Genomic DNA, 57,671 nt, shown 5'->3' with positions numbered 1-57,671 from the left:
ATCCGGTCGGCCCGGTCGCGATGCGTCGCCGCGTAGCGCACGATCTCGTCGTAGGGGGCCTTGTCCACGATCCACGTGGCCCGGGGGAAGTCGCACAGGAACGGCACGTCCGGCAGCGCCGCGACGACGTCGCCGGCCAGTGCGGCGGCGGCGATGGTCAGGCCGCCGCCCTGGCTGGCCCCTGCGACGGCGATCCTGGCCGGGTCGACCAGGGGATGGGCGCGGGCGGCGTCGACGGCCCGGACGGCGTCGGTGATCAGCCGCCGGTAGTAGTAGGTGCTCGGATCGGCGATGCCACGGGTCATGACGCCGGCGTAGGCGGGGCCCGAGCCTTCGGGGTCGGGGGTGACTCCGACGCTGATGTGCGAGCCCTGGCCGCGGGTGTCCATCACCAGCGTCGCGAAGCCGGCCGCGGCCCACAGGGTGTTCTCGTGCGGAAGGCCCCGGCCGCCGCCGTAGCCGATGTACTGCACGATGCACGGCAGGGGTTCGGTGGTGCCGGCCGGCAGGTGGAGCCAGCCGGCGATCGGCTGTCCGCGGAAGCCCGGGAAGCGCACGTCGTAGGTGTCGATCAGGGTCAGGCCGGTGCCGACCTTCGTGAAGGCCGGCCGCTCCTCGTGCGCCCGGGCCTCGGCCAGCGTCGCGGCCCAGAAGTCGTCGAAGTCGGCGGGCTCGGTGGAGGCGGAGAGATGGCCGCGCAACTGGTCCAGCGGCAGGTCGGCGTAGGGCATCGGTTCAGCCTTTCAGCCCGGTCTGCGCGAGACCTTCGACGAAGTGCCGCTGGGCGGCGATGAAGACGAGCAGGACGGGGACGACGGTGGTCACGGAGGCGGCGAGCTGGATGTTCCACAGGTGGGAGCCGTACGCGTCGGTGTACTGGGTGAGGGCGACCGGGAGCGTGTAGTGGGTCTTGTCCGTCTCGTAGACGAGGGGTTCGAGGTACATGTTCCAGCTGTTGAGGAAGGTGAAGATCGCGACCGACGCGAGCGCCGGCCGGGCCAGCGGCAGGGCCACCCGGACGTACAGGCCGAACCGGCCCAGCCCGTCGATGCGGCCGGCGTCCTCGAGTTCGTCGGGGATGGCCAGGAAGAACTGCCGCATCACGAACGTGCCGAGCACGCTCGGCGCTCCCAGGATCGGGATCACGATCAGCGGCCAGTGCGTGTTGGTGAGCCCCAGGCGGTCGACCATCTTGAACAGCGGGATGATGGTGACCTCGGTGGGGATCAGCAGCCCGCTGAGGATCATCGGGAACAGGACCTTGTTGCCGGGGAAGGGGATGCGCGCGAACGCGTAGCCCGACAAGGACGCGACGAGCATCGTCCCGGCGGTCACCAGCAGCGCGATGTAGAGGCTGTTGAGGTACTGGTGGCCCAGCGGGTAGTCCGCGAAGGCGGTTCTGTAGTTCGACCACCGCGGGTGCAGCGGCAGCAGCTTCGGCGGGTAGCTGAGCACCTCGTTCTCGGGCAGCAGGGACGAGGTGATCATCCACCAGGTCGGGAACACGAACGGGATCGCGAGCACGACCATGGCCACGTACAGCAGCGGCTTCTTCCACCGGCCGGGGCGCCGCTCCGGAGTCCTCGGCGCGGCGGCGCTGCGATGCCGGAGCGGCAGGGCGTGCGGGGTGGCTGTCTCAGGACTCATAGAAGACCCACTTCTTGCGCAGGCGCCACTGGACCAGGGTGAGCACCAGGATGATGGCGAACAGCACGACCGCGACGGCGCTGCCGTAGCCGAAGTCGTGGTTGTCGAAGGCCTGCTGGTAGAAGAAGTACACGAGGACGTTCGTCCTGTTGCTCGGGCCGCCCTCGGTCAGGATCTGGATCTGGGCGAACACCTGCAGGGAGCCACTGATCGTCACGATCGTGGTGAGCAGCGTGGTGGGGCTGATCATCGGCAGCACGACCGAGCGGAACCTGCGCCACGGCCCGGCACCGTCGATGGCGGCTGCTTCCAGCAGCGACCGCGGAACGCCTTGGAGCGCCGCGAGGAACAGCACCATGTTGAGGCCGACGTTCTTGAACACCTGGACGATCACCACCGACACCAGCGCCGAGTTGTCGCCGCGCAGCCAGTTGGGCCCGTCGACGCCCACCGCGTGCAGCATCGAGTTGATGCCGCCGTTGTTCTGCAGCAGGAAGTTCCAGGTGATCGTCCAGGCCACCAGCGACACGACGACCGGCGAGAAGAACAGCGTCCGGAACACCGTGGTGCCGCGCAACCGCTGGTTCAGCAGCACCGCCAGCAGCAGGGCCAGGCCGATGTTGATCACCACGAGCGCGATGCAGAACAGCACCGTGGCGCGGGCCACCGACGGTGTGGCCGGGTCGTGCACCAGTTGCGAGTAGTTCTTCGTCCCCGCGTACTTCGTCACGCCGGAGAGCACGTTGGAGGTGTGGAAGCTGGAGTAGACGACCGCGATCAGGGGGTAGAGGACGAACGCGAGGAAACCCAGGGTCTGCGGCAGGACGAACAGCCAGCCGCTGAAGGTGTCCCGCCGCCGCAGGGTCCAGAACCGCCGCGACCCGCTCGGTCGGTGAGGCGTGCTCGCCCGCTCCCTTGCCGGCCGGATCTTCTCCATGGTCGTCACTGGGACAGGGCCGGTGCGATCGCCTTGCACACGCCCGCCAGTACGGAACCGACGTTCGCGCCGGATTTCCACATCGGGTCGAGCGCGTTCTGGACGAGGTTGGCGATCTTGGCGCTGTTCTGGTGGGAGGGCAGCACCGAGCCGGTCTTGATGCCGTCGATCACCACGTTCTGCAGTTGCTGCGGAGTGAACATGGGGTTGGCCTTGGCGAGCGTTGCCGTGGTGAGCTGACTGTCGCGGGCGGGCGGGAAGTAGCGGGCCAGCTTCGCGGAGTTGGCCGCGTCGGTGAAGTAGGCGACGAAGTCCGCGGCCTGCTGCTTGTGCGACCCCTTCGTCATGACCCCGATGCCGGCCTGCCCGATGACCTGCGACGCCCCGGCCGGTCCGGCCGGGAGCGGGACGATACCCCAGGTGAAGGGATGGTCGGCCAGCAGCGTGGCACGGCTGATCTGGGTGATGGTCAGGGCGGACTCGCCCGCGAAGAAGTCGGCGGTCTCACCGGGGCCGGGCAGCGCCTTGTCCTTGAAGATCGCGTCGTGCAGGAACGTCATCGCCTGCTGCATCTTCGGGGAGTCGAACTCGCACGTCTTGCCGTCGGCGGACCACGCATCGGCACCCCAGCCGCGCCACAGGGCGGCGAGCTCGATCCAGGTCTTGTAGTCCCAGTCGCGGATCACCAGGCCCTGCTTGTCGGTGTGGGCGGCGACCTGGGCGGCCATCTTCTCCGCGTTCTGCCAGGTCCACTGGTGGTCGGCGACCAGCTGGTCCGGGGTCCTGGTGACGCCGGCCTTCGCGAGCAGGTCCTTGTTGTAGAACATCCCGAACGGCGAGGTGGAGAACGGGTACGCGTACAGGTCCCCGCCCTGCGTCCACAGCTTGGTGGCCGCGGGGGCCAGGTCGTCGTACTGGTAGCCGGCCGTCTTCTTCAGCGTCGGGCCGAGGTCGGTGAGGGCTCCGGAGGAGACGAAGTCGGGTGCGTCCCGTTCCAGGACCCACGCCATGTCCGGCGGGTTGCTGCCGGCTATCTGCGTGGTCAGAGCGGTGGTGTAGTTGTCGATCGGGAGGTAGTCGAAGCTGATCGACGCGATGTCCGGATGGGTCTTCCGGTAGTCCGCCGCGATGCTGTTGAACAGTGCCGTCTGCGACGTGTCGTTGCTCCACACGGTCATCCGCAGCGACACGTTCGAGTCGCCCGATCCGGAACCGTTCGAGCATCCCGCCAGCGGGACGACCAGCAGGGAGACGGCGGACAGCGCGAGGGAGGCGAGCCGGAGGCGTCTGGTTCTCATCGTTGCTCCAGAGGATTCGGTTCTAGTAGCCGCGGATCTCGGGCCAGGCCAGCGGAACACCGCGCCCGGACAGCAGGGACTGGTAGTCGTGGAGGTGTGCGTCCGTGGCGTGCACGCCGTGCGGCGTGCGGCCGGTGGCGACGCAGTGCGCGGCGAGGGTGCCGGCGGCCTCGCCGATGTTCCACTCGACGGGATGGAGCCGGTAGGCGCCGTTGGTGATGTGCGTGGTGCCGATGTTCTTGGCGGCCGGCAGGAGGTTGGTCAGCCGCTGGGGGAGCAGCGCGCCGAGCGGGATCTGGAACGGGGCCGAGGCCACGTCGAGATAGGTGTCGCCGCCGGTCGACGGGTGCAGGTCGATGCGGTACATCCCGATGCCGACCGAGTCCCGGTAGCGCGTCGCACCGTGGTCGCCGCGGATCGCCAGCGAGACGTCGTCCTCCTTGACCGTGGTGACGGCGCGGATGCGGCGGGACTCGCGCACGTAGACGTCCTGGGCCAGGCCGTCGTCGGAGCCGAGCAGGTCGCCGCGCAGCCTCAGCGACGGGAAGCCGGTGCCGCCGTCGGGCCGCGGCGCCTCGGTCTGCATCCAGTACAGGGCCGACAGTGCCAACTCCCGTGCGCCGTTGCGGTGCTTGGCCGCCTCGTCGGCCGAGACCTCGAACAGGGGGCCGTCCATGTAGTCGATCATCGGCCAGTTCACCAGGGTGATGTCGCTGGCGTAGGCGCCCGGCCCGAACAGGCGCCGCGCCGCGATGCGCCGGAACCGCCACAAGTCGTCGGTCCCCGCGTCCTTGCTCTGGTCCGCCTCGACGGCCAGCGGGTCGTCGTCCGGGTTGGGGTCGAGCCAGCCGTTCGACGGTTCGAGGGTCCGCGGGTTGGGCCAGGAGAACGCCAGCAGCGGTCCGGGCCAGACGGCCGGCCGCACCGAATGCCAGTGGTCGTAGGTCGCGGGGCGGTCGATGGTGTGGTCCCCGTCGACGTGGTCGACCGCGAAGCACCAGGACACGGCCTGCATGGTCAGCGGTTCGGCGTGCTCCTTCGCGCTGGGCTCGCCGGTCTCGTCCCGGGACTCCGCTCCGGTGACGTACTCGGCACCGGCCAGCGGCAGCAGGTCGCCGGTCTCCGTCGCGTCGATCACGTACCGGGCGTGCACCGTGACCGGGCCGTCCGCCGTGTCGCCGTCCGGTACCAGGGTCACCGCGGTCACCGCGTCGCCGTCGACCGCCGCCGCCTCCGCGCGGTAGGGGCGCAGCACCGTCAACCGGCCGGAGCTGCGGGCCGGGGCGAGCATCGCCTCGAGGACCGACACGGCGACCCGCGGTTCGTGGCAGAGCCGGCTGACCAGGCCGGCGCCCGGGTTCAGTTGGCGGGCGCGCAGCGCCTGGGCGGTCAGCGGGTAGTGGCGCCGGTAGTACGCGCGAATGCCGTCCCGCATCGACCGGTACGACGCCGTGACACCGAGCATCTCGACCCACGGGTGCTCGTCCGGAGGGGTGGCCTGGGCGGTGAGTTGCCCACCGAGCCACCGGGGGCCCTCCGTGAGCACCACCTGTGCGCCGTGCTCGGTCGCGGCCAGGGCGGCGGCGATGCCACCGAGCCCTCCTCCGACGACCAGCACGTCCGTGGATAGTTCCTTCACCCGCGCGCCCTCCCTTGGTAATTCGTATTAGCGCACGCTAGGGAAGGATTCCGGAGAAGTCAACGGCAAGTTTCGGGGAAGGTTCGGGGCGGCCGCCCGGCGCAGGGCGCGGTGGACCCGCCGCCGGGCGAGGGAAGCGCGCGGCTCGGCGCCGTGCGTGACGACGGCTCAGCGGGCAGTGGTGCGGGGCGCCTCGGCGACGGTGCTGCCGTCGACCAGTTCGCATGGGAGGAGGACCTGCGACCTGCGGCCGGGTTCGATGTCGCCGCGCAGCATTCCGACGAGGATGCGCACCGCTCGGGAGCCCATCTCGCGGCGCGGGATCCGGAACGTGGTCCAGTCGATCTCGGGCGTCGCCCGGAGTGGCCACGACGAGGTCTGCGTGGGATCGGTGTCACCGAGCACGCCGATCGACAGGTCCTCGGGCACGCGCAGCCCGGAGTTCATGGCCAGCGCGTGCAGCGCGACGGCCATCTCGGTCGTCTCCACCAGGGCAGCGGTGACCCGGTCGGCACGCAGCCGCTCGAAGACGGCCGACGGATCGACGTCGGTGAGAGCCAGCGGCGTCTTCCGGTGCCGCCGGCAGGCACGCAGGTAACCGTCCCGCCGGTCCGCCGTCGACTCGCTCTCCTCGCGGTACCCGACGAGCGCCACCCTGCGGTGGCCGAGCGACCACAGGCGTTCGTGCAGGGCGGCGGTGGCCGCGGCATAGTCGCCGCCGACGTAGCTCACCGGTCCGGCGGACGACTCGCGCCGGCCGATGAACACGAACGGGAACCGCTCGTCGACCAGGCGGTCCAGCTCGTCGCGATCGGTGTGCCGCCCGAGCAGGATGCAGCCGTCCGCGATGCCGAGCCGGTTCGATCCCTTCTCGTAGACCTTGCGCCGGCCCTGCCGGCGGCCCGGGCTGGTGAAGAGCAGCAGGTCGAACCCCTGCGCCTCCGACTCCTCCTCGATACCGCCGAGGAACGGGCCGTAGAAGTCCGCCGTGCCGGAGGGGAAGACCGCCTCGTAGGTGAAGACGCCGAGGATCCGGTTCGACTTGCCGCGCAGGCGCCGCCCCATGATGTCCACGGTGTAACCGGTCTGCCGCAGCGCCTCCTCGACACGCTTGCGGGTCTCCGGCGCGACGCGCACCCCGTCGGAGTCGTTGAGCACCAGCGAGACCATCGCCTGAGAGACGCCCGCGAGGCGGGCCACCTCGGCCTGGGTAACCCGTTTACGGCGCTGCGTCACGTGCTGCATCGTAACGCCGGCCTCCTCTCCGGACGATCGACTCCCGGCCGGCACGGCCGTGCCGGTTCTCTGCCGCACCCATGATAATACGTATTAGCCCTTGACTTCCAGAGCGTCATGGAGCCACGATCCCTCACGCCGCCCCGGGCGCCACCCGGTCCGGCCCGCTCCCGGCTGCCATCCTCCACCCCTACCGTGAGGGTCCTTCTCATGTCCGCTGAGCACACACCCCGCGGCATCACCCGCCGCTCGACCCTGCTGGCCGGCGCCGCACTGGCCCCCGCCTGGTTCCTCGGCTCGGCCCTCGGTGTCCCGGGCCGGCCCGAGGCGGCGACGGCCGCGGACTTCGCGAAGGTCCGCACCCAGTGGCACGACACCCTGATCGGCGGCTACAGCACCTCCGACCCCGTGCTCACCCGCTACGCCGAGGCGATGGCCGAGGTGGCGAACGGCCTGTGGTCGACACTGAACACCACGGCGTCGCGCACCAACCTGTGGGCGGACCTGGACAGCAGCACCGTCTCGGCCGTCCAGCGGGACGTGGCCGGGCGGTTGCGCCAGCTCGCCCTCGCCTACGCCTCGCCCGGCTCCTCCCTGTCCGGCAACACGGCGCTGCTGGGCGACGTCACGTCCGCCCTCGACTGGTTCCTCTCCCACAAGTACGGGGTCACCGCGCAGTACGACAACTGGTGGGACTTCCAGATCGGCATACCGCTCGCGCTCAACGACATCTGCGTCGCGCTGTACGACCAGCTCTCGCCCGCCCAGCTCGCGACCGCCACGGCCGCGATCGCCCGGTACCTGCCCGATCCGAGTCGGGTGGGCGGAGCGACCGCCACCGGCGCCAACCTCAACTGGACCTGCGCCATCACCACCGTGCGCGGCGCGCTCAGCCAGGACGGCGCCGTGATCGACGACGCGATGACGGCGATCGCGAACCTCTTCCCGTACAGCACCAGCGGGGACGGCTTCTACCCTGACGGCGGTTTCCTCCAGCACGTCTACTTCGCCTACAACGGTTCCTACGGGGTCTCCCTGCTGCAGTACCTGACCTATCTGCTGGTCGCCGTCCAGGACACCCCATGGGCGGCCACCGCGGATCAGGTGCAGCGCGTCCACATCTGGACACAGGCCAACTTCCGGCCCTGGATCTACCGTGGCGCCTTCATGGACATGGTGCGCGGTCGCGCCCTGTCCCGGTTCTACGAGACCGACCACCGCATCGGGCGCCTGACCGGCGCCACGCTGCTGCAGCTCGCCGGGATCTTCCCGCCCGGCCTCGCGCGCGAAGTGCGCTCGCAGGTCAAGGGTTGGATCGGCGCGGACACCTACCAGGACTTCTTCACCTACGACCCCGTGCCGCTGGAACAGGTGCGGATCTCGTCGATCGCGCTGGGCCGGTCGGTCGTCGCCGACGACTCGATCCCGGCCGGAACCGAGTCCACCGCCTCCGTCGTGGCCACGTCGATGGCACGGGTCGTGCACCGGCGGCCGTCCTTCGCCTTCGCCATCGCCATGGACACCCCGCGCATCAAGCCGTACGAGAGCGCCAACAGCGAGAATCTCCAGGGCTGGTACACCGGCGAGGGCGCCGCCTACCTCTACCTGGCCACCCAGCCGGGGCACTGGACCAACGCCTACTGGCCGACGGCGAACAAGTACCGGATACCCGGCGTCACCCTCGACACCAAGACCCTCGCGCTGGGCACCAACCGCGGCTCGACCAACACCTGGGCCGGCGGTGCCCTGCTCGACGGCAACGTCGCCGCCGGCATGGGACTGTCGTTCGCCAAGCAGACACTCACCGGCCGCAAGTCCTGGTTCTGCATCCAGGACGCCGTGATCTGCCTGGGCGCCGGCATCACCAGCACCGACGGCCACACGATCGAGACGATCATCGAGAACCGCAACATCGGCCCCGACGGCCGGTCGAACATCCATGTCGACGGCACCGTGGTGGCCTCGACCCCGAGCAGCACACCGACCGTGGTCGAACCGCATTGGATCTACGTCGACAACCTCGGCGGTTACGTCTTCTCAGGCGGCCACGTCACGCTCGTGCGTGAGGACCGCACCGGCAAGTGGACCGACATGGACCACCGCAACGTGAACGTGGACGCCACCGCCTACACCCGCCGGTTCGTCACCATGTGGGTCGACCACGGCGTCAACCCCACCGGCGGCGGTTACCACTTCATCCAGTTGCCCGCCGCGACCTCGGCCCAGACCGCGGCGTTCGCCGCCTCCAACGACGTCACCGTGGCCGCGAACACCCCGCAGGTCCAGGCCGTCGCCCGATCGGGGTCCGGGGTCGCCATGGCCAACGTCTGGCAGGCAGGCGCGCCCAGGGCCGCCGGCATCCAGGTCGACGGGACCGCCTCGGTCGTCACCCAGCGGAAGGACGGGACGCTGAGCGTGGCCGTCTGCGATCCGACCCAGGAACTCACCGGACCGGTGACGGTCACCGTCGACGGAGCCGTTTCCGGGGTGACCTCCGTCGACCCCGGGATCACCGTCCTCGCCACGACACCGAATGTCCGCCTGTCGGTGGCCGTGGCCGGAGCGGCGGGGAGGACCTTCGTCGCTCGCTTCACCACCGCATAGGACACCGCCCGGTCCTCCGGCAACGAAGTGCCGGTCGGTCGCCGAAGAATCGGTCGCCGAAAAGTCGGTTGCCGACGAAGAAGAGGAGGCTCCATGCGCGCAAAGGCAGCGGTCTTAGCCCTCGGGATGCTGGCCGCGAGTTACGCGGTGACGTCCGGCTCGGCACAGGCGGCGGCGCCGCCGATGTCCTCCGTGTACGAGGCGGAGGACGCGACCGTCTTCCACGGCACGGTGGACTCCGACCATCTCGGGTACACCGGAACAGGCTTCGTCAACAGCACCAACGAGGTCGGCGCGTACGTCGAGTTCACGGTCAGGATGCCGGCCGCGGGCGCCGCGACGCTGGCTCTGCGCTACGCCAACGGGACGACGGCGGGGCGCGCGGCCGACGTAGGCGTCAACGGCGCGGTGGTGTCCACGCCGGGCTTCGCCCCGACCGCGGACTGGAACACCTGGGCGGTCACCAGGATCCCGGTGACCCTGCGGGCGGGGACCAATCTGATCCGGCTGACCGGCACGACGACGGGCGGTCTGCCCGACCTCGACTCGCTCACCGTGGCCGACCAGCAGAGCACGGACTGGTCGGACGCGGTGGTCGACTCCACGATGCAGCGGTACACCCCGTCGAGCGTCGGCGGCTGGAGCTACCCGGTTGCCCTGTACATGATGGGCCAGTACCAGCTCGCCCAGCACACCGCCGATCCCGCCCGCCGGGCCGCCCTGATCGCGTACGTCAAGGCGTGGGCCGACCGCTTCGTCGACGCCGACGGGCACATCAACAACAGCTTCGACAGCCTGGACAGCATGATGCCCGGCCAGGTGATGATCGCGCTGTACCGGGAGACCGGCCAGACCAAGTACGGCCTGGCCGCCAAGCAGATCCACGACCGCCTCCTGCCCGGCGCCGGGTACCCGACCACGAGCGACGGCGGGTTCTGGCACGCCGACACCGCGGACCGGGCGAACCAGTTGTGGTCGGACGGCACGTTCATGGCCGACCCCTTCATGGCGCAGTACGGCAAGTACGTCGGGGACAGCACCCGGTCGTTCGACATCGCGACCCAGCAACTGGTGGTCTACGCGAGCCATCTGCAGCAGGCGAACGGCCTGATGAAGCACGCCTACGACGCGTCCGCGTCGGCATCGTGGGCGGACCCCGGGACCGGCCTCGCACCGGAGTACTGGTGCCGCGCCGTCGGGTGGTACGGCATCGCCGCCACGGAGATCCTCGACCTGATTCCGCCCGACCAGCCGCGCCGGGCGCAGCTGATCGCGATCGTCCGCAACCTGGTCCGCGGCATGGTCGCCTACCAGGACCCGGCCAGCGGGAGGTGGTTCCAGGTCGTGGACAAGGGCGGCAGCGCCGGCAACTGGACGGAGACGTCCTGCTCGGCGATGTTCACGCAGACCATCGACACGGCGCTCAAACGGGGATACGTCTCCGGCGACGCCTACCAGGCCGCGGTGACGGCGGGACACCGCGGCGAACTGGACCGGATCTCCCTGCACGACGACGGTCTCACCTACCTGACGAACATCTCCGTCGGGACCGATGTCGGCGACTACGCGTACTACGTCGACCGGACCCAGGCCACGAACGACATGCACGGGCTGGGCGCGTTCCTCTACTTCTCCGAGGAGGCCGGCCACTGACACGGCCCTCCTTCCCGGGTGGTGCACCGGGCAGGCCCGCGCCTCCGTTCGCAAGCCGGCGACGATCAGGGAGATTCGTTGGCCCGGGCACGGGGACGGATGGCGCGGCCGCCGTGTGCGGTGGCGGTGCGTTCGGAGCGGCCCTCCACGGTGAAACTGACGACGGTCAGGGCGCAGCCGACCACGCCCAGCAGGGCGCCGAGCCAACTCGGTGCGAGGTAGCCGTGTCCCTGGGCGATGACCACGGAGCCCAGGGCCGCGCCGAGGCTGTTGGCGATGTTCATGGCCGACTGGTTGATGGCCGCGCCCATGAGTTGGGCGCCCGGGGCGACCGCGATGAGCCGCGCCTGCAGGGCGGGGCCGAGGAACATACTGGTCGCTCCGAGGAGGAAGGCGCCGACGAACAGCCCGCCGTGCGCATGCGCGACCAGGGCGAAGACCACGAGGGCGGCGACGATGCAGGGGAAGCCGAGCAGCAGGCTGAACCGCAGGTTCCGGTCGGCGGACCAGCCGCCGACCGCGTTGCCCACGGTCATACCGAGGCCGACGGCGACCAGGGCCCAGGGCACGGCTGTCGAGGGCAGCCCTGCGACGTGCGTCGTGATCGGTGCGAGGTAACTGTCGACGGCGAAGAAACCGGCGAAGCCGATGGAGGCGACGGCGGCAGCCATCCACACCTGGGGGGCACGCAGCGCGCCGAGCTCGGCACGTGGCGACCCACCTGTGTAGGCGGAGTCCTCGGGAACGACGACCCACACCGCCAGCAGCGTCAGGAAGAACACCGCGGCGATGGCCAGATAGGCGATCCGCCAACCCGCGTCCTGGCCGAGGCTGGTGATCAGCGGCACTCCGATGACGTTCGACGTCGTCAGGCCCGCCAGGACCAGGGCGAATCCCCTGGCCTGGTTCCCGGGTCCCATCAGGCGGGCCGCGAGTATGCCCGCCGCACCGAAGTACGCGCCATGCGGCAGCCCTGCGATGAAGCGTGCCGCCAGCAGCATCCAGAACGTCGGCGCGAGGGCCGAGGCCACGGTGCCGGCGACGAACAGCACGAGGAGGCCCAGGACCAGCCGCTTCCGGGACACCCGGGCGGCCAGCACGGCGATCGTGGGGGCACCGACGACGACCCCCAGCGCGTAGGTGCTGACCGACCAACCCGCTCGGCTGATGGCGTCCGACGAGGAACGCGCGTACGGACCCGGAAGAAGGCCGTGCGCAATCTCCGGGAGCAGGCCCATCGCGACGAACTCGGTGAGCCCCACGGCGAAGCCGCCCAGGGCCAGAGCCAGCAGCGCGGCCCGGCGGCGCGACGTCGTCAGGTCGTTCATGGACGGAGAATACAGCAACGCTGTTGCGTAATAGAGTGGGCGGATGCGCAACCCAGCCGCCGGCCTCGGTTTCCTCCGCGACTACAACGAGGGCCTCGTCGTCGCGATCGCCCGCGACAGCGTCCCGTTCGATCGCGCGTCGGTGGCCGCCGCGACCGGCCTGACCCCCCAGGCCGTCTCCAAGGTCCTGGCCCGGCTGATCAAGCAGGGACTGATCGCTCCGAGCGGCCTCAGGCGCCAGGGTGCCGGGAAGCCCACCACGCTCTACGAACTCGTCCCCACCAGCCGGTTCGCGGTGGGAGTACACGTGGCTCGCCGGACCCTGCGGACCGTCCTCACCGACCTGCGCGGCGACGTCGTCACGTCAGCGGTGACCCCGCTGCCGCCCGACTTCACACCGCAGGACCTGCTTCGGGCGATGGCCGACGGCGTGGTGCATCTCACCCGTGACCGCCCGGACACCTCCGGCCGGATCACCGGTGTCGGCATCGGCATGGTCGGGCCCCTGGACCACGCGCTCGGCATCGTCCGCGATGCGCACCGCCTGCGGCACTGGCACGACGTCCCTTTGCGTGAACGCGCCGAGGAGGTCCTCGGCCTGCCCGTCCACCTCGACAAGGACGTGACCGCCGGCGTCACGGCCGAAGCCTGGCGGCGCGGCCCTGCTTTTGACGACGCGGCTCTGATCATGGTGGAGTCGGGCGTCGGTGCGGGACTCTGGCTGGACGGCCGAGCCCACCGCGGCGCCCATACCAACGCGGGGGAGTTCGGCCACACCGTCCTCCAACTCGACGGCCCCCGCTGCGCCTGCGGACGCCACGGATGCCTGGAGGTCCTGCACGACCGCGCGGTCGCCGACGGCGACATTCCCCGCGCCGCTCGCATCCTTGCCGCAGGCGTGGTCAACCTCATCCAGACCATCGACATCGGCCACGTCGTCCTCGCCGGCGCCGATCTTCTCCGGCATCACCGGAGCTACCGTGCCGCCGTCGCCGACGCGATCGAGGCCGAAGTCCCCCGTGCCGACTGGCTCACGGTCGAGGTGACCCTGTCCAGCCTGGGTGCCGACATCATCGCCGCCGGCGCAGCGATGCAGATCCTCGATGCCTCCTACGGCGTCCCGAGCCCCGCGTCGGTCGGGCCGGCCATCCCGATGCAGATCGAGCAGCAGGCGCGTTAGCGCCCGGGGCTTTTCGGTGAGGCCATCGGGCGCCGGCGCAACGAATACCGGTGCACGATGCTCCTGGCGCCGGTCGGGTCCTTGGGCCTGGCCGGCGCCAGGGCGGACATCGCATGGTGGCCCCAGGTTGCGGACCCGTGTGGGGCGAAACAGGTCGAGGGCGCCGCATCCGGGTGGTCCCTGGGACCTGACGGCGGGCGAACCGGCGTTCAGGCACGACTCAGGAGCGCGATCGCCCAGGGCCGCAATTGCTCGTCGGCCTCGAGTACGCCGCCCTCGGAGACGGTCAGGGGGGTCACGGATCCTCGCTCGGCGCTCGCGCGGATCGCGGCGACGTCGGCCAGGGACGGATTGGGGTCGCGGCCACGCCGGGTCCACTCCGCCATGGCCCAGCCGTTCTCGGCATCCACTACTTCGAGTGTGTAACGCTCGCCGGGCGCCAGCCCGGCGATGCGCAGCCGCAAGGTCTGCGGCAGCCCGGTCGCCAGGGTGCGGTCGGCGATGGCTCGCGTGTCGAACGACGCGGGCGCGCTCAGCGTGACCTCGTCCGGATAGTGAACGGCCAGAGCCGCCACGCCGGTGCCGCGACGAGTGACGACGAGACCCGCTTCACGGTGGACCATCCGGTCACCCAGCGCGTTCAGCATGCGGTAGGCGTGCATCGTCGGCTTGGGTATGCCGTTCTGGTTGAGCATGCCGAATCCGCCGTGGAACGGATCGCGGCCGGCGCCCTCCTCTTCGAAGACATCGGTGAAGGTCCAGTAGGCGAGACTGTCGACCAAGCCGATCGACCCGAGCACGGAGCGGACCACGAATGCGGCGGCCTGTGGGTAGTCGTGGGTGAAGTCGCGGGAACTGGAACTCGAACTCCACTCGGTGAGGTGGATCTCGGCCTCGGGATACGGGCCGGCGTCGACGATCTCACGCACCCGGCGCAGATCGGTCGGCGTGGCATCGACGCCGCGGGTGAGCTTGCGACCGTTGCCGTGCCCGTCCAGCGCCCAGTCGGTGGGATAGGGGTGGCACGAGACGAAGTCGACCGGGACCCGGTTGTCGGCGCAGAACCGCAGGAACTCCTCCAGCCACACCGGCCGCCAGTCGAGGGAGTCGAGGTCGTGAGCGGTGAGCACCGTCTCATGGTGTGTGGTGTCCTCGACCTCGCCGTCGAAGCGGGCGTCCGGTACGAAGTTGCTCGTCGCCGGCCCCCCGACCCGTAGTTCGGAGTCGACCGACTTCACCGCCTCGGCCGACACCCGGTACAGCTCGAAGTACTCGCTGCGGGTGCCGCGGAAGAACGGGCCGAGGTTCGGCTCGTTCCACACCTCGAAATACCAGGCGCGCACCTCGTCGATCCCGTAGCGCCCGACCCAGTGCTCGACGGTGGTGCGCACGAGCGCAGCCCACTTCACGTAGTCGGTCGGTGGAGACCCGTTGGCCCCCCACCAGAACACGGTCGCGGTCTCGCGTGCCAACTCCGGCGGGGAGAAGCCGAACTCGACGAACGGCCGCATCCCGGCGGCGAGGATCGCGTCGAACAGCAGGTCGACGTAGTGGAAAGAGGGCGCGACCTCGCCGTCTGTCTCGCGGTAGATGAACATGTCGCCGTGAAACAGGCCGTGGAAGCGGACGTAGCCGAAGCCGCCGAGCCGGCGCACGTGTGCCAGTTGGCTCTGCCAGTCGGCGCGCAGGCCCTCGTTCGCCCGTCCGGCGCCGACGACACGGCTCCAGAAGTGGTCCAGCGGCACGTGCGGTGCGCTGGCGAGATCAAGGTCCAGTTCCATGATCAGCTCCGGGTTCGCAATGAGGTGGGTTGGTTCATGCCGCAGTCGATCAGGCGGGAATGAGGCCGAGCGCGACGAGCGCGTCCCACAGGCCGTCCAGCGGACGCGAGTCCTGGGCCATGTGCGCGGTGGTGACGACCTGCTCGGCGCTGTCGGCACCGACGACGACCGACGCCACCAGCGGGTCGCGCGCCGCGTAGGCGAGGGCCGCCCGGGGGAGCGTGGTGCCGGCTGTCGCGGCGTGATCGGCCAGTTGCCTTGCCCGGGCGAGCAACTGCGGGGGAGCCATGGCGTATTCGTACCGCGCATCGGGGCCGGGATGGTCCTGCGCGAGCATGCCGCTGTTGAACACGCCCGCGTTGAGTACGGAGATGCCCGCCGCACGTGCGGCCGGGATCACCTCCGTGAGCGCGGGCTGCTCCAGGAGGGTGTACCGCCCGGCGATCATGATCGCGTCCAGCTCGTCGCGGGTCGCGAACGCGGTGAGTGCCGCCATGTCGCCCGTGCCGACGCCGATCGCGTCGACCACGCCCTCGTCCCGCAGCCGTACGAGCGCTGGAAGGCCGTCGTCGAGGGCATCCGTGAGTCTTTCCTGAGGGTCGTGCAGAAGTGCGATGTCCAGCCGGTCCAGCCCCATGCGCTCCAGTGACTCCTCGATGCTGCGACGGATGCCTGCCTCGGTGAAGTCCCAGCGCCGGGTCGGTTCGCCATCGCTGCCGGGCCTGATCAGGCGGCCGACTTTGGAGCTGAGCACGTAGTGTTCCCGCGGCCGCGAGTGCAGCGCGAGGCCGAGCCGCTTCTCGGCGAGGCCGAGCCCGTAGTGCGGCGCGGTGTCGAAGTAGCGGATTCCGGCATCCCAGGCGGCGTCCACGATTGCCGTCGCACGGTCCTGGGTCACCGTCTCGTAGAGATCACCGAGCTGGGCTGTTCCCAGGCCCAGTGCCGTCACCCGAACTCCGGAGGTGCCGAGGTCGCCGGCCCTCATACCGCCAGGCCGTAACTGTCGATGGCCGTTCCTGCCAGGACCTGTTCGCGCTCGCTGTCCGAGAGCGGATCGAGGAGCGCTGTCAGGGCGCCGAGCTCGTCGTGGAGCGGGACGCGCAGGCTGGACACCGGCCAGTCGGAACCGATCATGAGCCGGCCGGGTCCCAGCGCGTCAAGAGCGACGTCCAGGGCGGCCGGCCGGACTGCGTCTCCGGAGAGCTTCATGCGCACGTTCGCATGAGGGGCGAGCGCGCGCACCCGGGCCTGCCATGGCGCGTCGGCTCCGCCCGGGTCGCCGAGATGATCGATGACGATCACCATCGACGGGTGGTCGGCGGCGCAGGCGAGCGCGTCGCCGAGATCGCGACGGCTGACCAGCAGTTCGAGCACGAGGCCTGCACGGGCGTAGCGCGCGATGCCCGCGCGCACGCGCGGCCGCCGCAGCCAGCCGGGTTCCTCGGACATCACGGAGTGGCGAATGCCGACGAGCCCGGAGAGGTCCGCGGCGTCGATGTCTCCGGCGAGATCGGCCCATCCGACCACGCCGCGCACCAGGGCTTCCTGTGAGCATGCCGTGACCAGCCGAGCGGTCTCGGCGCCCGACTGCTCCGCCGTCACGACGACGGCGCCGTCGACGCCGCAGTTGCCGGCCGCGGCGGCGTACTCGTCGAGCGCGACCGGACGCCGGATCGAGGCGGTGCGATCGCCGGCCAGCCAGGGCGCCGCCGCGACCTCGGCGCCCCACAGATGCATGTGGCTGTCGATCACCGCGCGGGCAGCTTTGCCTGGTTGTCGCGCCACTGTTCGTACTCGGCGCGGCTGTTCGGGCTGAGCGGGTAGTAGTCGGAGAGCCGCGCGCCCTGCTCGAGCCGCATGCGGCTGAAGGACTCCCAGTCCTCGTGGTCCTCCGCGTCCTGGATGAGCTCCTGCGCCTTGCCGGCGGGCACGATCACGGCCCCGTCGTCGTCGGCGACGACCACGTCGCCCGGCAGGCAGAGCACGCCGCCTGCTGCGACCGGGACGTCGTAGGCCCAGGGGAAGAGGTCGGTCTGGGACGCGTAGTGGGGAGTGGTGCCCGTGCACCAGATGGGAACGCCGAGCTCGCGGACCCGGGCGGCGTCGCGAATCCGGCCGTCCACGACGATGCCCGCGCCGCCGCGTCGCTTGAAGTACCGCACGAGCATGTCGCCGAAGCAGCCGGTGAAGTTGCTGCCCCACGCCTGCACCACAAGCACGTCGCCGGGCTGAACCGTTTCGAGCACGGCCCAGAGCGCCGTGTCGCGTTCGACGTACTCCTGGCCCAGGCCGCTTGCCACGTCCTCGCGCTGCGGCATGAACTGCAGCGTGAGGGCGGACCCCACGACGCGGCTGCCGGTCTCCAGCGCCGTCGGTCCCTGGACGGCGGTCCGGGTGACGCCCATGCTGTGCAGTTTCGCGCAGGCTGTCGCGGCGCCGATCGCCTCCATACGGCGAATGCTGTCGGCATCGGCACGTTGGAACGGCTCGCCCCGGACAGGCAGCGGCCACACCCTTGACATGGGGTTCTCGGTATCCATCACGTGTCTTTCTGGGTTGCGGTGTGGGCGAAACCGGTGTGAGCCGGCCGCTGAGCGCGCCGGGTGATCTTGAGCCGCATGGAGATGCGGTGCAGCGGGGGAAGGGAGACCACGAGCCGGGGCGACCCGATCGAGGTGGTCACCGGCCGCACTTCCGGGTCGGGGATGAGGTAGTCGTGGGAGTCGGCGGGGTATCCGTCGCCCGCCTGGTCGAACGTCACCTGGTCGATGCGGTCCTCTGCGAACGCGCCGGCCTGGACCACCACTTCCCGTGCGGAGAGGGCGTCGAGGTTGACCAGGTCGAGGCAGACGCCGTCGGCATCGGCCTCGCGCACGAGCGCGGCCACGCCGTCCGGCAGGCCGGGACGGCCGCGCAGCGCGTCACCGAACGTCACCCGGGCCAGCGCGAGTCCTCCGTTGTAGAGCGCCGGCGGCGCGCCGGTGACCAGCTGGGTGAGGACCTCGGTGACGACCGGATTGAGCCGCTGCCACCAGTGGATGTCGTCGTCCGGCGGCCCGTACGGCGTCGCCCGCATCAGAGCGAGGCGCTTGGCCACTTGGCCCAGGGCGAGTGCGAGGGCGTCCTCGGGATAACCGGGGTTCCGGCCGAGGAGGAACGACACCCACGGCGCCTCGTGCCCCTGCTCTTCCTTGTCCTGGAACCATTTCGTCTCGCGCCAGTCGAAGCCGGCGTCCTTCTCGAGTGATTCCAGTCGCCCCAGATCGCCGGCCGACGACGTCAGCCACCACAGCCAGACCGGGTAGATGAGCGGGACCGGGTGCAGGTCGAACCAGCCGTTCGCCCCGTGACGGTAGGGCACGAGCTGGACGGGCACGCCGGGAGCGACGCTCATCTTCTGTGCCCAGCCCCAGCCCATGCTTCCGGTAGTGGCCGCGTCGGTGCGCACGACGCTCTGCGCCACGACGGTGTCCAGTGGCACTCGCGCGAGATCCAGCCCGGCTGTGTCGCCCGTCACGAGGGTTTCGTTGACGGCGGCGATCATGGCGGCCGCCTCGACCGAGTGGAGCCCGTGCGGCCAGGCCCAGCCGTAGTGGCCGCCGTACCAGTGCCCCTCGTGAAGTTCGCCGACGATCCCCGAGGGGCCGATGTTGTCCGGGATCAGGCCACCATTCGCGGCCGCGCGCTCACGCCACGCGCTGACGTAGTCGACGACCCAGTTCCCGAACTCCGGGGCGTGGTCGTAGAGCCACGCGTTCGTCACCAGGGAGGTGGCGGCGAGATTGATCGCGGTGTCGCCTCGGCCCAGACGCTCCTGCATGGCGTCGCCCATGCGCCGGGCGTTCTCTTCGGAGAACAGGTCCTCCCAGTCGGCGATGCCGGGAAGGTCGTCGAGGGGCAGCCCGTAGGCCTTCATTCCGGTCTGACGAGCGCTGTACTCGATCCACTCGGTTCCGAGGCCGGGACGCGGGCCGCCCGATCCGGTGTGCGGGGCGACGATGATCCGCGCCGCGGGATCGTAGTTGCCCTGGGCCGGGTCCGAGTAGAGGCGCGCGAACCGCAGCGCCCGCTCGCGGAAGGCGGCGTCGTCCGGATCGGCCGCGCAGATGGCGTAGAAGAAGTTCAGCGACTCGCCCTGGTGGAACCAGTCGTAGCCGACTTCGTATTCGTCGCGGACGAAGCCGAACTCCGTCATCTGCGCGGTGACCCCGGCCCAGTGTTTCTTGGCCGACGGGAGGAGGTCGTCGGCACCGCCGAGCCGGTAGAGAACCGGCCAGTTGAAGAAGGGCTCGTAGAAGTCGTCCACACCGTCGCGGTGGTGCATGCGTCCGCCGTACGTCAGGCGTCCGTCGGGACCGCAGTACGTCGCTTCGAACTCGCGCCAGGCCTGGTCGAGAACGGTGAACAGGCGCCGCTCCAACACTGCCCACAGTGGGGTCTCACGAACCGGGACCGTCGCCTTGACGTGCGGCAGCCCATCGGGTGAATCGTTCATCGCGCTCATCCCTTGATCGCTCCCGCGGTCAGGCCGCCGATGATGCGCCGCTGCATGAACACGTAGAACACGATCACGGGCGCGGTGGCGAGCAGGATGTTGGGGTACACGACCGTGTAGTTCGTCGAGAGGCGGCTGATGGCGGCGTACACGCCGGTCGTGACGGTGTAGACCCCGGACTGGGGGCCGAGGATGAACTGCGGGTTGACGAAGTCCGTCCACACACCGGCCGAGTTCAGAACCATTGCGGTCGCAGCGACGGGACGCATGAGCGGGAAGATCACCCGCCAAAAGGTGCCGTAGCGACTCGCACCGTCGATCCGCGCGGCTTCGTCGAGCTCGCGGGGGACCGTCTGCACGAACGCGACGAACAGGAACACGGTGGTGGGAACGGTCAGAGTCGTCTCGAACAGCAGGAAGCCCGGAATCGTGCCGATCAGTCCCAGCGCCTTGAGTACGTAGATCACCGGAATGACCAGGGTCTGGCCCGGAATGAACAGGCCGGCCAGCAGCACGAGCATGACGGCCCGGTGATACCGCCGGGTCCCCCGCGCGATGGCGTAGGACGCTGGTCCCACGATCAGCAGATTCAGCACGTTGACCGCGACGACGAACAGCACCGTCACGCCGTAGGCCCGCACGACGTTGAAATCCGGCGAGGTCAGAGCGGCGTGCAGGTACTTCAGCGAGAACCCGCTCGTGGGCCAGCCGAAGGGCTCCGTGAGGATGTCGTGCTGCGACTTGAACGCGTTGGTCACCATCAGGTACAGGGGGCCGACCATGATGAGGACGAGGACGAGAACGGCCAGGAGGCGGCCAGCCCGGCGCCCGGTCATGCGGCCACCGCCTGCTCGCTGCGCCGACGGGCCGCAGTGATGACGATGGTCACCACGACGATGAAGACCATCAGCACCACGGACTGCGCGGCGCCGTAGCCGAGCTGGGTGTTGTCGAAGGACGACGTCAGGATGTTGTACACGAAACTCTGCGTCTCTCCTGCGGGCCCTCCGGCGGTCAGCGCGAGGATCAACTCGTAGACCCGCAGGAGGCCGATGACGACGAGGACCACGTTCACCGTCACGGTCGGCGCGAGCATGGGGAGCTTGACACGCCAGAAGGTCTGCCACGGGGACGCACCGTCGATCTTCGCGGCCTCAAGGACGTTGTCCGGCACCGTCTGCAGGCCGGCCAGATACAGCACCACGTTCACCCCGAAGCTGGACCACACGATCACGCAGACCACCGTCGCGATCGCCCACTTCGGGTCCGAGAGGAAGGGCAGGGAGTGGTGGGCGCCGAGCGCTGCGTCGACCGCGCCGTTGGTGCCCAGAATGGACGACCAGAGGAAGCCCAGGATCACTGCGCCCACGACGTAGGGGTAGAAGACCAGCACGCGCAGGATCGCGTTGATCCGGGTGTTGCGGTTGAGCAGCAGCGCGACCCCCAGCCCCAGCACGTTGCACGCGATCGTGCCGATGGCGGTGATCAGGAGCGTGAGGAACGCCGCGTGCTTGACCGCGGGGTCGTGGATGAGGCGGGTGTAGTTGCGGAACCCGATCGTGTGCGGCGGGGAGGTGAAGCCGTTCCAGTCGGTGAAGCTGAGGTACACCGCGATCCCGATCGGCACGATGATCAGGCCGGCGACCAGGATCAGCGGAGGCGCCATCATCGCGATGTCGGCCGCGGTCTCTCTGCGGCGCGCGCGGGTGCGTCCGAGCGGCGGCCGGGGGCCAACCGTCCTCGGAGCGGTCGGCACGGCTGTGGCCGTACTACTGGCCGGCATTGGCGTTCCACCAGGAGTCGAGCTTCGCGGCCGCCTTGTCAGCGGACTGGCCCGTGTAGAGCGACTGCACCACCGTGTTCAGCTCGTTGCCGAATCCGGCGTTCACTCCGGGCCCGGCGGTACCGGTGACCGTTCCGGGCGCGGTGTCGACGATCTTGCCGACGGCCGCGTCGAGGTCGCTTCCCGAGTAGCTGTACCCCGCCCGGAAGTTGCCCTCCGACTTGAGCGACGTCGTGACCGCGGCCTTGTCGGTCACCAGGTACTTGACCAGGGCGAGGTCGAGGGCCTGGTGCTTGGAGGACTTGAGGATCGAGTAGGGCTGGGCCTGGCCGCTCATCTGCTTGGGCGCGGATCCGTCAGCTGTCGGCGTGGCGAACACACCCACCTTGAACGGCAGGTTCTTGGCAGAGTCGACGCTCGCGTCCAGCCAGTTGCCCATGATGTACATCCCCGACCTGCCGGCGAGGAAGTTGTCGATCGAGTCCTGGTACTTCTCGCCCAGCGAGTTCTTGGGGATCGCGCCGCTGGCGACCCACCCCGCGTAAGCCTTCAGATAGGTGGCGTAAGGGCTGTGCGCGAAGGTGACCTTCTTGTCGTTGCGCTCGGCGTACCAGGTGGGGTCGCCGCCGAGCAGGCCAGGGTTGGCCATCATCGAGAACTGCGCGCCCGTGACCCACTCGCCCGCCGTCTGCAGTGCGACGTATCCGGCCGCCTTCAGTTTGCCGAGGTCGGCCGTGAACTCGTCCAGTGACGTCGGCGGAGCGGTGATGCCGGCCTTCTGGAACGCGGTCTCGTTGTAGTACACGAGCGACTGGTTCTGCAGCCCGGTGGCGACCTGCCAGATCCTGCCATCCACCTTGTTGGAGTCCGAGAGGGGCGTCGAGGTCACCCATGAGGCGTTCGGGAAGTCCGTCATCTGCGGAGCGACCACAGGGTCGAGGGTGCTCGCGACGATGTCCGGCGCCGCTCCCGAGACGAGTTCCTGCTGAAGCGTTGACTGGACGTTCGTGCCGGAGGGCGATTCTATGGTGACCGTGACGCCCGGGTGGCTCTTGACGAACGGAGCGACCAGCCCCTTGTAGTAGGTCTTGGTCAGTACCGGGGTGATGTTGGCCAGGATGCGGATGTTGCCTGTCATGGCGCCACTGCCTGAAGCCGAGGAGGACGAGCACCCGGCCAGGGCGACCAGGGATACGGCGAGCCCCGCCGCGACGGAGACCTTCGCTGTGCGGGTGCGGTGAAGCACACCTCCCTGGCGGGCGGAGGGTGCCCCCACGGTGGTGCTGGTGGATCCGGTGCGTCTCACGGTGACCTCAACTCGATTCTCGGCTATCGATAGAACATATGATGATGCCCGTAACCTGGATGTCAAGAGCCCCGTCACTAGATCGGGGCGAGTATCGATAAGATGCCAGGTGGTCTCAACCAAGGAGGGTTCATGCCAGACGCCATCGGACAGCCACTGACCAAGGTCCTGCTGTCCGACCAGGTGTACGCGCGGGTGCGACGCCTGATCATCGAGGGTGTACTCGAGCCCGGCGCCCGGCTGGTCGAGTCGGAGATCGCCCGCCAGTTCGAAGTCAGCCAGGCGCCGGTGCGTGAGGCAGTACGACGCCTGGTGCACGAGGGCCTGGCGGACCACATCCCGCGCCGGGGCAGCTTCGTGGCGGTGGTGTCGCAGGAAGACGCCCACCACGCCCGCGCCGTGCGAGTGGCGATCGAGGAACTGGCCGCCCGCACGGTGGCCGCGCAGCCCTCGGGTACGGCCTTCGAGGCGCTGAGTGTCCAGGTGGAGGCCATGCGCAAGGCGGCGGTCCAGGGGGACGTCGGAGGCTTCCGGGACGCCGACATCACCTTCCATCGCACCGTCTGCGAAGTCAGCGGGAACCCCTTTCTTCCCAAGCTGTGGGCCGTGATGGAGCCGAGCCTGCGCGCCTTGCGGGTCGTCTCCGATCCGCTGTTCACCGGCGACTGGGCCGCCATGGCAGAGGGCCACGCCCGCCTGCTGTCCGCTCTGCAGTCCGCGGATCCCGACCTGGCGGCGACCAAGTTCGCCGCCCATGCGCGCGGAGATGACGGGATCCTCTCGGATCTCTGACCGTATCGAAGCACGTCAGCGCCCCGCCGGCGGTAGCCGGCGGGGCGCTGACATGTCCGGGGGAGGGGACTGCCCGGGCCTGTCCGGCCCTGCGCTCGGGCGGCGGCAGCGCAGCTCGCAGCGGGGCGGGTGCCTTGCTTCCAACGATTGACGAGAATCGATGGGGAGACTAGCTTCGCGACAATCGATAACCGATTGGAGCGCAATGTCGAATCGATCAAGACCCCGCAGCGCCGTCCTCGCGGCCGCGGCGGTCTTCCTTTCCCTCGGCTTCAGCGCCCTCGCCACCAGCGCGCAGGCGTCAGCGGGCCCGCGTACCTTCTACGTCGCTCCCAGTGGTTCGGACGTGCATGCGGGCACTGTGCACTCGCCCTTCAAAACGATCCACCAGTGCTCGTCCGTGATGTCCGCGGGCGATCGCTGCCTGATCGAATCCGGCACCTATCACGAGACGGTCGCGCCCGCCCGGAGCGGGACCGCCGCCGCGCCGATCACCTACGCGGCCGCCCCCGGCGCGCAGGTGGTCGTCGACGGTGCCGACCCGGTGAACGGATGGAAGGCCGTGACCAGCCGGGATCTGACCTCCCTCGAAGGTGGTGATCCCTTCCTGGGCGGCTCCGATTTCGCGACCGCGGTCGGAACCGGCCAGGTCTACCAGGCGCACGTCACGATCAACCCCGGCCTGTCCGGCAACCAGGTGTTCTTGGACGGTGCGCAGCAGACCGAAGCCCAGTGGCCCTACCCCGGGGGTGACGTCAGCGTGCCCAAGCTGGCCTCCGCCCAGTCCGGTACCACCGACAGCCTCTCCGATACCGCCCTCACGCAGCCCGCCGGCTTCTGGACCGGTGCGCAGCTCACCGCGCACAACTGGTTCGTGAGTGAAACGGGCACCGTCAGCGACTCACAGGTCGGGAGCATCACCGCGGCCGGCCTGCCCACCTGCGTCGGGCTGAGCCCGAACCAGAGCACCGACTACTCCCTGAAGGGCAAGATCGAACTCCTCGGGCGGCCCGGCGAGTGGTTCTACCAGACGTCGAGCCACACGCTGTACCTGTACTCGCCCGACGGTTCGAAGCCCTCCGCCGGTTCCGTGGAGGCGAAGCAGCGTGCCGTCGCCATCGACCTCACCGGCCGCTCGCACATCTCCGTCCTCGGCCTGGGCATCCGCGGCGCGACCGCCCGGACCTCCTCGACTTCGACAGGCGACGTCCTCGACGGGCTCGTCGCACATGACATATCCGCCGACGCGCAGCTGGACCCCGACCCGAACATGGTGACCGCGCCCGATGGTTGCGCTGTCCTGACCGCCGGTGAGACCACGTCGGGCATCCTGCTCAAGGGGCACGGGAACGTGATCCGCAACAGCCTGATCGACGGCAGCACCGGCAACGGCGTGGCCATGTTCGACTCCGGCAACACCGTGACGAACACGACGATCCTGCATGTGGACACTTTGGGCAGTTACGCGGCGGGCATCAACGTCCTGGGCGCGGACCAGAGCATCACTCACAACACGATCGAGGGTTCCGGTCGCAGCGACATCAACATCGACAACAAGGTGGCCGGAGCCAGCGCGCCGGGCCACACCATCGCCTACAACGACCTGTCCGACTACGACAATCTGGTCGTCGACGGTGGCGCCGTCTACGTCTGCTGCTCGGTGAACATGGCGACCACGGTCATTCACCACAACCAGTTCCACGACCCGTCCCCGTTCGCCCACACCGCGCCGGCGCCCGGCGTCTATCTCGACAACAGCACCTACAACGCGACCGTGTACGACAACGTCGCCTGGAACCGCACCACCTACGGCGCCGTCCTGATCAACCCCAATGGACAGAGCACCTCGGGCAACCGGATCTACAACAACACCTCCGGCACCGACACCAACGTCGCCAGTACCTTCGGCGGCACGTACTCCGACACCGACATCGTCAACAACATCGGTGTCACGGGCACCGATCCGGGGATCACGAACTCGAACAACTTCACTCCCGTCAGTGCCGCCCACTTCACGAACCCGGCCGCGGACGACTTCACGCTCACGGCGGACTCACCGGCCCGCAACGCGGGAGTGGTCTGGTCACCGGCGACGGACGGCTCCACCGACCCGCAGCCGAGCCTCGGCGCCTACCAGTACGGAGCCCCCAAGTGGGTCGCAGGCGCCGGCCGGGTCGGCCAGAAGGTGGAAGCCGAGTCGTACACCTCCGGCAGCGGCGTCAGCACGCACGCCGCGGGCACGGGCACCGTCGTCGGCAGCTTCGACGGCGGAGACTGGATCGGGTACGACAACGTCGACTTCGGCACCCGCGCGAACCTGTTCACCGCGTTCGCCGGCGTGGACGACTCCTACGCCGATGAAGGCATCGAGATCCATCTCGACTCCGTCACCGGACCGCTGATCGGTGTGCTCTCCGTCGCGGGCACCGGCGGCTTCGACACCCTCTCCGTCCAGTCCACATCGATCACGCCCACCAGTGGACACCACAGCGTCTTCCTCGTCGCCCCCGGTGGACAGCCCGGATTCGGCAACATCGACTACTTCTCGTTCAGCCACGCGGGTCAAAAGCCCCAGTAGTTTCGCATGTCAGCCGTCGTGCCGCCCGGGTCCGACCCGGGCGGCACGACGGCTACCCGAACACGTGCGGAAAATGCGGGATCGCCACCGTGCGTGGCCGGGCCACCGTCGCCGAAATGGCCATAAAATGGGCTTCGAGGGATCTTTTCCTTTCGGAGGACCGTCCCCTAGCGGCGAAGCGAGGCGCAATGGGCTCGTTGTACGGCGGACCCGACCAGGCACCGGACGGTGCCGTGGCGGCCGTCGTGGACAGTGACGGGACCTTCACGGCGTGGAGCGGTGAGGCCGAACTCCTGCTGGGCAGACCCGCCGGCGAGGTCGTGGGCAGCCGGGTGGGCGCGCTGCTCGCCCACGCCGGTGATTGGCAGGTCCTGCTGGCGGACGGCGGTGGGAAGGTCCGGCTGCTCGACGGCTCCGGCAGGCCGGTCGAGGCGTATCTGGGCATCACCGACCTCGGGTCCCCGCTCGCCGAGGGCGGGCGGTGGCTGGTCCTGATCCATCGGGCCGCAGCGGTGGAGAACCTGCGCGTCGACGAAGCACTGGTCCGCGCGCTGCTGAAGGAGAGCAGGCCGGGGCTCATCGTCTACGACATGGAGTTGACGATCCGCCGGGCAGCCGCCTCGTTGGGGGATGTCACGGGCCGCAGGCTGCCGGACATCTACGACCCGCGTGATGCCGCGGCACTGGAGGAGCGCCTGCGGGAGGTCGCCCGGACGGGCACCGCGATGATCGGCTGGGAGCATTCCATGCGGCGTAGTGGTGCGCCGGGCGGTCGTACGGCGCTCTCCTTCTCCGCGTTCCGGATGACCGCCAAGGACGGGCGGCCCATCGGTGTGGCCAGCGTCTGCCGCGACGTCACGGAGTTGCACCGATCGAGGCTGGGCATGGACCTGCTGCACCGGGCCGTCACGGCGGCTGCGGCGCCGCTGGACGCGACACGTACCGCGGAAGCGTTGGTGGATGTCCTGGTGCCGGACTTCGCCTCGTGGGCGGCGGTCGATCTCGTGGAGGAGGTCTTCGAGGGGGCCGAGATGCCCGGTCCGGACGAGCCGTGGCCGACGCGGCAGCGTCAGGCGGCGGGAGCGCAGGCGCCCGGCAGGGCAGGGGTGGACCCCGGGCGCCGTGGCCGGGCCATCGGCCGCGCGCCCGACACCCCGCGAATGCGGCGTCTGCGGGGCGGAGAGGCGTTTCTCCTGAACGACCTGCCGCTGCCGGACCACGACGTCGGGGTGCGGGCACGGCACCTCCGGGCGGTCTTCCCGCCGGACGCGCGGTCCGCGATCGTCGCCCCGCTGGCCGGCGGCGAGGGCCTGCTGGGGGTACTGAGCCTGTCCCGGGCGGAGTCGGAGGCGCCGTTCGACGAGGAGGATCTGGCGCTGATCACCGAGTTGACACCCAGCGCGGCCCTGAACATCAGCAACGGCTGGCAGTTCGCCCGGGAGCACCGGGCGGTGCTGACATTGCAGCGCAGCCTCCTGCCACCGTCCCGGGATCGCACGGCAGCGGCGGAGGTCGCTGGGACATACGTGTCGGCGGCGGCGGAGACCGGCGTGGGTGGGGACTGGTACGACACCGTGCCCCTGTCGTCGTTCCGTTCGGCGTTCGTCGTCGGAGACGTGGTGGGGCGCGGCCTGCGGGCCGCGGCGACGATGGGCCGGCTGCGAACGGCGGTCCAGAGCTTCGCCGACCTCGACCTGGACCCGGGGGAGCTCCTGGCGCGGCTCGACGACCTGGTCTCGCGGCAGTCCGCGGAGCGCGAGGCGACGACCGGCGGCGGTCCGGAGGACACCGCGGGTGCCACCTGCCTGTACGCCGTGTACGACCCGGTGAGCCGTCTGTGCAACCTCGCCAGCGCCGGGCATCCGCCGCCCGCCCTGGTCCGGCCCGACGGATCGGTGAGCTTCGTGGACCTGGACCCCGGTCCGCCGCTGGGGGTGGGCGGCATGCCGTTCGAGACGGCGGAGTTCACCGTGGAGCCGGGCAGTGTCCTTGCCTTCTACACCGACGGGCTGGTGACGCAGGGGGGCCGCGACATCGAGGACGGCATGCGGGCTCTGTTGCGGCGGCTGGGCGAGGCCCAGCGGCCGGATGTCCCGCTGCGGGAACTGGGCCGAGACGTCGCTGCGCTGCTGCCGGCCCGTCCGACGGACGACGCGGCACTGCTGCTCGCCCGGACCCGCGAGGTAACGCCCGTGGACACGACCTTCTGGGAACTCCCGGCGGACGACCGGGCACCCGCCGAGGCGCGGCGGCTGGCGGCCGGTCAGCTCTCCGCCTGGGGCGCCGACGATCTGGCCTTCTACGTGGAGATCGTCATCAGCGAGCTCGTCACCAACGCGGTCCGCTACGGGGGCGGCCCGATCGGCCTGCGGCTCATCCGTGGTGATGTTCTCGTCTGCGAGGTCACCGACACGAGCAACACCCAGCCGCGCATGCGCCGTGCGCAGTCCACGGACGAGGGCGGGCGCGGACTGTTCATCGTCGCCCAGTTGGTGCGCCGCTGGGGCAGCCGCTACGGGCGTTCGGGGAAAACGATCTGGGCGGAGCTGCTTCTGCCGCCGGCCGGAGCCGCGACCTGAGGCGCCGATCCACCGGGCCGCATCGTGGACCGCGCCCCGTGCGGATGCAGTCGCGGCGGTTGCCACCGGGCGCGGATCGCCGGATTCCCGTGGCGTCGGTGGTCCTGCTGACGCAGCCTGCAGTCCGCATGGTGGTGCCCATGCGCACTACAGGCTGCAGCCGGGATCAGTGAGTGGCTGGGGTCAGCCCTCGACCGGGATCAGCCGCTGATGCTGATGTCGTCGAGGTAGCCGCGGTAGCTGCCGTCGCCGCCGGGCTGGTCGTAGCCGAGGTCGATACGTTCCGGAGTCTCGCCCGCGGCCACCGCGCCGATCTTTGCCGTGACCAGGTTCCACTGATTCAGCACGAGATGGCCGCATTGACCGGCCGGGTTCAGTTTGTTGCCGTTCTGGTCGACGGCGCCGAGATCTCGCAGCGCCTTACCGTGGCGGAAGACCATGTCCAGCGCCATGCACGTGCTGTTGTCCGTGTATTGCGGATAGATCCAGTACGACAGCGTGGTGTTGGCGTCGATCTTCGGTGGATGGGCCGACGTGTCGAAGATCTCGGTGTAGGCGTAGTCGGTGGGTGCGCCGGTCGCCGCACCGGAGTACAGCAGGGCGTTGGTCCCGGTGTGCGTGGTCTCCTGTCTCAAGCCGGTTTCCGGACCGGTCAGGCCGAATCCTGGATAGGGAACGACATTGCTGATCCCGCCGCTCTGACCGCCGTTGTCGTCGATCTTGTCGACCCAGTCCGGTAGCCGCTGGCCGGTCTCGAAACCGGTGGAACCGAACGGCGCCTGCTTGCTGGTCCGCAGCGGTGAGGTGGCCAGGGCGATCACGTTGTCGGAAGCGCCGTAGTACATGTACCACTGGCCGTTGTGGAACAGGATCGAGTTCATGAACTCGGTGTTCGGGGTACCCCCGCTGATCTCGTAAGGTGTGGCCGGGCTCAGGGCCGTGTCGGTCAGTTGGCCGATCTGCTGGGTGGGGTTCTTCCCGGAGAACTCGACCTCGCTGATGGCGTAGTACCAGCGGCCGTTCGACATCAGCCCGCCGGCCACGAACATGTTGATGTTGTGGTTGACCGGGCCGTCCTTGACCGTCTTGTAGTCCGTGACCGTTACGCAGATCTCCCACGGGTTGTAGTTCTCAGGGAAGTTCATGTTGATCGGGGTCCTGTGGGTCCAGGTCTTCATGTCGGTCGAGTAGGCGATGAAGCGCCCCTTGGCCGGATCGCCGTCGCCGTAGTACATGACGTACCTGGGACCGTACGGGGTGGGCATCAGCACGGGGGTGTCATTGCTGTCGGTGACGACCGCCGGGTCGTAGTTCGTCTGCACGATGGGCACGGCTTTGGTCCAGTGCACCAGATCGGTGGAGGTGGTCTCCATGATGGTCTGCGGGGGACTGTTGGACCAGTCGTAGGCGGCCTCGAAGCTGTAGTAGGTACCGTGGAGTTCGTACAGCCGCGGGTCGGTGACGCCGCCACTCTCGTAGGGCAGCACATTGTCGGTGATCACCGGGTTGTTGGCGTTCCGGGTGAAGTTCAGCCCGTCCTTGCTGGTGGCGAGGCCGATCTGGTCCGGTCCGCCGCCGTTGCCGCGGTAGAGCATCTGGAACCGGCCCTTGCGGTAGACCACTCCAGGATTGAAGACGTGCGCCGACTCCCAGCCGGTGCCGGTCGGGCTCAGCACCGGTGCCGGGTCGGGCTGGGGCTGCCGGGTGAACGGGCCGATCGCCCAGTCCGGAAGGTTGGAGGCGGTGTAGTCGGCGTGCGCGGCGCCACCGCCGGCGAGCAGGGAGGCCGCCAGCAGGCCGACCACGGTCAGCGCCCGGACCAGCAGCTTGAGGACGGTCCGGCGTGGGGCGTCGATTCTTCGTTGCCTGGGGATCTTCGCGCTCGGGTCTTCGGGTGTTCGGCGCATTCAACGCTCCTTTTGAGTGGGGGATCGGAGTCGTTCTGACATCGTTGTCAGGGCATGCTGGAGCGTTCCACCATGATCAATGCCCGTCAGGGTGAAAGAACGGATCTGTGGGGGAGGTCATCCTGCTGATGACTCTCGTTCTTAGATCCGAAGGCGGCTCGAAGTCGGACCAATATCGCTGTCAGAACGCCATTGACCACAGAAGGTTCCACCGCGGTCGGCCTCTGTCAAGATAATGGAACAGATCTATCGTGGCGGATCTTGAAGACTTCAGATGCTAATGACTCTGATCTGCTGGATCGATGATCTGGGTGCGATGTCCAGCGAGGAGCCGGTGCCACTCACGCCGCACGCCGCTGCGGCCGGTGGTTGCCCGGTACGGGGGCGCATCACCGCGCCGCCTCCTCGCGATGCGTCTCCCGCGTGGCTCTGCTCGGTTGACCCGAACCACCACATGTATCCCGCACAACGAGCCCTGCAGATGTGGATATCTGTACCGTTTTGCCTCGCCTATTGCTCGCACCATCACGGGAGTTCGGCACGAGTCTTCCCCTGCGGATCGGCTGCTGCCATAGTGGCGTCCCGAATAGATCTGGTTCATCCGATCGCAAGGGGATGCCGTGACTGCAAGCGCAGGCAGGGGAGAGGCGGACGACGCGGCGGAGCGTTACCGTCCGGGCTACGAGCTGGTCGCGGAGCAGCTGCTGGGCTACATCGTCGAGCAGAACCTGATGCCGGGCGACCGCTTGCCGACCGAACAGGGCCTGGCCGAGATCCTCGGTGCGACGCGCAACGTCACCCGGGAGGCGGTCAAGGTCCTGGCAGCGATGGGCAGGCTCAGCGTCCGTAAGGGGGCCGGCATCTTTGTCGCCGCCTCGCCGGGGGAGTTGGCCAATGATCAGTTGGCGCACTTCCAGCCCACCAGCATGGAGCATGTGCTGATGCTGCTGGACTACCGGCGGCTGATCGAGTCGGAGACGGCGCGGCGTGCCGCGACCCTCGCCACCCCCATCGAGGTGCGGGCGATCAGGGAGAACGCCGAACTGACGCTGGCTGCCGGAAAGACGGTCGACGCCCAGGAGTTCGCCCGGGTCGACGCCCTGTTCCACGAGTGCGTCGGCAACGCCGCCCACAACCTCTTTCTGCGGTCGAGCGTGGCCAACATCCGTCGGCTGTTGTCGCAGTCGGACGTCCTGCTGTTCCACGGGGACCTGCCCGGCTCGCTCGAAGTCGCGGCGGACCAGCACATCGCCATCACCCAGGCCATCGCAATGGGCGACGACGAGTCCGCGGCGGAGCTGATGACCGCCCATATCGACACCACGCAGCATCAGTTCGAGCGCAGGATCCGTGACCGCGTGTTCAACGTCAGCACCAAACCGGCACCTGCCGGTCCGCAACCGTCGGAACAGCAGGCGTCGTCCGCCTCGTAGCGCGGACCTCGCAGGCACTCCGGAGACGCGTGGCTGGCGAACCCGGCCAACGAGGCGTACTTCGCCGCCGATGTCAGCAGTGCCTTCAGGACCGCCGCCGACGAGGTGTCGACCGGCTGGTCGAACACCAAGTTCAGCGACGCCACCGCCTGGTCCAGTGTGGTGCTGCCCGCGCTGACCGCCGGCACGTCGCTGACCTCCACCCTGCCCGCCTGGCAGACGGCCATCGCCAACGAGGCGAAAGGGGTCGGATGCGCGGTGACCACGCGAGGACGCTGCTGGAAGCCCGGCACGTCACCGCTCCTGCTCACCGCGACGATCATCCACCGCGGCGCGGCGGCGGCTTCGCGGACGTAGCGAAGGTATGAGGCGGGGCGCAACGAAAGAGTGAGAACGCCTGCCGCGCGTTCTCCGCCCGTGGCTCAGCAGTCAGTCCCCTGTACGGCACCACGTCACCGTGCTCCGCCCATCGACCGCGCGCGGAACGGAAGCGATCCGAGGGCTGCCTCGCGACGGCTCGCCTCCGACGTTCTCACCGCTCGCCGTGTTGCTTCCTTCCCACCCTAGGAGAGTTCAGTGTTCCCAAGGACCACGCTGCAGCGTGCGGTCGCCGCGACGGTCACCGCAGGACTGGCCGCAGCCCTGACGCTCGCGGTCGGCCCCACGACGACCGCGCACGCGGCCTCGCTCAGCACCGCCTGGCGGAACGGGGCGTTCTCAGAGAACGTCGCCGGCATCGTCGGCCGTTCCGACGTGGTGATCGGCCGCGCCAACACCGCCGACACCCAGTACCTGCCGCTCGGCAACGGTACCCTCGGCGTCGCCGCATGGTCGGCCGGCGGATTCACCGCCCAGCTCAACCGCAGCGACACCATGCCCGACCGCAAGTCACCCGGCCAGGTCCAGATCCCCGGGCTGGCCGCGATGACCTCGGCACCGGACTTCACAGCGACTCTGGACATCTACGACGGGGTGCTCCGGGAGTCCGGCGGCGGTATGACCGCGAAGGTCTGGGTGGCCTCGAACAAGGACGAGTTGGTCGTCGACGTGACCGGCGCCGACCCGGCCGCGGCGCAGACCGCGACGGTCCATCTGTGGTCAGGACGCACGCCTACTGCGGCGGCGTCCGGCGGGACCGGCACGCTCGCGGAGACCTGGGTCGACAACACCGCCCTGGGCAGTTCCGGCAGGACCTTCGGCTCGCTCGCCGCGATCACCGCCGGCGGCAAGGACGTGGCCGCCTCGGTGGTCGACCCCACCTCGGTACAGGTGCGTTTCAAGCCCCACCCGGACGGTTCGTTCCGGGTCGTGGTCGGCGCGCCCCACTGGACCGGCGGTGACGCCGCGACCACCGCGTCACATCTGCTCCGCTCCGACGCCACCACCCCCAAGGCATCGCTGCTCAGGGCCCAGACCGGGCACTGGAACTCCTTCTGGAACAGCACCGGCCTGATGGAGATCTCCTCCGCCGACGGCTCCGGCGCGTACATGGAGAACCTCCGGACGCTCTACCTCTACAGCGAGGCCGCCTCCATGGGCGGCGAGTACGGAGGCAGCCAGGCGGGTGTGGCCGACATGTTCAACTTCGACCAGGACCACCAGGACTGGTACCCGGCGGGCTTCTGGCTGTGGAACCTGCGCGCCGAGATCGCGACGAACATGAGCTCCGGGAACTTCGCGGAGAACATCCCGACCTTCGACATGTACCTCAAGGACCTGCCCGCCATTGAGTCCTGGACCAGCGCCCAGATGGGCGGCAAGCCCGGCGCGTGCGTCCCGGAGACGATGCGCTTCAACGGTAACGGCTGGTACTCGGGCGGCACGGGCAACGCCTCCTGCAGCCTGGCCGCGTCCCCCGACTACAACGCCGAGACGATCACGTCGGGCGCCGAGATCGCGCTGTGGACATGGCAGCAGTACCTGGACACCAAGAGCCTGCCCTTCCTGCAGAGGTACTACCCGCTGATGAAGCAGTCCGCCACCTTCCTGCTGGCCTACCAGAGCGTGGGATCGGACGGCTTCCTGCACGCCACCGCCAACGCCCACGAGACCCAGTGGAACGTCTCGGACCCGACCACCGACCTGGCCGCCGACGCCGCGCTGTTCCCGGCCACCGTCGCCGCAGCCGAGCTGCTGCACAAGGACGCCGGCCTGGTCACGGAGCTCAAGAAGGCACAGGCCGAGATCGAGCCCTACGCCCGTACCGACGCGGCAACGCACACCCAGCTGCTGACCCCTGCGGACGACGCCGCCGGAACCGATGTCATCTCCGACTCCTACCAGCCCGCAGCCGCCCTGAACAACGGCGAGAACATCGGCCTGGAGCCGGTCTGGCCCTACGGCCTGATCGGTGACGACTCCTCACTGACCGCGCTGGCCACCCGCACTTACACCAGCCGTCCCAACAACGGCGGCGACTGGAGCATGGACGCCGTCGACGCGGCCCGCCTCGGTCTGGCCGACCAGGTCCGGACGGACCTGGTCAGCATCACCGAGCGGTACCAGGCCTACATGGCCGGGACGTCGAGCGCGTTCGGTGGCGCCCCGGGTGACGAGCCCTACCTGGAGCAGTCGGCAACGGTCGGCACCGCCCTGAACGAGGCGCTGGCCACCGACTACGACGGCACCCTGCGATTCGCGCCGGCCTGGCCGTCGGACTGGAACGTCTCCGGCACGGTGTACGTGCAGAACGGCTCCAAGGTCGACGTGCAGGTGCAGAACGGCACGCTCACCACCGCGGCACTGGTCGCCGGCAAGACAGGCCCCATGACCGTCCGCAACCCGTGGGCCGGGAAGTCCGGCCACGCCGTCAAGGTCGTCAACGGCTCCAACGGGGCCCTCGTGACGGGGCCCACCACGGCGACCACCTTCACCCTGCCGGTCAGGGCCGGCACGTCCTACCTGATCGAGGACACCGCCGCACCCACCACCGGCTATCCGTTCGCCCGAGTCACCGGTACCGCCGCGACCACCGCCAAACACCTGGGGCCGGTCCAGATCGGAATCGACCCGCCGGTCCGCGCGGCCTCCCTGGCCGCCAGCTTCGACAACGTCGGGATCACCGCCGACGACAACACCGACGTGGGCAACTACGACGGCAGCCAGGCCAGTTACTCGCAGACCGCCCTGGACGACGCCGGAGCGGCGCCGGGCGCAAAGGTATCCTCCTCGGGCGTCGACTTCACGATGCCCGAGGTGGCGGCCGGCAGCCCTGACAACACGGTCGCCAACGGCCAGATCATCACCTTCAGCGGTTCCGGGTCCACGCTCGGTTTCCTCATCTCGGGCGACTACGGCTCGGCCACCGGAACCGGCACCCTCGCCTACACCGACGGCACCACCCAGAGCTACACCCTCACCGCACCCGACTGGTTCTCCACCGATCCACCGGCCGGTGGCGCGGTGGCAGTCAACTCGGCCTACCAGAACCGGCCGGGCAACACCAGCTACCAGCACTCCGCCGACATCTTCTCCGCGACCGTCCCCGTCGACCCCGGCAAAACCCTCGCCTCTGTCACCCTCCCCGCCGTCGGCGCCCTCGCCGCAGGCAACCCGGCCCTTCACGTCTGGGCCCTCTCCCTGGGCTGATCCTCACCCCGCCGCACGACCGGACAGGAACTCCCGTCCGGTCGTGCGGCTACCCACCTGTGCACGGCAGCCGCTGTCCGCGCTGAACATTCGGGTGGATTTCATCGGCAGGGGCGCGGCGACGAGTGCGGGGACACGGGGCGGGGCGCCGTGGACCCGGGTGCGCGGAGGCCGGCGACGACGACGCCGAGCATGCGGCCCGCGGCCGTGCGGTCCGGGCCGGCGGCGCCGGCCACGGCGGTGACCAGGGCCAGGACCTCGGCCCATTGCAGGGACGGGCGGATCCGGCCACGGTCGAGCGCCCGGGTGAACAGCGGCGCGGCGGTGACGCGGATGCGTTCGTGCCACTCGTCCACCTCGGCCTTTGGTTCCTCCGGCACGAGTGCGTAGGCGGCGACGAGGGTGTCGCGCAGGCCGCGGCTGGCCTGCATGTGCTCCACGACGATGCCGAACCAGTCGAACAGGGCGTCGTCGTGGTCACCGTCCTCGACGCGCGTCCGGGCTTCGGCGCACAGTGCGTCGATGGTCTGCGCGTAAACCGCGCTGAGCAGCGAGCGGCGGGTCGGGAAGTGCCGGTACAGCGTGGCGTTCGAGACCCCGGCCCGTACGGCGATCACGTCGAGGGGAGCATCGGCGCCGGCGTCGTGGAAGACCTGCGTCGCCGTCTCGAGCAACAGCGCCCGGTTGCGTCGTGCGTCCTTGCGGGCGGGCTGGTCGGCCACGTCACTCTCCTTGCCAATCCGGGGAAGCTCCCCGTATCGTGCCACGAACAGCGATCCGGGGAGACTCCCCGCTTTCAGAGAGTCGAGAATCACCCATGACGTCTTCCAGCCCGGCTGAGGTGGTCCGCGCGATCAACACCCTGCGGGCCGCCGGCGACTTCGACGCGGCATTGCGGCACATCGCCCCGCGCTCGCTCGACCAGGGTGTCGAGTCCGACCGGGCGCAGTGGCGCCACAAGTGGGAGGGGATCCTCGCCGGGGTTCCCGACTTCGCGGTCACCGCGCTGCAATGCATCGAGAACGGTGAGTGGGTGGCCAACCGCTACCGGATCACCGGCACCCACACCGGAGACTTCTTCGGCCGGCCCCCGACCGGACAGCGGTTCGAGATCGCCGGCATGGACATGGTCCGCGTCGTCGACGGCCGCCTGGTCGAGCACTGGATCGTCGCCGAGCCCTTCTGACCGCCCGTCCGTTGCGACGGCCGTTGGAAGACCCGTCACCGGCGTCCCCCCGGGGTTCGAAGTCGCCCCCGCCAACGGCGATCAGGCCGAGACGATGGCCTCTTGGCTGACCTCGGGCGCGAGGTCGCGGCGATGACGCGGTCTGTTCGAAAGGTTGTCGCTGTGCAACGATGGTTGGACGGAGAGATTGGCCGGTGTCCTGCCGCGTGGTGCGGGAGGGCTGGTTACGGGTCCCGGGCATAGCCCCCACCACGGGCATTCGGTCCCGCCATCGCTGCCGGGTCGCTGTTGACGGCGCCCCAGTGACCTTGGGCTCATGACCCCCAAGGGGGCGCCCACTGTGCTCATCACCACGTCGAAGGACGGCGTCGCAGCCGTCATAAGCCCGAGCGGCGAGATCGACTTCGACACCCTGCCCGGCCTCCTCGCCGCCGAGCAGGAGCTTCCGCAGTCCGTCAGGCAGGTGACCTGGGACCTGCGGGACGCTGTGTTCATGGACGTTGCGGGTCTTCACCTGCTCTTTCAGCAACGGCTCGTCTGCTGGGACAGACATCGGACGTTGATCGTCACCGGCCTGCAGAAGCAGCCGATACAACTGCTCCAACTGGCCGAGGAACTGTTCCCGGCCGGCCACTGGAGCGACTTCCTTCCTGCGAGCAGACCAGCATCTGCCGCTTGAGGTACGGAGGTTTTCCAGCGCATCCCGCTGGGCACCGCAGCTCTCAGCGGGGTTCTGCCCTTGCGGCGGGAGCGGAGCTGACGTGCCGTGTCCACGACCACGTGCACATGGACGCCTGCCCTCGGACCGACCGGACTCTTGGGCGGCCGGTGGGGCGAGGTGCTTCGCTGCGCGGTGGCTGCGGGTCGACGACGGTGATTCGGTCGGGCGGGGAAGCGGAGGGTTTTCGTGGTTCTTCCCTGGTCCGGTGAAGTGGTCCACCAGGCGCCGGGCCCGGCGTCACTGCTGCGCGATTTGGACGCGGAGCTCCGGCTCCATCAGTTCGACGCCGACTCGACCGCACGGTTCATGGGTGCCGCGGACGACACGGATCTGCTGAGCAACTCCGCGATGTACGCCCTGGCGGCCCGCGATCGGACGGGAGAATTCACCGACACCGGGGCAGGGGCCCTCGCCGAGCTGTTCCTCAGGAACGGTGAGGTCTCCTTGGGCATCTACGAGCGTCGGCTGACGTACACAATACGTTCCCTGCTGCAGACCCTCGACCTCGTGTACGAAGTCGGCGGGAGTGTGCGGGCTCGGGCTTCCATCTCGCCGCTGGGTACTTCCTATTACCTGTCCGACCGGATCTTCGCGTGCCTGCCCGAGTCCGACGGATACCCGGTCGTCGTGTCCAGGGGTGCCGAAGGGGACTTCGGGCCCGTGATGCCTCCGCATGCGAGCACTCTGTGCCTCCTTGAGCACACGACCGCTCGCGGCGGAAGGCTGCTCGACGTCGGAACAGGTTGCGGGGTGCTCGCACTTGCCCGTGCTCGTGGATACCGGAGCGTGCGCGGCATCGACATCGATCCGCGCGCCGTCGCCTACGCGAAGGCCAATGCGCTGCTTGCGGGGTGCGAGGCGGCTTTCGACGTGAGCGACTTCCGCGCCTGCCGGCAGGACTTCGGCCCGGCCGACCATCTGCTCTTCAACGCCCCGTCCCGGAACGACGATTCCGCGGTGTCGCAGGGGGTGTCCCGGCTGCACACCGCAGGCCTGATCGAGGAGCTGATCGAACACCTTCCCCGGGCTCTTGCGGCGCCAGGCGGTCTGGCCGAGGTGCTGGTCATCATCCCCGTCCCCGAGCGTGCGGAAGGTGCCCGCGACGTGGTGGGCCAATGGACCGGCGGGCACGCGCCCGTGGTCGTCGACGTGCGCGAGGTGGAGGACCCCGCACTGACGATCACCGCCGAGGCTATCGAACGGCTCCGCATTCGCCCGGGGTGCGCACTGGCGGACAGCCGGGAGGAACGGGCCGCGCTGGCGCGGGCGCTGAAGTCCTCGCGCACCCGCCGGGTCGCCCCTGCGGTCCTTTCGATCCGCGCCCGACCGGCCGCCTGACTCGCTGAGACGGTCGCACCAACGGGGACATCGCCGAACTCCGTGACCGGTGGCCCACCGGCCGCCAGGCGGACCGGGGAGGAGTGACGCGTCGGAACGTGTCGTCACAGCGCCCCGTGCAAGCCGCCCGCGTCCACGGTCAGGGCCGTTCCGTTGACGTAGGAGGACCGTTCCGACAGCAGGAAGGCCACAGCCTCCGCAACCTGTGCGGGGCTGCCGACGGATGCGCCCGGGTTCTTTCGGCGTAGGTCCACGAGAAGGCGGTCGCGCAGGCCGCCCAGCATCCGGGTATCGATGACACCTGGGCAGACGGCATTGACCCGGACGCCGTCACGTGCGTACTCAGCCGCCAGTGCCCTGGTCATCCCGATCACCGCGTGCTTGCTCGCCGTGTAGGACACCGACAGGCTGTCAGCGGCACGCAGCCCGGCCACCGACGCGCAGTTGACGATGCTTCCGCCCCTCGCGGCGGACATCAGCCGCAGCTCGTGCCGCAGGCAGCGCCACATACCCTTGACGTTGACAGCGAAGACCTGGTCGAAGTGACCCTCTTCCGAGTCGTGGAAGCGGGTGCCGCGCAGGATCGTGTCGGTCCCGATCACCCCAGCGGAGTTGAACGCGCCGTCGAAGTGAGGAAGCAGGCCGGGCAGCGCGTCGAACAGGGCGTCGACGCTCTCATCCACGGTGATGTCGACCGGGACGAAGTGCGTGTTGCCGGCGGACAGTTCGTTGCTGAGCCGGGTGCCCGCGTCCTTGTCCCGCCCGCAGAAGACCACCGTGTGGGTGATCTCCTGGGCGAGCAGACGGACTGTCGCCTCCCCGATGCCGTGGGTACCGCCCACTACGAGATAACCGCGGCTGGTCGCATACGGGTCAGCCATCGTGGTTCCTGTCTGTCGGCGGGGCGATGCCGGCGGCGGCCGCGGCCGCGCGCAGCCGGCGGGCGAGGGCCGGAAAGCCATCCGGGTCGTGGGCAGCGGTGACGGCGGTGCGCAGCGCGCCGATCCCCGTGCCCCATGTGCCGCTGAGTGGCACCGTAAGGAGGCCGGCGTCCAGGGCCGCCGAGAACCACCGGTCGGCCGCGTCGTCACCGCCGGCCCCGAGGGGCACGATCGCCGCGGCCGACGCCCCCGTCCCGAACCCTTCGGCGTGCAGGGCCTCCCGCCAGCGGTCGCCGTTGCGACGGAGCCGGCCGACGAGCCCGGCGCCGTCCCGGAGGAGCGTTGCCGCGGCCTCCGCAGCGACGAACGCGCCGATGGGGGAGATCGGGGTCGAGAACACCGCGCCACGGTCGCCGCGCAGCCGTTCGGCCAGGCGCCCACCGCACGTGACGAACCCGCCGCTTGACGCCAGAGCCTTCCCCAGCGATCCGACCCGTACGTCAATGCACCCGGTCATGCCGAAATGCTCCTCGATCCCCCGTCCCGTCGGCCCGATCTGGCCGAGGGAGGACGCCTCGTCGACGTACAGGGTGCAGCCGAAGTCCCGTGCGCAGGACGCCAGCCCGGGCAGGTCGGCGATGCCACCCGTGCTGCCGGACAGTGCCTCGGCGGTGATGACGCTGCCAGGGCCTGGGGCGTGGGCCTTCAGCTGGGCGGCGAGGTCCTCGACATCCTGGTGCCGATAGACGTGCAGCACGGCGCCGCTGAGCACGCATCCGTCGAGCACGGAGCGGTGCGAGCGCTCGTCCACGAAAACGGTTCCGCCGGGTCCTGCGACCAGGGGGATGGCGGAGGCATTCGCCAGGTAGCCGGAGCTGAACAGCGTGACCGCCTCGGCGCGGAAGATCCGGCGTAGCAGTGTCGCGAGCCGTTCGTGCTCCTGGGAGTGCCCGTTGATCGCGCTCGAACCGTGCGGTGCCAGGGAGGTCGCGCTGTTCACGAACGCGGCGACACGGCGGCGGATGCCCGCGTCACCGCCCAACCCCAGGTAGCTGTTGGAGCAGAGGTGCTCCAGGTGACGTCCGTCCACTTCGACGGTGGTCTCGGTGACCTTCGACGCGGTACGGACGCGCTGCGGTCCGCTCCGGCCCCCAGGCGTCTTTGCGTACGGTGCGACGGACACCTCCGCGGGTGGCGCAATCAACGACTGCTCGGGAGGTCTCGCCGGTGCGTACGTTGAGGGGAAGGCGGCCGCAGCGACGACGGATCCGGACCCTGACAGGGGAGCGTCCTCGTCCGGCTCCATGGACGTCGCCGCGATCAGCTCGGCCGCGGTCATGGTGTGCGTGAGGCGACTTCCGTACCGGGTGCGCCAACCGCTGCCGAGCCGGCTGACAAGCGAGACGAACCGCAGTGAGTCGACACCGAGGGCCGTCAGCGGTACGTCCATGGGGAACCGGTCGAGGCCGGTGTGGCGACGAACGAACTCGCCCAGCAGGATCTCGGCGTGGCGTTCCGGCCCGGGCGTGGATGGCGGCTCGTCACCCCCCGTGTCGCCGCCTCTCCCCTCGCCGCCCGGAGCGTGGGCCAGTGCCACGAGCTGGGCCTGGTCGAGTTTGCCGTTGGCCGTCAGCGGCAGGGTCGGGACGGTCCGCACCTGGTGCGGAAGCAGGTGGGTCGGACGGGTCGCGCCGAGCGCTGCACGGAAGCGCTCCGGTTCGAAGCGGATCGTGTCATCGATCGGGACCAGGAAGGAGACGATCGTGGGGTGCCCGTCCACGTCGACCACCACGCAGGCGGCATCGTGGACGAGAGGGTGGCGCCGGCACGCCTCGCTTATCTCGGTCAGCTCGACCCGATGACCGTTGATCTTGATCTGGGCATCCTCCCGGCCGGCGAACACCACGCCGTGCCGTGGGGAGATGTATCCGATGTCACCGGTCAGGTACAACGGGACACCGGCTTCGCCCGCTGGTACGTCGCGTCGGAACCTCGCCTCTGTCAGCGCGGGATCACCTGCGTACCCGAGGCCCACGTAGGGGCTGCGCACGGCGATCTGGCCGCGCTGCAGAGGCAGGCAGCGCCGACCACCCGGTGTGAGGACGAGGAGTTCGGCGTCCTTCATGCCGGTGCCGACCGGCACCACCGCCGGCAGGAGGTCCAGCCGGTCGGCGGCCGGCAGCCGGAAGAAGCCAACCGCGCGCTGGGTCTCGGTGGACCCGTAGAGGTTCACCAGCTCGGCCCCGGGCGCCGCGAGCATCAGGCCACGGGCCTGCTCCCGGGTCAGCGCGGAGCCCACGAAGAACACCCGTCGCAGCCCGGTGAGCGTGCCTGGCCCGCCACCGGTGAGAAGTGCCGTGGCCGCGGGGTTCACACAGATCACCGCGACACCGGCAGCGGCCAGCCACCGCGGCAGCGCCACCGGGTCGGTGAGGTCGCGCTCCTTCGGCACGCAGATGGTGCCGCCCAGATACAGCGGTGTCATGATGTCCCGCTGCAGCGGGTCATGACCGATGCTGGAGCACATGCCGAATCGGGCGCCCGCGAGCGGCCCGAGCACGCGGTCCATCCAGTCGAAGAAGTACGTGAGCGAGCCGTAGCGGCCGAGCACGGCTTTGGGCGACCCGGTGGTTCCGGAGGTGAACGTCAGCACGGCGGGGTCGTCCGGGCCGAGGCGATCGTCGTGGAATCGGGCTGCCGGCGTCCCCTGTGTCGTCAGCGTGGTCACCGCTCCCCTGACACCCGTGCCGGCCAGGTCCAGGACGAGGTCGGCGCCGGCGAGGCCGACGCAGTGTTCGAGGTGGTCAAGCGGCAACGCCGGGTTGAGCACCGACACGGTCGCGCCCACCTTGTATGCGGCCACCACCGCCACCACGAGGACCCGATCACGGTTGGGTACCAACACGATGCGGCTGCCGGCGCCCAGTCCGCGTTCCTCGAACTGCGCGGCGACGAGATCCGCCATCCGTTCGAGTTCCCGGTACGTGGTGACGCCGTCGGCCTCCGACACGGCCACCCGGCCGGGGTGTTCCGCGCAGACCGCCGAGAAGCGGGCGATGAAGAGAGGCGGTTCGTCGGGTGCGATCGGTATCGGGCGGGTGGCGCAGGGGGCCAGCAGGTCCTGGAGCGGCAGTTCCTCTCCGGCGCTGTCCGCCGTGACGAGCGCCCAGGCGCGTTCCACCAGCGCGGGCAGGCCCTGAGTGTCCTCTCCCGCAGCGACGGACAAGGTCACCCGCGCTCCCGCCTCGTCGATGTGGAGGGCGGTGGCGGGACGCAGCCTTGCCATCAGATCGTTGTGGTCCCGTTCGGCCAGCGTAGACACGAGATGCGACGGTTCCGGTCCCGCTCCTGGTGCCAGGGCCGGTGGCGAGCCGGACAGCAGGGCGGCCAGATCGGCGAGGGTGGCCGTTTCGGGGTCGAGCCGGGTGAGATCGATGCGGGTGAGCTCAACCCCGGTCGGATCGATCGCGGTCGGGCCGGTCCGGGTGGTACCGCGCGGTGCGGGGGCGGGTCCCGTCCGGCCCGTCGGGTTGGGGACGTCCCCGCCGGCCGGAGCGGCGACAGCCACCTGTCCGTCGCGGCACACCGCGTCGAACACCGTGTGGAGCGCCACCGCGTACGCCGTCGCGCGGTGGCCGCCGACCCTCGCGGCGGTGAAGCCGGTGGAGGTGTAACTGTCCGGCCATGACCGGGTGGAGCTCGTCATCGCCGGCGTTGCCTTTCCGAGGGGAGGGGACGCGTGCCAAGGTGCGTCACCGGCGCCGTACCAGGGGCGGACGGCGCCGTCTGCCGATGCGGTCGGAGACGATCAGGGCCAGATGGGCCATCGTGTCCGCGCCCAGCAGGTCGGCGGCGGACAGGTCGGTGCCGAACCGCTGGTTCAGCCGGTTGACCACCTGCATCGCGGCCAGCGAACCGCCACCCAGGCCGACGAACGTCCGCTCCGCGGTGGGTGGTTCGCTGAGGCCCAGCACCTCCGACCAGATCTCGCTCAGCGCGGTCAGCACCTCGTGACCGGCGGGTGCGGGTGCGGGTGCCGCGGCCGGCCGAGCCTGCGCCGCCCGCGTTTCCAGCTCGCGCCGCGCGATCTTGCGGTTGCCGGTGACCGGCAGCTCCGGCAGGACCTCGATCCGAGCCGGGACCATGCTCGACGGGAGCCGCTGGGCGAGGTACGCCCGCGCGGACCGGGCCACCTCCCCGTCGTCAGCGACCCCCGGCGCGCACACGACGTAGGCCGCGAGGGCCTGGACGCGGCCGGCCTCGTCGCGTACCGGCACCACCACCGCCTCGCGCAACGCGGAGTGCTCCCGCAGACAGGACTCGATCTCGCCGAGCTCGACGCGCACGCCGCCCACCTTGACCTGGTGGTCGATGCGGCCGAGGATCTCCACCTCACCGTCGCCGCGCATCCGCACCAAGTCGCCTGTGCGGTACAGGCGCGCCCCCGGCTCCTCGCTGAAGGGGTCCGGGCGGAACTTCTCCGCGGTCAGGGCGGGGTCACCGAGGTAGCCCCAGCCAACGGCGACACCACCGAGGACCTGGTCGCCGGGCTGGTCGATGCCGGCGGGCCGGTCGAACGCGTCCAGCACGTACGCCGTCTGGTTGGCCATGGGCCGCCCGTACGGGATGGACCGCCAGGCCGGGTCGACGTGCTCGATGCGGTAGGTGACGCTGGCGACCGAGGCCTCGGTGGCGCCGCCGATGCCGATGATCCGCGCATCGGGGAACACCCGCCGCACGGCGTCCGGCAGGTCCATCGGAATCCAGTCGCCGCCCACCAGGACGGCCCGCACCACGCCACCGCGATCAGGCCGCCAGGCAGTGAGGAACTGGGACAGCAGCGAGGGCACCGACTCCCACACCGTGATGCCGCGTTCTGCCACCAGATCCGTCCAGTGCCGGACGTCGTTCTCCCGGCCCAGGTCGGGCAACACCACAGTGGCCCCGGCCATCAGCGTCGAGAAGAGGTCGAGGATGCTGATGTCGAAGCTCGGAGAGGAGACTGCCAGCACCCGGTCGCCGGGCCCGAGGGCGATCCGGGCGCTCAGATCCGTGAGCATGGCGGTACGGCCCGCGTGGTCGAGCATCGCGGCCTTGGGGCTGCCGGCCGATCCCGAGGTGAAGATGACGTAGGCGAGGTCCGACCCGTGGACGGGCGGCCGCGGCCCGTGCGGCGCCGGCCGAAGGTCGGCGGGGGAGTCCAGGACGATCACCGGCGTGCGGTGCTGCCCGGCCACGGGACGGCCGCCGGCGGCGATCACGAGGTCCACCCGTCCGATGCGGCGCAGCGTCTCCTGCCGAGTGCCGGGCAGCAGTGGGTCGAGCGGCACGTACGCCGCGCCTGCCTTGAGAACGGCGTACGCCGCGATCACCAGCTCGACGCTACGGCTGACGGCGACGCCGACCCGCCCTCCGGGGCCCACACCGCAGGCAGTGATCCGCGCGGCCAGCGCGTCGGCCAGCCGGTCGAGCCGCCCGTAGCTGAGGACGTCCGTGCCCTGTTCCACGGCGGCGCGGTCCGGCATGGCCCGGGCGACGGCCTCGATGTGCTCGTGCAGGCAGGCCGTCTCCGGCAGCGGAACACGGGTGCGGTTGACGTCTGCCAAGAGCTCGCGCTCGGCATCGGTGCGGTGGTCGACGGAACCGATGAGCGTGTTGTCCGGAGCGAGCAGGTAAGCGGCGACGTGGTCGGCGATCCTTGCCGGCGCTCCGGGGTCGGCGGGTGTCGCGGCGCAATTGGCGGTCACCGTCCAGGTGCTGTCCGCGTGTGGGGTGAAGCGCAGGGTCACGTACTCGCCGAGCGCCACGTCCACGACATCCTCGGACACCGCGTCCGGCGTTCCGTCCGAGCCGGCCACCGGCGCGGGACGGTCCCCGACCGATCTGGACAGCCCGGCGCGCAGAGTGCCCATCGTCGGGTTCGGGCAGGGATCGCCGGCCGAGGCCGCGGTCCAGGTGCCCGTGGCCGGGCTGCGGACCAGGAGGCGCGTGGGCGGCTCACCGCAGTAGCGGGTCGCGAGGGCGTGGACCGCGGCGGCGAACGCGCCGGCGCCGACGGCCGCCGGGTGCACCGGGACGCCGGTCGCGGTGGTCGCGGGCCCGTCTGTCCACAGGACCGGGAGTACGGGGTCCGCGCGCTCAGGCATGGGCCGCCCGATCCGGCACCGGCCGCAGCCGGCCGTACCCGGTCAACGACGTCAGCTCCACGGTGGCCTCGCAGCGGACCCGCTCGTAGTCGAGTACGAATTCGCCCACGAATCGGACCGTTCCGGAATCAGCGCCGGACCGCGCGGCGGTCAGGTCGCTGGCGGCGGGATCCACGGGCACCGTCAGTTCCGTGCCACCCTGCGTGGTGGGGAAGTACAGGCGTATCTGGCCGCGGGCCGCGGTCACGGCGAGGTCCTCGCCGTCGCGCAACCGCACCTCGACCGGGTGCTCCCGCGCCGAGAGACGGGACACCAGCGAGGGGGGCTCGTCCTGCGCCTCCTCCTGTGGTTCGTCCGCCGCCGGGACGCTGTTCCCTGCCGCAGCAGCCTGTTCGGCTATCCGCCGGCGCACGGACAGCGGCCGCATGTCTGTCCACACCTCGGCAATGTGGTCCAGGCAGTGCTGCTTGCCGCCGGACACGCCGACGGCGTCCCAGCCGCCGGGCAGCTCCTGGTCCGCAGGCCAGATCGAGTACTGCTCCTCGGCGTTGACCACGACCCGGTACTCCTGGGCGTCGGCGTCCATCAGGCCTCTCCTCGGTTCTCCGCACGGCGGTGCGGTGCTCTCATCGGTCCGGGCTGTCGGGGGCGTCGAATGGCGAGGGCGTGCTGACGCTCCACCGCAATGCGGCCATGCGCTCCTCGTCGGTGGCGAGGTCCAGGTCCGTCACCCGCTCGTTCGGCCGGGCGGCGAGGGCGTCCAGCAGCAGGCGCAATCGTTCGGCGAGGCGGGCAGCGCCGCCCGGGTCCAACAACGTGTGCGCGACTGAGACTTCCGCGCTCAGTCCGGTGGCGGTCCGCCAGAAGGCGACGACCATGTCGGCCGGAGCGCTGTCGCGGTGCGCCACGAGCGGTTCGAGGACGAACTCCGGCGGCTGGGCGTCCGGGACCGGGGCGGTGTGCGCAAAGGTGAACAGCACCTGCCCCACCGAGGCGGCCGCAGGGTTTCCGCCGTCCCGCCGCAGGGCGGAGACCACGTCGGCGAACGGCACGTCCTGGTGCGCGAGACCGCCGGAGACCGTACGCAGGACGCGGCCGAGCAGTTCGCGTACGGTCGGCCCCCCGTCCAGCCGCAGCCGCAGGGCCAGGACGTTCAGGAACAGCCCGACCAGACCCTGCGTCTCGGGCCGGGTACGGTCGGCCACCGGGACACCGACCACGATGTTGTCCTGGCGCGTGTACCGGTGCAGAACGATGCCGAGCGCGGACAGCAGCGTCACGAACAGGGTGACGCCCTCCTCGCGGCTGAGCTGCTCCAGCCGCTCGGTGGTGGCGAGCGGCAGCGTGAACAGGCGCCGGGTGCCGGTCGGGGCCGCCGCGGCAGCCGGATCGGCAGCATTGGGCTGCGGCAGAGCCAACCGGGCGGGCGCGTCGCGGAGTTCCTCGACCCAGTAGGCGAGTTGCCTGTCGAGTGCCTCCCCGGTGTGCTCGCGCTGCCAGGCGACGTAGTCGCCGTACCAGATCGGCAGTGGTGGCAGCGCGTCCGGTTCGTCCCGCCGTCGCGTCCCGTACAGCGCGGTCAGCTCGCCGAGCAGGACGCCGCCCGACCAGCCGTCGAAGACGATGTGGTGGACGAAGAGGACGAGTACGTGGTCGTCGTCCGCCAGCCGCAGAACGCAGCAGCGCACCGGCGGCGCCGCGGACAGGTCGAAGGGCCGGGCCGCTTCGGCGTCGACGATCCGGCGTACGGCCTGCTCGCGCTCGGCGGCCGGCAGGCCGCTGAGGTCCCTCGTCGCGACCGCGACCTCCTCCGGCGGGCGCACCTGCTGCGTCGGAACGCCGTTCTCCAGCCGGAACACCACGCGCAGCGACCGGTGGCGGTCGAACAGCGTCTCGAGGCACCCGATCAGGCAGGCTGCGTCCAGCGGTCCGCGCAGCCGGTACGCGCTGCCGCTGTTGTACTCGGCGCTGTCCGGCCGGAGCCGGTGGTCGTACCAGATGCCCTGCTGGGCACGGCTGAGGGGCGCTCGGTCGGGCGCGGCGGACGGGCGGATCGCATCGTCGCGCGCCGCCGCGGGGGCCTGTTCGACGTGCCGGGCCAAACCGGCGACCGTCGGCGACTCGAACACCGCGGCCAGCGGCAGGTGCACCCCGAAGGCGCGCCGGATGGCCGCGGCCAGTCGCGGAACGTGGAGGGAGTGGCCGCCGAGGTCGAAGAGGTTGTCGTGGACGCCGAGTTGCCCGACCCCCAGCAGTTCCGCCCAGACCTCGGCCAGTACCGCCTCGATCCGGTTCCGCGGGCCGTCGGCGGCGTTCCCGGTGAAGGTCGGGCCGGGCAGGGCTTGGCGGTCCAGCTTGCCGTTGGTGGTCAGCGGCAGCCGGTCCAGGACCACGACCGCGGCCGGGACCATGTACCCGGGCAGGCGCGTGCCGGTGGACTCCCGCACCTGCGGGGCGTCGAGACGGTGCCCGGGCGCCGGCACGACATAGCCGACCAGGTGCTCGCCGTCGACGACCACGACCGCCTGGCGTACTCCCGGGTGAGCCAGCAGCGCCGACTCGACCTCGCCCGGCTCGATCCGCTGTCCGCGCAGCTTGACCTGCCCGTCCAACCGGCCGAGGAACTCCAGGGAGCCGTCCGGCAGCCATCGCACCAGATCGCCCGTCCGGTACAGCCGCAGCGACGTACCGGGTGCCGTGGCCGGGGCGAACGGGTTCGGCAGGAAGCGTTCGGCGGTCAGCTCCGGTCGCCGCCAGTACCCGGCGGCGACTCCGGGCCCACCGATGAGCAACTCGCCGGGTACCAGGGTCGGGACGGGCTCACCGGCCCGGTCGACCACGTACACCTCGGTGTTCGGCAGCGGGCTGCCGATCGGCATCGTGGGCCGTTCGGCAGGTGCGGATGCTTCGTTTCCGGCGGGCCCTGCCGGTCCGGTGGTCAGTTCCGGCCGCGCCACGGGTGCCACCACCTCGTAGGAGGTGGCGAACGTGGTGGTCTCGGTGGGGCCGTACATGTTGCGGACGGTGCGGGGGGAGACCGCGCGCCGGACCAGGGCGTCCACGGCGGCGCGGTCCACCTTCTCGCCGCCGTAACCCAGCTCGCGGATACCCTCGGCGAGCGAGGGGTTGGCCGCCAGGTGCTGGCTGAACAACCCCGCAGTGAGGTAGAGAACCGTGATGGCGTGCCGGCGCAGCGCGGCAGCGAACTCGGCGGGGTCGAGGACGGTCGGGGTCGGCAGTATCACCAGGGTGGCCCCGGATGTCAGGGTCGCCCAGCATTCGAAGGTGTGGGCGTCGAAGGAGACGTTCGATGCCTGGACGACCCGGTCACCGGGCCGGACCCGCAGGTAACCGGCGTCGTGCACGATCCGGGCGATGGACCGGTGCTGGATCACCACGCCTTTGGGTCGGCCGGTGGAGCCGGAGGTGTACAGGACGTGCGCGAGGTCGTCGGGGCCCGGCCGGGGCAGCCGCCGCGCGGGCCCGGGACCGGACGGCAGGTCGTCCACGGCCAGAACCGGCACGCCCGCGTCGGGGAAGGTACGCGACAGATCCGTCGTGGTGAGCAGGAGGGACGCCCGGGTGTCGTCGAGCATGAACCGCAGCCGTGCCGCCGGATGGTCCAGGTCGAGCGGGACGTATGCGGCACCGGCCTTCCAGATCGCGAGCATGGCGACGATCAGGTCGATGCCGCGGTCCAGGTGGACCGCGACCAGGTCGCCCAGTCCGGTGCCGCCGGCGGCGATGTGGCGGGCGAGCCGGTCCGCCCGCCCGTCCAGCCCGGCGTAGCTGAGGCGGTGGTTCCCGCAGACCACCGCGATCGCGTCCGGAGTGCGGGCGACTTGGTCCTCCACCAGCCGGTTGACCGGCACGTGGTCGGCGAACGGGCGAACGGTGGCGTTGAGTCCGCTGAGCAGGCGGTGCCGTTCACCGGGAGCCATGAGATCGATCCTGCCGACCGGGACGTCCGGGCGCAGCGCCACGGTGCGCAGTACCCGGGCCAGGTGTGCGGTCATCGCGGCGGCTGTGGCGGCGTCGAACACCTCGGTGGAGAAGGAGAAGGTGCCTTCGAGGCCGCCGTCGCGCCGCCCCCGCAGGATCAGCGAGAGCTCGAACTTGACCGCGGTCGTGTCCACCGGCACGGGCGTGACGTCGAGCCCCGGGAGCGACCAGGGCTCGTCGGGCGCGTTCTGCAGCGCGAACCCGACCTGAAAGAGCGGATTGCGGCCGTGCCGGCGACTCGGGGACAACTCCTCGACCAGCCGCTGGAACGGCACCTCCTGGTGTGCGTACGCGTCCAGGGACATCTGCCGCACGCGGCTCACCAGATCGGTGAACGTGGGCGCTTCGGCGAGGTCGACCCGCATCACCAAGTCGTTGACGAAGCAGCCGATCACGTTGTCCGTCCCGGGCAGGTCCCGACCTGCGACAGGTACGCCGACGACGATGTCGTCCTGCCCGCTCCAGCGCGACAGCACCACAGCGAACGCCGCCAGGGTCACCATGAACAGCGAGGCGTTGAGGCCGGCGCCCAGGGCGCGCAACCGGGCCGCGGTCCCCGAGGGAACCTCGACCGGCAGCGATGCACCCGCTCCCGACGGTTTCGCCGGCCGATGCCGATCGGTCGGCAGGGACAGTTCCGGGAGGTCGGCCAGTTGCCGCCGCCAGTAGCCGAGTTGGCGCTCCCGGGCGGCGACCTGCGCCGGTTCCCGTTCCGCCAGCGCCAGGTCGGCGGGCTGGAGCAGCGGTGCGGCCAGCCCGTGGTGGCCGCCGGTCGACCCTGCCGCGTACTCGGCGGCGAACTCCGCCGCCAGCAGGTCCATGGACAAGCCGTCGGCCGCGATGTGGTGCACCGTCACCACCACCGTTGCGTCGTCGGCCGCCGACCGCACGACAGCGACCCGCAGCAGCGGGTCCCGGGCCAGGTCGAACGGGCGCGAGGTCTCCGCCGCGACGATCGTCCGGGCCGTGCGGCGCCGCTGTTCCGCGTCGCCCACCGCCGACAGGTCGTGCTCGTCCAGGGCGACCGGCCGGGGAGGGTCGACGACCTGGTGTGGCTCTCCATCCGGGCCGGCGACGAAACGGGTGCGCAGCGACTCGTGTCGCGCCACGAGGGTGCTGACCGCGGACGTCAGCGCGTTCACGTCGAGGTGGCCGCGGACCCGCAGCACCGTGGGGATCAGGTAGTCGGCGAGGTCGGGCCGCATCTGCTGGACGAGCCACAGCCGCATCTGCGCCGACGACAGCGGGACGTGCTCGGGCCGTCGCCCCGGGGCGGGCACCCGCCGTTCCGCCGTTCCACCGTCAGGCGTGGTTCCGGCGCCCGGCCGGGTCGTGCCCCGGGTCCCGATCCCCTCGGCGAGCAAGGCGACCGTGGGCCGTTGGAAGACGTCCCGCACGGAGATCCCGGTGCCCAGGGTCTGGCGCACCCTGCTGGCCATCCGCGTCGCGAGCAGCGAGTGGCCGCCGAGGTCGAAGAAGTTGTCGAAGACGCCGACCCGCTCAAGGCCGAGCAGTTCGGCCCAGATACCGGCGAGGACCGCCTCGGCCTCGTTCCGGGGTCCGTCGGGCGAGCTCCGGCCGAACCGTGCCGCGGGCAGCGCCTGCCGATCCAGCTTGCCGTTGGGGGTGAGCGGCAGTCGGTCCAGGACCACTACTGCCGCCGGCACCATGTAGGCCGGCAGCAGCTTCGCGGCGGACTCCCGCAGCGCCGCGGGGTCCACCGTCTGCCCGGGTACCGGAACGACGTAGCCGACCAGTCGTACCCCGCCGTCCACGACCACCACCGCTTGGCGCAGTCCCGGATGTGCGAGGAGGGCCGACTCGACCTCGCCCGGTTCGATCCGCAGGCCGCGCAGCTTGATCTGGTCGTCGAGGCGGCCGAGGAACTCCAGCGATCCGTCCGGCAGTCGCCGCGCCTGGTCCCCTGTGCGGCACAGCACGCTGCCCGGCTCCGGTGCGAACGGGTCGGGGACGAAGCGCTCCGCCGTGAGGTGGGCGCGGTTCCAGTAGCCGAGGCCGACCATGGGTCCGCCGACGCAGAGTTCGCCGACGACGCCGTCGGGGACCGGCTCCATGTGGCGGTCGAGCAGATGGATCCGGGTCCGCGCCAGCCGGTGGCCGATCGGCACCGACAGTTGTGCGCCGACCGTGCCGGCGCGCGTGTCGACGCGGTACGCGCTGGAGGCACAGCTCGTCTCGGTGAGACCGTAGGTGTGCCACAGCTCGCCCGGCCATTCCCGCCACGCCTCGAAGGCGCGGATCGACGGCGCCGGTTCGCTGCCGAAGATGATCCGCCGCAAGTCGGGGGGCACCAGCGCCACCCCGTCGACCGCCCAGGACATCAGGGCGGTCGGGGTGGTGGACAGTGCGGTGGCGCCGGTCCGCCGCACCAGCGGCCACAGTTCCCCGGGGTCCCAGGGGGCCGGGCCGTCGGGCAGAGCGACCGAACCGCCCGCCAGCAGCGCCGGGTAGATCTCCTCGGACAGCACGTCGAACCCGAGCGGGGCCAGTTGCAGCCACCGGTCCCGCGGTGTGAGGCGGTAGACCTCCGCCGCGGACAGTGCGAACGCGGCGACTCCGCGGTGGGTGTTGATGGCGCCCTTGGGCGTGCCGGTCGAGCCGGAGGTGTAGGTGACGTAGGCGGGGTCGCCGGGATCGACGGTGACGGAGGGCGCGGCGGTTCCCGGACCCACCTCCGGCCGGTCGAGGCAGGTGGCGGGTACGGCGCCGGTCACGGCGGCGCGGGCCGCCAGGGCCTGCGTAGTGAGCAGGTGGGCGGCGGCGCAGTCGTGCAGGATCAGCCTGATCCGCTCGTCCGGGTACTCGGGGTCCAGCGGCACGTAGGCGGCCCCCGCCTTGAGCACGCCGAGCATCGCGGCGATCAGGTCGGGGCGCCGGTCGACGAGCAGCGCGACGCGGTCCCCAGGACGGACACCGCAGGCTGCCAGCCGCCCGGCCAGGGTGGTGGCCCGCCCCTCCAACGCCCGGTAGGTGACCTGCTGCTCGCCGCAGACGACGGCGACGGCGTCAGGAGTGCGGTCCGCCTGCCGCGCGATCAACTCGTGGAGGCACAGGGATTCCTGAGGGGCGATCTCGTTCTCGCGGTTCACCATGGCGGCTCGTTGCCATGGGGTCAGCAGAGGCAGGCGGTGAACGGGGCGATCCGGGGCGGCCAGCGCGGCCAGGAGGATTGTGCGCAACTGCCCGGCGAGTCGGGCCGCCCGCTCGCGGTCGAACAGCTCCGTGCGGTACTCCAAGGTCGCGCGCTCCGGCTCGGCGGCGTCCACGGCGAAGGTCAGGTCGAAGCGGGTGTAGCCGGTGTCGGTCGAGCGGCGTGTCACGGGAAGCGACTCACCGGACTGCGCCTCCGCGAGCGTGAACATCACCTGGGCCAGGGGCGCCGTCCCGGGGTGGCGTTGCGGGTTGAGATGGCCGACGAGCTGGTCGAAGGGCAGCTCCGGGCGACCGATCGCCTGCAGGACGGCCGACCTGACCCGCGCGAGCAACGTGCCGAAGCCGGGTTCGCCGGTGAGGTCGACGGGGATCACGACGGTGTTCACCATCGGCCCGACCGTGCGGGCCAGCGACGGGCGGTGGCGGGCGCCGACCGGGGTGGCGATCAGCAGCCGCTCCTCACCGGCCTGGCGGCCGACGACGACACCGACGGCCGCCAGCAGGGCCATGAACAAGGTGGAGTTGCGGTCGGCGGCGAACGCCCGCAGCGAGGCGATCGTGGCGGCGTCCAGCCCGAGGTGTGCCCGTGCACCGCGGAAGGACGCCGCCTCGTGCCGCGGCCGGTCGGTCGGCACGTCAAGGAGCGTCGGTGCCCCCGCCAGCAGGGCGGTCCAGTGGGCGAGTTCCGTCTTCAGCGCCTCGGGGGTGAGCCGCTCCCGCTGCCTCGCGGCGTACTCGGCGAACTGGGTCCGGGGTGGCGGCAGCGCGTCCTGGTCGTCGGCGAACAACTCTCTGACCACGATGTCCATCGACGCCGCGTCCGCGACGGCGTGGTGCGCCGTGAGCAGCAACTCCTGGCGACTGTCGGGCCCCAGGAGCAGACTTGCGCGGATCAGCGGCCCGCAGGCGAGGTCGAACGGTCTGGCGGCCTCGTCGGAGCGCAGCGACGCGGCCCGCTCGAGGAAAGCGGCCGGCGACAAGGCACGCAGGTCGTGTACGGCCATGGGCTCCGACGGTTCGTTGGCCACGACCTGGAAGGGAACACCGTCCTGCTCGGCGAAGGTGGTCCGCAGCGCGTCGTGCCGACGGACGACGGATCGGAACGCGCCGGCCATCACCTCCGGATCGCGCGTGCCCTGCCATTCGAGGTGCCACGCGATGGTGTATTGCGGAGTCCCGGATTCCATTTGATGGAGCAGCCAGTAGCTCTCCTGAGTGCGTGAGGCCGGGTAAACGGTTGTGCGATCGTCTGATTTCCGGAACGGATTCGGGGAGGATTTCTCGACGCTCACGACGTGAATCTAAGAAGTCCGAGTTGGCCTGTCAAGACGTCACATCCCCATCTCGCGCACGCAGTCGATACGTTGGGACAAAATCTCACATTGGTGGTCGACTGGGGATTTTTGCAGCCCGGGATGGGTGCGGAGAGGTCGGCCGAGAGGGCGAGGGGAAAGCGTCGGAGAGGGGTTGACACTAATTCATGGACATGCCATATTTGTGGAAATGCGCTTTGGTCGTCGCAGGCAAGGGAGCGTACTCATCATTGCCTCGCCTCCTTTGACTGCTTGGCGGTTTTTCTGGTGAACTCCCGAAATTTTCCGGCGAAAACACAAATCCGCTCAGCCGTGAATGAGACGTGCTTGCACGATTTCGTGGCGCGCCATGCCCGTTCGACTCCGGACACGATCGCGGTCTGCTCCGGCCCGTCGTGGCTCACCTATCGAGGACTCGATCGCCGTTCCGACCAGCTGGCGGCACTTCTGCGGCGCCTCGGTGTCGGACTCGAGTCGGTGGTCGGCGTGTGCCTTGAGCGCTCGGTGGACTTCGTGGCGGTGGTGGTCGCGGTTCTCAAGGCGGGCGGTGCCTATCTGCCGCTGGATGTGGGTTATCCGGCGCAGCGGCTGGGCGCCATGGTTGAGGACGCCGCTCCGGTGGTGGTGGTCACCGACAGCGCGCACGCCGGTCTGCTCGATCCGGGCGCGGTGCAACTCCTGCTGCTGGACCGGATGGACGCGGAGGTTGCTCAGGACGCTGACGGCACTGCGCCCCGCGCCCTGCCCGTGGTCCACCCGGACAACCTCGCGGTACTGCTCTTCACCTCCGGGTCCACCGGCCGGCCCAAGGGGGTCTGCCTCACCCACCGTGCCATCGCGGAGATGGTGGGACAGCCGAACTACGCCATGCTGGGGCCGGCCGACCGGATGGCCCAGATCGCGAGCCCGTCCTTCGACGCGGCGGTGTTCGAGACCTGGTCGGCGCTGGCGCGCGGCGGTGGTCTCGTCATCCTGAGGCAGGACGAGGTCGCGGACCCCGACGCCCTGGTCGCCGCGATCGCCGACCGGGCCGTCACCATCGCCGCTCCCACCAGCGCACTGGTCAACCAGAAGCGCCACCACCAGGCGCTGGCCGCCGCGCCGATGCGGTTCCTGCTGTTCGGCGGCGAGTCGGTGAACGCCGAGGCGGTGCGCGCTCTTCTCGACGGTGGTTTCCCTGGTCATCTGGTCCACATCTACGGGCCGACCGAGGCTGCCATGTTCGCCACCTTCGAGGTCGTGGTGCGGCCGCCGGGACAGCACAAGCGGGTGCCCATCGGCCGGCCGGTGCGCGCCAGCGAGCCGTATCTGCTCGACGGCCGGCTGAGGCCGGTGCCTGCCGACATTCCGGCGCAGATCGTGATCGGCGGCAGCCGGCTGGCCCGCTGCTACCTCGGCAGCCCGCGGAGCACGGCCGAGCGGTTCCGGCCGAACCCGTTCGCACACCGCCCCGGCGAGCGGGTCTATCACACCGGTGACCTCGCCCGCTTCCTGCCGGACGGACGGCTGGAGTTCCTCGGCCGGATGGACCGCCAGGTGAAGGTCTCCGGGGTCAGGATCGAGCCCGCCGAGGTGGAGGCTGCGCTGTTGGCGCTGCCCGGCGTGGCGGCGGTAGCGGTGCGTGCCCGGCCGGCAGCCGACGGCCGGCTCGTACTCGTGGGATATGCCGCCCGGGAACCGGACGCCGAGATCACCTCGTCCCAGGTCCGTGCCGCGCTCGCCGGAAGCCTGCCCGCGCACCTTGTCCCGTCGGCCGTCGTGGTCCTGGACCGGCTGCCGCTGACCGCCAACGGCAAGGTGGACGACGCCGCCCTGCCGGTACCGGCCGCGCGCGGCGGCGCCGGGACCGGCCGCCGGCTCGAAGGGGAGACGCAGCTGCGGATCGCCGAGGTGTGGCGCGAAGTCCTCGGCACAGAGGAGGTCTTCGCGGACGACGAGTTCTTCGCGCTGGGCGGGCACTCGCTGCTGGCGTTCACGATGCTGGCCGCCGTGTCGGCGGACTTCGGGGTCGACGTGCCGATCGGGCACCTGGTCGCGTCACCGACCCTGGCCGACCTCGCCGACCTGGTGGACGTCGCTCGCGCGCAGGCGCCGGATGCGGCCCGCGGCGATCTGCGGCTGCTCAGGAAGCACCCGGCGGGCCCGACGCTCGTGCTGGTTCACCCGGTGGGCGGGAGCGTGTTCGCCTACCTGCCGCTGATCGAAGCGCTCCACGGGACGTGCGCGGTGCTCGCCTTCGAGGCGGTGCGGCCCACCGGAGAGACGGTGTCCCGGCTCGCCGCCCGCTATCTGGACGAGCTGTTGGCCGCACGACCGGACGGCGTGGTCGTCCTGGCCGGCTGGTCGATGGGCGGCGTCATCGCGCAGGAAATGGCGGTGCGATGGGAGGAACGCGACGGCACCCGCGCCCCCGTGGTGATGATCGACACGGAGAACCCGGCCTCGGAGCCACGGCCGGTCGACCGCGGCGAGGCAAGGACGGTCTTCCTGCGGGATCTGTTCTCCTCCCTCGGACTCCCGTCCGACCAACTCACGGCGGATCTCCTGACCGCGTCGTGGGCCGACGTGGTCGCCTCGATGACCAGGGCGAGGCCGGACGACGCCTCCCTGCGGCTGCTCACCGAGACCGACCTGCTGACCCGGTTCCAGCTGTTCGTCTGGCTGTACGAGGCGTTCCACCAGCACACGCCGGCGCCCTACGCCGGTCCTACGCACCTGGTCCGCACGGTCGGTCATCCGAGCATGGCGTCGCCTTGGGCCGAGCTCTGCGGCACCTTCGACGTGCTCGCGCTGCCCGCCGACCACTACACGATCCTGCGGCCGCCGATCGTGGCCGCGGTGGCCGCGCGGATCAAGGACGCCCTGGGGCACGTGGGCAGCACCGGGGACCAGTCCCTGTCCTCGGACGCGGATCCGGACCCGGACCCGGACACGGAGAGGCGGGGTGAGCAGTGGCGATGAGCCGCGCACCGGCGAACCCGGTGCCCCACGACGAGCAGGACCGCAGCGGGGACTTCGGGAAACTGCTCGGCTCGGCCACCGTGTCGATCACCGGCGACGGGATGTTTCTCAGTTCCGTGGCGCTGCTGGCGGCGCACTACACGCGCGACCCCGCAGCGATCTCGGTGGTCACCGCCGCCGGCGCG

General features: G+C 70.2%; 36 protein-coding genes (2 of these 36 running past the window's edge). 14 read left to right on the top strand and 22 right to left on the bottom strand.

Annotated elements, in window-relative coordinates:
* The 6 genes from C4U44_RS28655 to C4U44_RS28630 all read right to left on the bottom strand — a co-directional run.
* Nucleotides 1-731 carry the 5' portion of an acetylxylan esterase gene (locus tag C4U44_RS28655; protein ID WP_103888952.1) on the bottom strand. Its footprint begins 235 nt before the window's first position, so only the first 731 of its 966 coding nucleotides appear in the window; its start codon is at nt 729-731; its stop codon lies beyond the left edge, outside the window.
* Between the two features lie 4 nt (nt 732-735).
* Nucleotides 736-1,530: a carbohydrate ABC transporter permease gene (locus C4U44_RS28650; RefSeq protein ID WP_235032423.1), complete on the bottom strand. Its 795-nt coding sequence runs from the start codon at nt 1,528-1,530 to the stop codon at nt 736-738.
* Between the two features lie 106 nt (nt 1,531-1,636).
* Nucleotides 1,637-2,584, bottom strand: a complete 948-nt coding sequence (locus C4U44_RS28645; RefSeq protein WP_103888950.1) for a carbohydrate ABC transporter permease — start codon at nt 2,582-2,584, stop codon at nt 1,637-1,639.
* Between the two features lie 5 nt (nt 2,585-2,589).
* The gene (locus tag C4U44_RS28640) at nt 2,590-3,882 is read right to left on the bottom strand and encodes an ABC transporter substrate-binding protein (protein ID WP_103888949.1); all 1,293 of its coding nucleotides are present in this window, start codon (nt 3,880-3,882) and stop codon (nt 2,590-2,592) included.
* Nucleotides 3,883-3,904: 22 nt separating this feature from the next.
* Complete coding sequence (locus tag C4U44_RS28635) at nt 3,905-5,521, bottom strand: FAD-dependent oxidoreductase (RefSeq protein ID WP_103888948.1); 1,617 nt, start codon at nt 5,519-5,521, stop codon at nt 3,905-3,907.
* Nucleotides 5,522-5,689: 168 nt separating this feature from the next.
* On the bottom strand, nt 5,690-6,757 hold the full coding sequence (locus C4U44_RS28630) for a LacI family DNA-binding transcriptional regulator (protein ID WP_103888989.1): 1,068 nt from the start codon (nt 6,755-6,757) through the stop codon (nt 5,690-5,692).
* Between the two features lie 210 nt (nt 6,758-6,967).
* Between C4U44_RS28630 and C4U44_RS28625 the strand changes: the two genes are divergently transcribed.
* Nucleotides 6,968-9,361: a polysaccharide lyase 8 family protein gene (locus C4U44_RS28625; protein WP_160145132.1), complete on the top strand. Its 2,394-nt coding sequence runs from the start codon at nt 6,968-6,970 to the stop codon at nt 9,359-9,361.
* Between the two features lie 93 nt (nt 9,362-9,454).
* Nucleotides 9,455-11,014 (top strand): glycoside hydrolase family 88 protein, encoded by a 1,560-nt coding sequence (locus C4U44_RS28620; protein WP_103888946.1) that lies wholly within the window; start codon nt 9,455-9,457, stop codon nt 11,012-11,014.
* A 65-nt stretch (nt 11,015-11,079) separates the two neighbouring features.
* Here C4U44_RS28620 and C4U44_RS28615 read toward each other — a convergent pair whose 3' ends face one another.
* On the bottom strand, nt 11,080-12,342 hold the full coding sequence (locus tag C4U44_RS28615; RefSeq protein WP_103888945.1) for an MFS transporter: 1,263 nt from the start codon (nt 12,340-12,342) through the stop codon (nt 11,080-11,082).
* Between the two features lie 43 nt (nt 12,343-12,385).
* Between C4U44_RS28615 and C4U44_RS28610 the strand changes: the two genes are divergently transcribed.
* Nucleotides 12,386-13,522 (top strand): ROK family transcriptional regulator, encoded by a 1,137-nt coding sequence (locus C4U44_RS28610; protein ID WP_103888944.1) that lies wholly within the window; start codon nt 12,386-12,388, stop codon nt 13,520-13,522.
* 209 nt (nt 13,523-13,731) lie between these two features.
* Here the strand turns inward: C4U44_RS28610 and C4U44_RS28605 are convergent, their stop codons facing one another.
* The 8 genes from C4U44_RS28605 to C4U44_RS28570 are packed head-to-tail and all read right to left on the bottom strand — an operon-like array spanning nt 13,732 to nt 22,719.
* Nucleotides 13,732-15,303: a GH39 family glycosyl hydrolase gene (locus C4U44_RS28605; RefSeq protein ID WP_103888943.1), complete on the bottom strand. Its 1,572-nt coding sequence runs from the start codon at nt 15,301-15,303 to the stop codon at nt 13,732-13,734.
* A 49-nt stretch (nt 15,304-15,352) separates the two neighbouring features.
* Complete coding sequence (locus C4U44_RS28600; protein WP_103888942.1) at nt 15,353-16,288, bottom strand: aldo/keto reductase; 936 nt, start codon at nt 16,286-16,288, stop codon at nt 15,353-15,355.
* A complete protein-coding gene (locus C4U44_RS28595; protein WP_103888941.1) occupies nt 16,285-17,055 on the bottom strand; it encodes an amidohydrolase family protein in 771 nt (256 codons plus the stop codon). The genes C4U44_RS28600 and C4U44_RS28595 overlap by 4 nt, the downstream gene beginning before the upstream one ends.
* A complete protein-coding gene (locus C4U44_RS28590; RefSeq protein ID WP_265737347.1) occupies nt 17,052-17,825 on the bottom strand; it encodes an RraA family protein in 774 nt (257 codons plus the stop codon). Before C4U44_RS28590 ends, C4U44_RS28595 begins: the two co-directional genes overlap by 4 nt.
* A 17-nt stretch (nt 17,826-17,842) precedes the next feature.
* Nucleotides 17,843-19,798 carry a hypothetical protein gene (locus C4U44_RS28585; RefSeq protein ID WP_103888939.1) on the bottom strand — a complete coding sequence of 652 codons (1,956 nt, stop codon included), beginning with the start codon at nt 19,796-19,798 and terminating at the stop codon, nt 17,843-17,845.
* A gap of 5 nt (nt 19,799-19,803) precedes the next feature.
* Nucleotides 19,804-20,634, bottom strand: coding sequence for a carbohydrate ABC transporter permease (locus tag C4U44_RS28580; protein ID WP_103888938.1), 831 nt, complete (start codon nt 20,632-20,634; stop codon nt 19,804-19,806).
* Nucleotides 20,631-21,554 carry a carbohydrate ABC transporter permease gene (locus C4U44_RS28575; protein ID WP_235032417.1) on the bottom strand — a complete coding sequence of 308 codons (924 nt, stop codon included), beginning with the start codon at nt 21,552-21,554 and terminating at the stop codon, nt 20,631-20,633. The genes C4U44_RS28580 and C4U44_RS28575 overlap by 4 nt, the downstream gene beginning before the upstream one ends.
* Before the next feature lie 13 nt (nt 21,555-21,567).
* Complete coding sequence (locus tag C4U44_RS28570) at nt 21,568-22,719, bottom strand: ABC transporter substrate-binding protein (protein ID WP_103888936.1); 1,152 nt, start codon at nt 22,717-22,719, stop codon at nt 21,568-21,570.
* 300 nt (nt 22,720-23,019) lie between these two features.
* On the opposite strand from C4U44_RS28570, the gene C4U44_RS28565 reads away from it, so the two are divergent.
* The 3 genes from C4U44_RS28565 to C4U44_RS28555 all read left to right on the top strand — a co-directional run bounded on the left by C4U44_RS28565 (nt 23,020) and on the right by C4U44_RS28555 (nt 28,836).
* Nucleotides 23,020-23,679, top strand: coding sequence for a GntR family transcriptional regulator (locus C4U44_RS28565; protein ID WP_103888935.1), 660 nt, complete (start codon nt 23,020-23,022; stop codon nt 23,677-23,679).
* A gap of 205 nt (nt 23,680-23,884) precedes the next feature.
* Nucleotides 23,885-26,257: a carbohydrate-binding protein gene (locus C4U44_RS43295; protein WP_103888934.1), complete on the top strand. Its 2,373-nt coding sequence runs from the start codon at nt 23,885-23,887 to the stop codon at nt 26,255-26,257.
* 188 nt (nt 26,258-26,445) lie between these two features.
* Nucleotides 26,446-28,836 carry an ATP-binding SpoIIE family protein phosphatase gene (locus C4U44_RS28555; RefSeq protein WP_160145131.1) on the top strand — a complete coding sequence of 797 codons (2,391 nt, stop codon included), beginning with the start codon at nt 26,446-26,448 and terminating at the stop codon, nt 28,834-28,836.
* A gap of 200 nt (nt 28,837-29,036) precedes the next feature.
* Here C4U44_RS28555 and C4U44_RS28550 read toward each other — a convergent pair whose 3' ends face one another.
* Nucleotides 29,037-30,743 carry a glycoside hydrolase family 130 protein gene (locus C4U44_RS28550; RefSeq protein WP_103888932.1) on the bottom strand — a complete coding sequence of 569 codons (1,707 nt, stop codon included), beginning with the start codon at nt 30,741-30,743 and terminating at the stop codon, nt 29,037-29,039.
* 620 nt (nt 30,744-31,363) lie between these two features.
* Here C4U44_RS28550 and C4U44_RS28545 point away from each other — a divergent pair.
* The 3 genes from C4U44_RS28545 to C4U44_RS28535 all read left to right on the top strand — a co-directional run bounded on the left by C4U44_RS28545 (nt 31,364) and on the right by C4U44_RS28535 (nt 35,764).
* Complete coding sequence (locus C4U44_RS28545) at nt 31,364-32,176, top strand: FadR/GntR family transcriptional regulator (protein ID WP_235032416.1); 813 nt, start codon at nt 31,364-31,366, stop codon at nt 32,174-32,176.
* Nucleotides 32,177-32,281: 105 nt separating this feature from the next.
* Nucleotides 32,282-32,533, top strand: a complete 252-nt coding sequence (locus C4U44_RS42770; RefSeq protein ID WP_235032415.1) for a hypothetical protein — start codon at nt 32,282-32,284, stop codon at nt 32,531-32,533.
* Nucleotides 32,534-32,752: 219 nt separating this feature from the next.
* Nucleotides 32,753-35,764, top strand: a complete 3,012-nt coding sequence (locus tag C4U44_RS28535) for a hypothetical protein (RefSeq protein ID WP_103888931.1) — start codon at nt 32,753-32,755, stop codon at nt 35,762-35,764.
* Between the two features lie 101 nt (nt 35,765-35,865).
* Here C4U44_RS28535 and C4U44_RS28530 read toward each other — a convergent pair whose 3' ends face one another.
* Nucleotides 35,866-36,486: a TetR/AcrR family transcriptional regulator gene (locus C4U44_RS28530; protein ID WP_160145130.1), complete on the bottom strand. Its 621-nt coding sequence runs from the start codon at nt 36,484-36,486 to the stop codon at nt 35,866-35,868.
* A 95-nt stretch (nt 36,487-36,581) separates the two neighbouring features.
* Between C4U44_RS28530 and C4U44_RS28525 the strand changes: the two genes are divergently transcribed.
* The 3 genes from C4U44_RS28525 to C4U44_RS42765 all read left to right on the top strand — a co-directional run bounded on the left by C4U44_RS28525 (nt 36,582) and on the right by C4U44_RS42765 (nt 39,009).
* A complete protein-coding gene (locus C4U44_RS28525) occupies nt 36,582-36,950 on the top strand; it encodes an ester cyclase (protein ID WP_103888929.1) in 369 nt (122 codons plus the stop codon).
* A 316-nt stretch (nt 36,951-37,266) separates the two neighbouring features.
* Nucleotides 37,267-37,629: an STAS domain-containing protein gene (locus tag C4U44_RS28520; protein ID WP_200823438.1), complete on the top strand. Its 363-nt coding sequence runs from the start codon at nt 37,267-37,269 to the stop codon at nt 37,627-37,629.
* A 228-nt stretch (nt 37,630-37,857) separates the two neighbouring features.
* Nucleotides 37,858-39,009 carry a 50S ribosomal protein L11 methyltransferase gene (locus tag C4U44_RS42765; RefSeq protein ID WP_235032414.1) on the top strand — a complete coding sequence of 384 codons (1,152 nt, stop codon included), beginning with the start codon at nt 37,858-37,860 and terminating at the stop codon, nt 39,007-39,009.
* 104 nt (nt 39,010-39,113) lie between these two features.
* Here C4U44_RS42765 and C4U44_RS28510 read toward each other — a convergent pair whose 3' ends face one another.
* Genes C4U44_RS28510 through C4U44_RS28490 form a run of 5 tightly spaced genes read right to left on the bottom strand, consistent with a single transcriptional unit; the run spans nt 39,114 to nt 54,504 of the window.
* Nucleotides 39,114-39,890, bottom strand: coding sequence for an SDR family NAD(P)-dependent oxidoreductase (locus C4U44_RS28510; protein WP_103888928.1), 777 nt, complete (start codon nt 39,888-39,890; stop codon nt 39,114-39,116).
* On the bottom strand, nt 39,883-43,596 hold the full coding sequence (locus tag C4U44_RS28505) for an aminotransferase class I/II-fold pyridoxal phosphate-dependent enzyme (protein ID WP_103888927.1): 3,714 nt from the start codon (nt 43,594-43,596) through the stop codon (nt 39,883-39,885). The genes C4U44_RS28510 and C4U44_RS28505 overlap by 8 nt, the downstream gene beginning before the upstream one ends.
* Nucleotides 43,597-43,642: 46 nt before the next feature.
* On the bottom strand, nt 43,643-46,036 hold the full coding sequence (locus tag C4U44_RS28500) for a non-ribosomal peptide synthetase (RefSeq protein WP_103888926.1): 2,394 nt from the start codon (nt 46,034-46,036) through the stop codon (nt 43,643-43,645).
* Nucleotides 46,029-46,622 (bottom strand): MbtH family protein, encoded by a 594-nt coding sequence (locus C4U44_RS43780; RefSeq protein WP_103888925.1) that lies wholly within the window; start codon nt 46,620-46,622, stop codon nt 46,029-46,031. The genes C4U44_RS28500 and C4U44_RS43780 overlap by 8 nt, the downstream gene beginning before the upstream one ends.
* Before the next feature lie 40 nt (nt 46,623-46,662).
* A complete protein-coding gene (locus C4U44_RS28490) occupies nt 46,663-54,504 on the bottom strand; it encodes an amino acid adenylation domain-containing protein (protein ID WP_103888924.1) in 7,842 nt (2,613 codons plus the stop codon).
* Nucleotides 54,505-54,852: 348 nt separating this feature from the next.
* On the opposite strand from C4U44_RS28490, the gene C4U44_RS28485 reads away from it, so the two are divergent.
* On the top strand, nt 54,853-57,486 hold the full coding sequence (locus C4U44_RS28485) for an amino acid adenylation domain-containing protein (protein WP_160145129.1): 2,634 nt from the start codon (nt 54,853-54,855) through the stop codon (nt 57,484-57,486).
* On the top strand, nt 57,483-57,671 hold the 5' portion of the coding sequence (locus tag C4U44_RS28480) for an MFS transporter (RefSeq protein ID WP_146088360.1). 1,077 nt of this gene lie beyond the right edge of the window; only the first 189 of its 1,266 coding nucleotides appear in the window; it begins with the start codon at nt 57,483-57,485; its stop codon lies beyond the right edge, outside the window. Before C4U44_RS28485 ends, C4U44_RS28480 begins: the two co-directional genes overlap by 4 nt.

The organism is Actinacidiphila yanglinensis, from assembly GCF_900107965.1.
Taxonomy (GTDB): Bacteria; Actinomycetota; Actinomycetes; order Streptomycetales; family Streptomycetaceae; genus Actinacidiphila; species Actinacidiphila yanglinensis.
This window is presented reverse-complemented; position numbering and strand designations above follow the sequence as displayed.

Coding starts and splice junctions, on each gene's coding strand:
- C4U44_RS28650 (WP_235032423.1), bottom strand. CDS start 1,530: ATGGTCGTGCTCGCGATCCCGTTCGTGTTCCCGACCTGGTGGATGATC.
- C4U44_RS28645 (WP_103888950.1), bottom strand. CDS start 2,584: ATGGAGAAGATCCGGCCGGCAAGGGAGCGGGCGAGCACGCCTCACCGA.
- C4U44_RS28640 (WP_103888949.1), bottom strand. CDS start 3,882: ATGAGAACCAGACGCCTCCGGCTCGCCTCCCTCGCGCTGTCCGCCGTC.
- C4U44_RS28625 (WP_160145132.1), top strand. CDS start 6,968: ATGTCCGCTGAGCACACACCCCGCGGCATCACCCGCCGCTCGACCCTG.
- C4U44_RS28620 (WP_103888946.1), top strand. CDS start 9,455: ATGCGCGCAAAGGCAGCGGTCTTAGCCCTCGGGATGCTGGCCGCGAGT.
- C4U44_RS28615 (WP_103888945.1), bottom strand. CDS start 12,342: ATGAACGACCTGACGACGTCGCGCCGCCGGGCCGCGCTGCTGGCTCTG.
- C4U44_RS28610 (WP_103888944.1), top strand. CDS start 12,386: ATGCGCAACCCAGCCGCCGGCCTCGGTTTCCTCCGCGACTACAACGAG.
- C4U44_RS28605 (WP_103888943.1), bottom strand. CDS start 15,303: ATGGAACTGGACCTTGATCTCGCCAGCGCACCGCACGTGCCGCTGGAC.
- C4U44_RS28600 (WP_103888942.1), bottom strand. CDS start 16,288: ATGAGGGCCGGCGACCTCGGCACCTCCGGAGTTCGGGTGACGGCACTG.
- C4U44_RS28590 (WP_265737347.1), bottom strand. CDS start 17,825: ATGTCAAGGGTGTGGCCGCTGCCTGTCCGGGGCGAGCCGTTCCAACGT.
- C4U44_RS28585 (WP_103888939.1), bottom strand. CDS start 19,798: ATGAACGATTCACCCGATGGGCTGCCGCACGTCAAGGCGACGGTCCCG.
- C4U44_RS28580 (WP_103888938.1), bottom strand. CDS start 20,634: ATGACCGGGCGCCGGGCTGGCCGCCTCCTGGCCGTTCTCGTCCTCGTC.
- C4U44_RS28570 (WP_103888936.1), bottom strand. CDS start 22,719: ATGACAGGCAACATCCGCATCCTGGCCAACATCACCCCGGTACTGACC.
- C4U44_RS28565 (WP_103888935.1), top strand. CDS start 23,020: ATGCCAGACGCCATCGGACAGCCACTGACCAAGGTCCTGCTGTCCGAC.
- C4U44_RS43295 (WP_103888934.1), top strand. CDS start 23,885: ATGTCGAATCGATCAAGACCCCGCAGCGCCGTCCTCGCGGCCGCGGCG.
- C4U44_RS28555 (WP_160145131.1), top strand. CDS start 26,446: ATGGGCTCGTTGTACGGCGGACCCGACCAGGCACCGGACGGTGCCGTG.
- C4U44_RS28550 (WP_103888932.1), bottom strand. CDS start 30,743: ATGCGCCGAACACCCGAAGACCCGAGCGCGAAGATCCCCAGGCAACGA.
- C4U44_RS28525 (WP_103888929.1), top strand. CDS start 36,582: ATGACGTCTTCCAGCCCGGCTGAGGTGGTCCGCGCGATCAACACCCTG.
- C4U44_RS28520 (WP_200823438.1), top strand. CDS start 37,267: ATGACCCCCAAGGGGGCGCCCACTGTGCTCATCACCACGTCGAAGGAC.
- C4U44_RS28510 (WP_103888928.1), bottom strand. CDS start 39,890: ATGGCTGACCCGTATGCGACCAGCCGCGGTTATCTCGTAGTGGGCGGT.
- C4U44_RS28505 (WP_103888927.1), bottom strand. CDS start 43,596: ATGACGAGCTCCACCCGGTCATGGCCGGACAGTTACACCTCCACCGGC.
- C4U44_RS28500 (WP_103888926.1), bottom strand. CDS start 46,036: ATGCCTGAGCGCGCGGACCCCGTACTCCCGGTCCTGTGGACAGACGGG.
- C4U44_RS43780 (WP_103888925.1), bottom strand. CDS start 46,622: ATGGACGCCGACGCCCAGGAGTACCGGGTCGTGGTCAACGCCGAGGAG.